Raw genomic sequence first — 57,289 nt, forward strand, 5'->3', positions numbered from 1 at the left:
CTTTTATTTTGCCAAACACACGATAAGGATAGATTTAAAGCTTCTATTGAAAGACATCAACTCACAGAGTTTAAGATACTTGAGACACAAGAGGGGGAAAATGGGGTAGTATCCGTCAAAGTTCAGTACAAAATTCAGGGAGCCAAAGGTGTGGAAATACCAAATGAATTAACCTTATCCCTAGAAAAAAAAGGTGATAAATGGGGAATTATTTTTAGTAATGATAGTTCTTCTGACAACCAAATAACGATTAAATGAGTTTGAAATTCCCTTAAGAGCTGAAAGATCTTTTACATCCTTAACCAAGCGGACTACCTCAGTGTTGTCCGCTTGGTTTTTACTTGTTCCGTTTTTTGGCAGTTGGAAAATTCCCGTTTCAGCATGCAGAACGCTTGGCGATTTACAAACCAGGATCCTCCCAGCAGCATCGCTTCAAACCACATAGCATGTTCATGCACAATGGATGGGCCCTCCGCGTATACCTAGTAGGCAACGGGAAAGAGGTGACCATATATGAGCGGATGGCTATCACTCCTGCTCGTTTCCCTGGCCATCAGCATGGACAGTGTCAGTGTTGGCTTGACGTATGGGCTGCGAAAGATGAAAATGCCATTTCTGTCTCTGATCGTGGTGTCTGGATGTTCGTTTGCTGTGGTGTACGGTGTCATGATGGTAGGCTCCTCGCTTACCTACTGGTTAACTCCCGAGGTCGGTCAGCGGGTGGGGGCTGCTGTCCTGATCGCGATGGGCTTGTTTACGTTTTGGCGGCTTGTCTCATCACCTCCACAAGCTGAATCAAGTCAGGAGGAGCTTCCCCCTCCTGTCGATGCTGCTGGACAGAGAGAGCCAGAGCCAGAACGTACGGTGTTGTCGCAGTTTCGCATGTTTGGATTGATGATTCAGATTCTGCGTGATCCGTCCCAAGCGGATGCGGACCGCTCGGGGCATATCATGGGCTGGGAAGCTGTCATACTGGGGCTTGCCCTGTCTTTGGATGCCTTTGGAGCGGGAATCAGCTTGACGTTTCTGGGCTACTCGCCCCTGCTAGTCTCCCTTTGCATCGCGGCGATGAGCGCCTTGCTGCTGTGGACAGGGTTGGCGTTGGGACGCGGGATTGGGCAGCATAAATGGCTGTCTGGACTCACCTGGCTTCCGCCTATCTTATTGATCTGCATTGGCGTGGCGAAAATCTTCTGATCATATGCTTCCTGCCAGACCCGTCCTTTCAAGAGGACGGGTTGTTTTATTTTCCAGCTCGTCTGCATACACATGAGAAAGAGTGAGAAGTGGATGGAGGAGATGAAGGTGGAATCACAGCAACCCATTCGAAAATGGTACACGTTGGCAGCAACCGAAGTGATCGAAGCCCTTCAGAGCAATTCGTCGCAGGGACTGGCTCAACAGGAGGCAGAGCGGAGGCTGGCAAAACAAGGCGCCAACAAGTTGGCTGAGAGCAAGAAAAAGCCTCTCTATACGGTCTTTCTCGATCAGTTCAAGGATTTTATGGTGGTCATTCTGTTCATTGCCACGTTGATCTCGTACTTTCTCGGAGAGTATCTGGATGCGATCACCATTATCGCCATCATCCTGATCAATGGCGTACTGGGCTTCATCCAGGAAGCGCGGGCGGAGCGATCCTTGCAAGCGTTGAAGGATCTTGCCTCCCCGATGGCGAGGGTGATGCGGGATGGGCACCTCTCGATGATCCCCGCCTCCCAACTCGTGCCGGGAGATCTGGTCTTGCTGGAGGCAGGAGATCGCGTGCCAGCGGATCTGCGTCTCGTCTCGGCCAATCGCCTGGAGATTGAGGAATCGGCATTGACGGGAGAATCCTTGCCTGTCAGCAAGACGGCCCGCAAGCTGGAACATACGAACGGAGCACAGGTTCCGCTCGGGGACCAGAAAAACCTCGGCTTCATGGGAACGATGGTCACCGGAGGGACTGGTAGCGGCATTGTCGTCGAGACAGGAATGAACACCGAGATCGGGAAAATCGCGCATCTGATGAACACAGCGGAGGAAGCCGAGACGCCGTTGCAGGTCAGACTGGAGCAAATGGGCAAGCTGCTGGTCGTCGTCGCCGTCTTGCTGACCATTGTGGTGATCGTGGCGGGGATCTGGCATGGCCATGAGCTGTTTACCATGTTCCTGGCAGGTGTGAGCTTGGCAGTCGCAGCCATACCGGAAGGCCTTCCTGCTATCGTGACGGTCGCGCTTGCCTTGGGCGTGCAGCGCATGATTCGGCGCAACGCGATCGTTCGCAAGCTGCCGTCGGTGGAGACGTTGGGATGCGCCTCTGTCATTTGCTCAGACAAGACCGGAACGTTGACGCAAAACAAGATGACCGTCACCCATGTGTGGCACAGCGACACCATGTACGAGGTGAGCGGCAGAGGATATGAGCCGCAGGGAGCTTTTCACCTCTATGGAAAAACGGTGTCGCCAGCCAGAGATGGTGCCTTGAACCAGATTCTGCGCATTGCGGACCGCTGCAACAATGCCACGTTGACCAGCGAGGAGCAGAGCGCTCGCAAGCTGCTGGGCATGGGCAAGACGACTCGCACCTGGCACGTCATGGGAGATCCGACAGAGGGAGCCTTGAAAGTCTTGGCGGCAAAAGGACAAGGCACAGGCTCTGATCGCAGCAAAAACGGGCAGTCCGTTCGGGTGGAGGAGTACCCCTTTGACTCAGAGCGTAAAATGATGTCTGTCGTGGAAAAAGGAACAGACGGGACCTATACCTTGTTGACAAAAGGGGCGGCTGAGGCCGTACTGGCGCGCTCTACGCATATTCTCTGGAAGGGTGAGCTGCAGCCGCTTTCCGCCACTCTGCGCCATCAAGTCCTGGATCAGACCGAAAAGATGGCGGCGCGCGCCCTTCGCGTACTCGCCTTTGGTTATCGTCAACTGCAGGGGTATCGTTCCGGACAGCCCCACACATCGATGGAAAACCACCTCGTGTTTGTCGGACTCGTCGGGATGATCGATCCGCCGCGAGAAGAGGTACGCCCCGCCATCGCCCTGTGTCATCAGGCAGGAATCAAGACGGTTATGATTACCGGGGATCACAAGGTGACGGCAGAAGCCATCGCCCGCCAGATCGGGATGACGCGCGGATACGGGGAAGTGTTGGAGGGCCGGGAGCTTGACAATATGTCGGACGACCAACTGGCGGAGTACGCCGAGCGCGTCTCCGTCTACGCTCGGGTCTCGCCAGAGCATAAGCTGCGGATTGTGCGCGCCCTGCAGAGCAGAGGGCATGTCGTGGCGATGACGGGTGACGGGGTCAACGATGCGCCGGCGATCAAATCCTCCGATATTGGCATTGCGATGGGCATCACCGGGACGGATGTGACCAAGGAAGCCGCCGATCTCGTATTGCGTGACGACAACTTCGCCACCATCGTCGCCGCGGTGGAGGAAGGACGCAACATCTACGACAATATTCGCAAGTTCATCCGTTATCTGTTGGCCTCCAACGTCGGAGAAATCCTCGTCATGTTTTTCGCCATGCTGCTGGGCTTGCCGCTGCCGCTGGTGCCGATCCAGATTTTATGGGTGAATCTGGTGACCGATGGCCTGCCGGCGATGGCGCTGGGGGTCGATCCGGCGGAGCGGGATACGATGTATCAAAAGCCGCGCAGCAAAAATGAAAACATCTTCAGCCGCGGTCTCGGCTGGAAAATCATCAGCCGCGGATTTTTGATTGGAGCGATGACCTTGATGGCATTCTGGCTCACGCTCCACGAAAACCCGGACGATCTGGTTCATGCTCAGACCGTTGCCTTCGTTACCCTGGTAATGGCGCAGTTGATCCACGTCTTTGACTGCCGCAGCCAGTACAGCGTCTTTCACCGCAATATTTTTGAAAACAAATACCTGGTCTGGGCGGTCGTCTCTTCTCTGGTGCTGGTATTGGGTGTGGTGTACATCGATGCCTTGCAGCCGATCTTCAAAACTACTGACCTGAACTTCCGGGATTGGGCCTTGATCCTTGTCACCTCGGGGATTCCAACCTTTGTAGCGGGGATTGGGGGCGTATTGTATGGCGGACGTTCTAAAGAAAAGAAAGCAGCACCCAAAAAGAAAAGCTCGTCCATGCGTACGGTTCGTCCATAGATAAACCAGGCCGATCGGCATCGTCAGGCAGGGAAGGGGATCGCAAGTGCGCTTTCAGAGAAGACGGCGGGGCAGGCGAGGAAAACGAATCATAGCCGGTACCCTGATTACCATAGCCATTCTGATCTTGTTGTTCGTGATCGCGGAGCGCAGGCTGCAGCCCACGCTGATGCTGATCGCGCAAGCCAAGGCAGAGCAGATTGCCAAGCTTGCCATCATGGATGCAGTCACCAAGCGGATCAGCCAGCAAGGAGTGGACTTCAATCAGATCGTATTGATGGAAAAGGACCAGGACGGCGTGATTCGAGCCGTAAATTTCAACTTCAAAGAGTATTCCCGGATCGTGGGGGAGACGACTTCCCGCATTCAAAATCGCCTCCAGGAGTTCGAGCGGGAGGATGTGCAAACATCGATCCCGCTTGGGGTGGCGACCAAAAACGTCTTCCTCGAACACATCGGGCCGGATGTTCCCATTTCGTTTGCCCCCATCGGCGCAGTCAAGACGCGTCTGGAAACAGACATGAAACAAGCGGGGATCAACATGGTGCTGGTGACGGTCTATATCCACGTTGATGTAACGTTGCGGATCATCATCCCGTTCGCGACCGATGAGCAATTGGTCACGACCAAAATCCCCATTACGGAAGCCTTGATCGTCGGCAAGGTTCCGCAGTATCTCTACAACAATCCGACAGGAAAGCCGGACGTGCCGATGCCGCGAAATGCCTATTCGCCAGACAATCCGGAACAACCATGAAACGTTTCATGAATGGCTTCGTCTCATTTGATGACAGACTAAGTACATGAACAGATGATAATGGAGGCGAAGCAACATGAAAAAAATCCGTACTGGTATGATGACATTGGCGGCAATGGCCGTTTTGGGAACCAATATGGCAACGGCAGCACCCTTGCAGGGCAAAGAGCTTTCCGTTCTGGTAAATGGAAATAAAATAGAGCAAATGGCGATTCAGAACCAGCAAACGGTACTGGTGCCCCTGCGGACTGTAGCGGAATCGCTCGGATTCCAGGTAGCCTGGAATCCGCAAACAAAAGCGGCAGAAGTGAAGAAAGGCGAGATCTCGGGGCAGGTTGCACTGGATCAGGATCAGAACACCCTTTACAACGGCACTACATATGTGCCTGTAGCCTTTGTCGAGAACGTTTTGCAGGCAGAAGTAAACGTAACAGAGGACACGGTCAAAGTGGAAGAAGAAAAAGAGGCGGCTCCTCCTGTCACCGGGAACGTCACCAAAGTAATGAAAAATGAAAAAGGCAATTACTCGATCCTGCTGAATGGATACGAGACCGGGATCATCTTGCATCTCAACGAAGACACCAAAATCACGTCCGCAGATGGCAAGGAATTAAAGCCGGAAGATTTGAAAATGGGTATGGAAGTAGAAGCGACGCATGCTAAATTCATGGCAATGAGCATGCCGCCGCAGACCGGTGTCTTTACCATCGTGGTGAAAAGCAGTCTGGAGTCCTCGGACGTGCTGGGTACAGGAGGCCGTCTGGTCAGCGTGGAGAAGGGGCAGGATGGCTCGTATCGAGTGAATGTAGAAGGCGAGGCCCTGTCTGAAGGATCCCAAGAGCATGTAGTCTTGACGATTACGGAAGAAACCGTGATCGTCAATGCCCGCGACCAAAAGGCAATGAAGCCGGAAGATCTGAAACCGGAAATGAGAGTATATGCCTTCTATGGTCCAAAACTGACCCGCAGCCTGCCGCCGCAAGGAGTAGCGGAAAAGCTTGTAGTCGAAATTCCGGCAGAAAATTAATTACAAACGAAAGTGGTCCGGTTCAGGCCGGGCCGCTTCTTTTTTTACGGGCGTTCCGCGCACACTGGAGAAACCGGCAAGCAAGGCAATCACGGCACTTAAAGAGACGATGCTGACAAAACCGCCAACCTCATAGAGCATGCCGCCCAGATAGGAGCCTATCGTCATGCCCACATACATGCCGGTGATGTTCCAGGCCATGATCAATCCCAGATGAGAGGGATATTCTGAGGCGAGTCTCGATTGATAGGCAGGCACAAAAGCATAGCCGACGATCGACCAGGAAAAAAGCACAAGGTACAGCCAGGGCATCTCCCGGTAAAAGAGTCCAACGGCAACCAGCATGACAAAAAGACCAAACAAGCTGGTCGAAGAGATAGCTTTTGCTCCCCATCGATCAGCCAGCTTTCCGCCAGAAAGACTGCCAAGCATGGCGCCAAGCCCATAGGCAATCAGCGTGGAAGCAAGCTGGGAGGAGGACAATCCCGTCTCCTGGATAAAGGTTGTCCCGAGGTAGGTGTACACCGCATAGATCGCAATAGCCCAATAGACGGTGACGAGGACGGATCGCAGCATGGAAACGACGGGAGCTGGCCCTGCCGTTTTGGCAGGAGGGTGGCTTCTTTTGGTTTTGGGCCAGATGGCGAGGTTCATCCAGGCAAGGGCAAAGCTGATAGCGGCGATGAGCCAAAAAGGGGAGCGCCAGCCGCCATGGTCGGCAAGTAAAGTGCCAAGCGGAGTACCGACCCACAAACCTGTCAGATTGCCCGATACAATGAAAGATAGCCAGGCGGCGCGTTTACCGGGAGGAGCGAGGTCGCTGACATAAGCGTATACACAAGGAGCGATGGCAGCGAGCGAAAGACCCGCTACTGCACGACTGCAAAGCAGCATCAGAAAGGAGGAGGACAATCCCGTCCAGATATTTGCCAGGCAAAATCCAATCAATCCTCCCCATAAAATGAAACTGCGCTTGGCGTGTAGTTGATCAAACAGGGACCCCATAAAGGGGGAGCCGCAGGCGTACATGATCGACATGATCGTAACGAGCCATCCTGCCTGGGCAGGAGTTAAAACAAATTCATCGGCAATGGAGGGCAGAAGCGGAGACATGATAAAGACATCAGTCCCAACGACAAACAAAGTGGTTGCCCCGGTCAACAACCAGGCCCGTTCACTTTTCATCAAGATCCATCACTCCATCTTTTCCAGATCATGGCTCAATATAGGTATATGTAGTCTGCAGGAACCAGGCAACAAACCGGCAATGGAACATTGTTAAGGGAATTCCCTGATACACTTTCGCGCTTGTTCCCACTACAATAGCGTTAAGAATACAGGTGATCGAAGGAGGAGCGCATGGATACGTTGCCTACCGAGCAAGTGCAGTCAGGGGAAGATGTCTTTCTGTTGGAATCCATCTTTGCCAACGTAAGTGATGCGATCCTGGTTGTAGACGATGCAGGGTGGATCATAACGGTAAACACAGCCCTGGAACAGATGACGGGCTGGACCAAGGAAGAACTGATCGGGAAGAAGCATATCTGTGAACTGTGCCTGGGCATGGCGACATGCATGGAGGACTCCACTTGTGCGGACTGCTTTTTCAAGCAAGTCCAGATGCCTTCCTTTGAAATGCGATTGCGATCCAAGGACGGACGTGAACACCCGGTAGCCGCCAGTTCCGCACAGCTTCCGGCAGAATCAAAAGGCAAGCTGGTCATGATCATCCGCGACATGTCTGTCCAGCAAAAGACGGAGAAGGAGCGGCACCAGTACAAGCTGACCCAGTTTGCCATCCAGGCGCAGGAGGAAGAGCGCAAGCGGATCGCCCGCGAACTGCATGATGGCGTCGGTCAGGCGCTCTACAGCATTCTGGTCGGGCTCAATGTCATCGGGCAGGACAATCTGACCGATCCGATCAAACAGCACGTCCATGAACTGTTGCAAATGACAGCCAAAGCGATGGAGGAGGTAAAGCGCATGGCCCTGGAGCTTCGCCCCTCTGCGCTGGATGATTTGGGGCTGCTCCCTGCATTGCGGTCGCTGATGAAGCGGGTAGAGAAAAGCTTCCATATCCAGGTGGAGCTGCATGTGCAAGGGGAGCGGCGTCGTTATTCGGCGGCGGTCGAGACGGCGCTGTACCGGATCGTACAGGAAGCGATGACCAACACAGCGAAGTATGCGCAGGCAACCAAGCTGGGGATTGTATTTGAAGATCGGGAAAAAGAAATCGTGTTGACCATTGTGGACGACGGAATCGGCTTCTACGTCGGGCAAGCCATGAAAGAAGGGAAAGGTTTGGGATTGTTCGGCATGAAGGAACGGGCCCAGCTTTTGGGAGGTACGGTCGATATTCGCTCTGCACCTGAAGACGGCACCACGCTGATCGTCAGGATTCCACTGCCAAAGGAGGGGACAGAAGATGGCTATTCGCGTGCTGATCGCTGACGACCATGCGATTGTCAGGTCGGGCCTGGGGATGCTGCTTGAAGCCCATGGGGATATGCAGGTAGTCGGCTACGCCGCTGACGGGAAGGAAGCTTGTGAAAAGGCGCTGGAGCTGAACCCCGATGTCGTGCTGATGGATTTGAGCATGCCGCCAGGAGAGAACGGGCTGACCGCTACTGCCAGGCTGAAGGAAACAGCCCCGCAGATTCAGGTGCTGGTGCTCACGATGCACGACGACGAGGAGTATTTGTTCCGGGTGCTCCAGGCGGGAGCAGCGGGATACATTTTAAAAAGCGCCCCGGATCTGGATTTGATTCACGCGATTCGTACAGTGAATCAGGGATTGGCGTATCTCTATCCCTCGGCCACCAAATCGCTCATCGAAGAGTTTTTGCACATGGTAAAAAATGGGGAAGAGCAAGCGAAGTATGAGATTCTGACGGACCGTGAAAAAGAAGTGCTGGTTCTGATCGCCAAAGGCTTCAGCAATAAGGAAATCGCAGAGCAATTGGTGGTTTCGGTCAAAACGGTGGAGTCGCACAAAGCGCATATCATGGAGAAGCTGCATCTTCGCACGCGCCCTGATCTGGTTCGCTATGCGATCAAAAAAGGGTGGCTTGATTTCGAATAAAAGGCAGTATATGCCATCGTATTTATGACGACCTGATCAGGGTCGTTTTTTCATTTTGACCAGATTGTGACAAAAAACAGGGAATATCAGGAGGATTCTGTCTCATAATAGGGGATTTCCCTGAAATACTTCTGGCTCGCACCAAAGGTAGAATGAAGGCGTAACAGGAACGATCGCTTAGTCAGGAAAGGAGAGTAAGAGCGATGGAGACACAAAGAAACACCCAGACCGAGACGAAAAAGTCCCCGCAGACACAGCCGCACCAGGAAAATCTCAAAGGGACGTTTGCTGCCGTCATCATAGTTGGACTCATTATTCTTTTAAGCTGGTTCGGCATCTTCGGACTTTTCCTGGAACGGGCGTAAGAGAGGATGTAAGGGAGGTTATGGATCATGCATTTACACCGTTATGAAAAAATTTGGCTGATTTTGGGTGCTGGCGGACTAGCGCTGTTCATCCTCTTGTTGTGCATCAATGCCTTCGCGATGGGGATGGCACCGCCCAGCAATATGACGATGATCGATCCGACCAAGGTGACGGAAACGCCGCCGTTTGACAACCCTGGTCTGACTAAAGTGGGCGATCAGGAGTATGACGCCTATATGACAGCTTTTGCTTTCGGGTTTGCTCCCAACAAGATGGAGGTGCCGCTTGGGGCCAAGGTTAATTTTCATGTGACCAGCCCGGACGTCATCCACGGCTTCCAGATTCCCGGGACCAACGTCAACTTCATGGTTTTGCCAGGACATATCAGTTCCGCGACCTACACATTTGACGAACCCGGCGAATATTTGATTCTTTGCAATGAATACTGCGGGGCCGGCCATCAGGTGATGGCGACTACGATTATTGTGAAATAAAGGCAGGTGACGAAGATGAATATCTTGCAAAAGGATCAAACCAAGGCGGCAGCCGTTGACAGATCCGCTGCCCGGCTCAGCCTGGCGTACGTCTGGGTGGCGTACATCGCATTCGGTGTCGCAGCTATCGCGGGTATGCTGCAGGGCATGGTGCGCGGAGGAATCATCGAGCTGCCGAGCTGGATGAACTACTACCAGATTTTGACCGCGCATGGCGTATTGATGGCCTTGATTTTTACCACGTTCTTCATCATCGGGTTCCTCTACTCGGGGGTAGCCAAGACGACAGGCGGAACTTTGCACGGCTCCGCGCTGGGCTGGGGATGGTCTGGGTGGATTCTGATGGTCGTCGGTACCGCGATGGCGGGAACCATGATTATCCTCAATGAAGCCTCCGTCCTGTATACGTTTTATGCGCCGCTCAAGGCTTCGCCGATCTTTTATATCGGAACGGCGCTGGTTGTCGTCGGCAGTTGGCTGGCAGGTTTCGGGATTTTCTCGCGCTATCGCAAATGGAGACGCTTGAACAAAGGGCAAAACTCTCCGCTGTTCCTGTACATGTCTGTGACCACCTATATCCTGTGGATGGTGGCTACGATTCCCGTGGCGGTCGAAGTAGTATTCCAGCTGATTCCCTGGTCGCTCGGCTGGACGCCCACGATCAATATCATGCTCAGCCGCACCTTGTTCTGGTTTTTCGGGCACCCATTGGTCTACTTCTGGCTGCTGCCGGCCTACATTGCCTGGTATGTCTGCGTGCCGCGCGTAATTGGCGGCCATATATTCAGTGACTCGCTGAGCCGATTGGCTTTCATCTGTCTCTTGCTTTTCTCGATTCCGGTCGGTTTTCACCACCAGCTAATGGAGCCAGGTATTTCCGAAGGTTGGAAAATGATTCACGTCATCCTGACGCTGATAGTCGTCATTCCTTCCTTGATGACCGCATTCTCCATGTTTGCGATCTTTGAGACAACGGGACGCAAAAAAGGTGGAGTTGGTCTCTTCGGATGGTTCAAAAAACTGCCTTGGACTGATGTGCGCTTCTTCGCACCATTTATGGGGATGCTGTTCTTTATCCCTGGCGGTGCAGGGGGGATCATCAATGCAAGTAATCAGTTAAACGCCGTGGTCCATAATACGATCTGGGTAACGGGTCACTTTCATATTACGATTGGAGGGGCTGTCGCCCTTACGTTCTTCGGAGTCAGCTTTTGGCTCGTACCCGCTTTGACTGGCCGCAAATTGACACCGACTGCCAACCGGATGGGGATGGTGCAAACCGTTTTCTGGTCGGTAGGGATGTTCCTCATGTCGGCAGCGATGCACGCGATGGGGCTGCAAGGCGCTCCTCGCCGTACGGATTACACGACCTACATGGATCACCCGTTGGCGCTCAGCTGGATGGATTACCAACGCGTGATGGCGTTTGGCGGCGGTCTGCTTTTCGTAGCGGCTGTGCTGTTGATCCTGATTCTGTTTTATCTCACCTTTATGGCGCCAAAAGGCCATGAGGAATATCCGATTGCCGAGACGGAGGAAGCTCAGCCTGTACCGCGCATTTTGGAGCGTTGGACCGTCTGGGTGGGCGTTCTCGCAGTGCTGATCGTGCTGGCATACGGATATCCAATCATGGAGCAAATCCAGCATCAGGCGCCTGGGTCGCCGCCGTTCCGCACTTGGTAATAAACAAGAGGCTGTCCTCATGGGCAGCCTCTTCGTATGGATACAGATAAGTTTTCTTTAAATGTGCGTGGTATCCAGAATCATCACCACGAACACGATCATCAGGTAGTTGATCGAGATGATAAAGTTGACCTTTGCCCATCTGTCATCATCCTTTGTGCGGAAGCCCAGCAGCGTGTGGACAAGCCAGATCAGCGCCAAAGCGAGGGAGAGGATGAGAAAATAAATGCCGACATAACCGTAGGTATACATCAGGACAGATGCAGGCAAAAGCAGCAAGATATAAGGAAGCATCTGTTTTTTGGTACGGAGAATCCCTTTTACGACAGGCAGAAGCGGAAAGCCTGCTGCCCGGTATTCTTCTACACGGCGTATAGCCAGGGACCAGAAGTGAGCGGGTTGCCAAAGGAACAGCAGGGCAAACAATATCCATGCTCCTGCATCGATTTCGCCCGTCACTGCACAATAGCCGATAACCGGCGGCATCGCGCCGGAGATGCCGCCGACAGAGGTGCTCCAGGTCGAATTTCGCTTCAACCACATGGTGTAGATGACAACGTAGACAAATATTCCCAACAGACCGAGCCATCCGGTCAAAGCATTGACCAGCCCGAACAACACGGCCAAACCGGCGATGCCGAGGATAATCGCGTAGATAAGCACGCTTTGCGGCTGCATCCTTCCTTGGGGCAAGGCGCGGTCGCGGGTACGCGCCATTTTTTTGTCAAAATCACGATCCAGGAAGTTGTTGAACACACAGGCGGATGCCATCGTCAACGCGGAGCCGAGGAGCATCCACAAAAAGGTCCAACCATCGATATTCCATTTGGAAGCGACCCAATAACCGCCAAATGCCGCAATCGCATTCAAGCGAATGATGCGCGGCTTTGTCAGGGCCACAAGATCTTTTAGCACAGTGCACCTCCTAAGGTTTGTCTGAAGTTTGTTTGCGGGCGCTCTCTGGAACAATATGTAGCTTGAGGGGGACAGCTTCTGCCGTGCTTCGCGCTGCTGTTCCGTGCAAAAAAACCGAGACCGCCATGCGATGTAGCTCAGCCGAGGCTGCCAGGGGTTCATGGCGAGCAGTGTTCAAGCCCGCAAAGACGGCATACAGAATCTGAGCGAGCTGGTCCGGGTCATGTCGGCGGTCGATCACGCCTTCGTCAATGGCCTCCTGCAGAACAGAGTGAAAAATCTTGCGTTGCCGCTGTACAGCCAGCAAGATTTGCTCGCTGACGGCGGGCGCAGCAGCCTCGCTCGCACGGAATTCATCGGCTGCACGGATGAGCGGATTCTGAAAATCCTCGGCCACGTGATCTGCAAGTCCATATAGTTTTTCTGCAGCAGTGCCGAACTGCTTCTCTTTGGCAGACCACTGCTCGATCCACTCATCTACCTGTTCCTCCAGCAAAAAAAGAAACAATTCTTCCTTGCTTTTAAAGTGGTAGTAGAGATTGCCTTTGCTGCTTCCAGAGGCAGCGATGATATCCTCAATCGAAGTTCCGAGATAGCCCTTTAGCGAAAACAGGTCTTTGGATACGAGTGCTATTCGTTGCTTTGTTTCTGTATTGCCACGCGAACGCGAACCTTTTGTACGAATAGACCATCATTTCCTTCCATTTCATTTAAACAGAACGTTCGGTCTAGAATACGATACCATAACTTCCTAGTGGGGACAAGCATAGAAGGCGTGACGAAAAAGGGGAATCTAATGCCGATGAAAAGAAGAAGGGCGCCCCGCACCTGCTATGGTATTCGGGACTCCCTTGGATGGCTATCGGTTCAATACAAAAGCTCTTGCCATGCGAGAATAGCCAGGATCAAAAACCCGATCGCAAGCAGCCATAAAGCGATCACCTTCAGGTCTTCCTCTTCAAATGGCATAGGACTCCTCCTTTATTCTGTATTACCCATAGGGTATTCATGGAGGAGGGGAATGGTTTGGCTGATTACGGAACGTAGATCATCTTGCGTGTCATCCCGCCGTCGATGATGAGCTCTGCGCCGGTGATGAAGTCATTTTCCTTTTGTGTCAGGAACAGGCAGGCGCGGGCAATGTCATCTGGACGACCGACGCGGCCAGCGGGATGCTGGGCATGATCCTCATCTCGCAGTTCGGCGTAATCACCTGTTTCAATCCAGCCGGGAGAGATCGCGTTCACCGTGATGCGGTCAGGGGAAAGGGAAACCGCGAGCGCATGGGTCAAAGCAAGGATGCCGCCCTTGGATGCGGCGTAAGCCTCTGTGTTGGGTTCGGATTGATGGGCGCGGGTGGAAGAGAGGTTGATGATCGCTCCGCCGTCGTTTCGCCGCATAATTCGTGCCGCTTCCCTCGAGGCGAGGAATACGCTGCGCAGATTGGTGTTGAGGATCCGATCCCAAGCCTCTACAGACAGGTCGTAGGGAGATTCCCAGGCGCTGATTCCAGCATTGTTTACCAATACATCCAGACGACCCCAGCGTTCATCTGCCATGCTCATCAGGTCTTCGATCTGCTTTGGCTGGCTGACATCGACGGGGTAAAAAGAGGCACTGCCCCCTGTACCGGCATGCGCTTTCTGGATAGCATTGGCGGCCGCTTCTCCTGTCTGCGGGTCCCGCTCGGCAATCACGACATGGGCTCCGTGGGCAGCATACATCGCTGCGACAGCACGGCCAATCCCTTGACCGCCGCCTGTGACGATAACAACATGATCGAGTAGTTGCATATGTTTTCCTCCAGTGCTGCTATAAATATACAATAAATAGTTGCAAACAAAAAGTAAGTACATTACAATTAGGAACTAATCAGAAACAAAACAAATTAGGAGGCTGAATGTTATGTTGCAGACCGAATTGCTGACATTGGAGCAAGTGATCGAAGCTCGTCATAGTGTGCGTAAATACGATCCTCAAGCCGTCATACCCAAGGAAGATTTGCAGGAGATCCTGCGCTTGGCAGCCCAGGCACCGTCTTCCTGGAACCTGCAGCACTGGCGTTTTCTCGTGGTGACGGATCAGGCTGTCAAAGAAAAACTGCTGCCGATTGCCAATGGACAGCAACAGGTGGTAGACGCTTATGCCACCATTATCATACTGGGAGATTTGGAGGCAGACAAGTCCGCTCGTCCTGTCTATGAAGGGGCTGTCGCCAAAGGTGCGATGAGCCAGCAGGTAGCAGATACCCTGATCGGGCAGATTGAGGGGGCCTATGCATCGAATCCCGCCCTGGCCCGTGATGAAGCGATCCGCAATGCGTCTTTTGCGGCGATGCAGCTCATGCTCGCGGCGAAAGCCAAAGGGTACGATACCTGCCCGATGGGGGGCTTTAACCGCGACGCTTTGATTGAAGCGCTGAATATCCCGGCTCGCTATTTGCCGACGTTGATGATTACGTTGGGCAAGGCCAGCGCGGCCGCTCATCCAAGCGATCGCTTCGATCTGACTCAATTGGTGATTGAAAACCAGTTTACATCCTAATGACAAAAAGGGCAGGGGACCTATGGGTTTCCTACCCTTTTTTCGTGGACGGGGCCAACGGAAGTTCGACCGTAATCGTCGTACCCTTGCCCAGTATGCTGGAGACAGCAAAACGTCCCGTATGCAACTGTACAATCTCCTTGCAAATCGCGAGTCCCAGACCGCTGCCGGAGAGCTTGGAACGGCCTTTGTAGAACTTCCCTGTGACATATGCAAGGTCCTCTGGGGCGATTCCCTCCCCCGTGTCAGAGACAAGGATGGTCAGACGTCCGTTTTGATCGGATGCAGACACAGAGATTTTCCCGCTTGGCGGCGTGAATTTCAGAGCATTGTCCAGCAGGTTGACGAATACCTGCTTGAGACGATTGGGATCGCCCATCACGGTCAAGGGATTATCCGGCAGCTCCAATCGCAGAGCGATCTGTTTTTCCTGGGCGGGAATCGTAAATTGCACGTACAAATCCTCCAGCAATTCGCGCATGTCCATTCGTTCTTGACACAGCTTTATCTCCGCAGACTGAAACTTGGAAAAGTCCAGCAAATCCTCCACGAGGCCGATCAGCCGATCGGTCTCTTTGGAGATGACCTCCAGACCGAGCATGGTTTCTTCCTGGTCTTTCAGCCCGCCTGAGATCAGAGTTTCCCCCCATCCCTTGATAGACGTCAAGGGAGTGCGCAGCTCATGGGAAACGGAGGAGATAAAGTCGTTTTTCAGTTTCTCGTTTTTTCCGATTTCTGCGGCCATGTAATTGAAGGTGTCTGCCAGCGTCCCGACCTCGTCGTCAAAGCGCTTGGCCGCCCGTACCGAGTAGTTCCCTTTTGCCATCTGGATCGCGGCTTTGGTCAGATCCTCGATCGGGTCTACGATGCGCTTGGCAATGATCAAGCTAAGCATCATCGCCAGCAGAATGACGACGATGCCTACTCCCGCGCCGTAGAGGGCAATCCGATTGACCGCGTGATAAAGCGGCTCAGCCGAGATGGAGTAGCGCAGCACGCCTACGTAGTCGCCTGCATGGGTGAGTGTATCGGATACGGCGATCACGCGCTCCCGGGATTGCGGAGTTTTCCCGATGTACAGGCCGGTTTTCCCCAGCAAAGCTTCCTCTACGTCAGGGGTCCTGATGATCTCGCCGGTCTGGAAGCCATACGAGTTGAGAATCAGCTTCCCGTTTACGTCCAGGACCTCGATCTTGGCGTATTCATCCGGTTGGATGCTCTCCAGGATGTAGCGGGTCTTTCGCTTGAGATTGTAATCTGCCGTGTACTTGTTGATAAAGGTGGTAAAGGTCTCCGTTCGGGTCACCAGAGCTTCCGTCGCTGTCCCGAAATAGTAGGTGTGAACCGCCCAGTAAAACAAGCCCTCGAGAAGCAGGACGATCAAGAGGAGGATCAGTCCGAAATGGATGATCATGCGGCTTCTAATTCCTCGCATCGGTGTGATCCTTTCGCCAAAGATAGCCATAGCCCCATACAGTTTCCAGGTAGACGGGGTGAGCAGGATCAAGCTCGATTTTTTGTCGGATGCGGCGGATATTGACATCGACTACCTTCAAGTCTCCGACGAAAAATTGCCCCCATACATTCGACAGAATTTCATCGCGGCTGATCGCTTTATTGGCGTTTTCACCGAGCAGCTTGATAATGGCAAATTCCTTGGGTGTCAGTATGAATTCTTGATCCTTTTTGATCAGCCGGCGTTCGTCCAGCAGCAGGGTAAAGGGAGAGAGGTCAATGATATTTTTCTCTTCCGGTACTGGTGCGGCTGCGGGGGAGAGCCGGCGATGCAAAGCCTTGACGCGGGCGATCAGCTCAGCCGGGCTGAACGGTTTGCTCATATAGTCGTCCGCACCGTATCCCAGCCCCATGACCTTGTCGGCTTCCTGGCTCTTGGCAGTCAGCATGATAATGCCCAGCCGCGGGTATTTTTCGCGCAATCGCCCGCATACCTCGAAGCCGTCGATGCCGGGCAGCATGACATCGAGGATCGCGATCTCGACGTCGGGTTGGCTGTCGGCCAGCTCAAGCGCCTCCTCACCGGTCGCGGCTTCTATGACATCGTAGTTTTCGCGACGCAGATTGATCCTGACGAAATCGCGAATCGATTTTTCATCTTCCAGCAGTAAGACTTTCATCCGGTCATTCTCCTTGTCTATTGAATCTGTACTCGGCCTGACCGCTATAGAGGCATCTGCAATGGGCGGTAGAACTGGCGAATCTCTTCCGTTGACAGCAGCATGGAGGAATAGGCCTCCCGGGTGGAAGCACTCATCTTGGAAGGCATTTCTGGTTGAATTGCCACATGTACCGTTTTTCCGCCCTCTTTTAATATGACGTAGGAACGCTGCTGTTGTTCCCATTTCTCAGCTGCTTTACTCCATTCCTGCTGCGGTACAGCCTGCAAAGTAAGGAGAGGCAGCTTTTCGCCTGTCGCTTCCAGGTAATAGTAAAAAGTCGTCATCTGCGGTTCGTTTTGCGGCTCTGTCGCTACTGTGAATTTGCCTGCCCATTTGTCGGGAATGCGAAAATCCAGTCCGTAATCGTAATTCTGGTAGTGGTCTTCTACGTGTGCCAATCCGTCTTTTCCATCCCACTGAAAATAGGAGGCGATCCAGGGGATGGCGTACATCGGCAAGTCTTCGGTTCCAGGAGGCTGGGTATGAATGCCGATCTCAATCAGACCGTCCTGGTTGATATCTTCACTAAACAAGGGGTATGGCTTAAATGTCAATTCCATCTCGTTATTGATCTTGGCGAGTGGATTGCGAAGCTTGCCGTCCTCCCAGATCCACAGGTCAGTCGATGCTGAGTGGGCACCAAGCCCTGCTTCAATAAAAAGTCCGTTCTTATCAGGGGACGCCTTGCCGATCACGGCCTGATCGTAGCCATTTACATGTCCGTCCAATGTCTGTTCGGCCAGCTTGGCTATTTTTTGATCGACTGCCCCGTACAAATGCAGGGTGGAGACAAGCTTGTCGTGATCATGTACGATGACAGCCAATTCAGCTTTCCCATCCTGATCCAAATCACCGACTGCCAGGACTGAATAGGGCAGTTTCATCTGCTCTTGAAGACGTCCTTGTACCAGCGAGTAGATGGAAAGCTCCTTGTTGAGATCGTCGCCACCCCCCAATCCGATCAGGATCTCCAGCTGGCTGTCGCCGGTAAGGTCGACGAATTGGACAAAATCCAGCCTGTTCCCGATGTTGCTGAAGGAGGTCAGCTTTTCCCAGTGCCCTTTGTTCTGGGTCAGGATCAAGACACCGATCTCGTAATCATTCTTTTCCGTTTTATAAAAGGCGACGGCCTCCGGGATGCCATCTGCGTCCAGATCCCTCAGTGAGACGGCGCTTGATTCGTCAGGGTTCAGGGGAACGGTCAGCTGCGAGCCCGCCGGCAAATACTGCATGATCGCCTGATTGATGCTCTTCTGGTCGCTATCGGAGGAAGGAGCCCGCATCAATTCGTTGGGGGTCTCGACCAGTCCGCACCCGCTGGTCAAGAGAGCAAAAAGAATGGCCGATCTGAGCCAGGATTTGTTCATGTGTAAGGTTCCTTTCTGTGGCTGAATCCATTTGATTCTATTGTAGCTTGTCCTGATTCAAAAGTTGTTGCAAATCGGTAAAAATGAGATAAAACGTAATTATTACGATTTGTATTGACGCGATTGGGAGTGATCGGGTAGGATGTTGTTAAATCGTATTCACTACGATTTATAAGAACATTATCGGGAGGGGCGTGCTTGCCATGCACGATACACGAATACCTGTCACCGTATTGAGCGGTTATCTGGGAGCGGGGAAAACCACTTTGCTCAATCATGTGCTGAACAATCGGGAAGGCCTGCGCGTCGCAGTCATCGTCAACGATTTGAGCGAGCTTAATATTGATGCAGACTTGATTGCACAAGGCGGCGGGCTGTCCCGCGTCGAGGAAAAAGTCGTCGAGCTTTCCAATGGCTGCATCTGCTGCACGTTGCGGGAGGATTTGCTGACAGAAGTGGAGCGCCTGGCGATGGAAGGCTGCTATGACTACATATTGATCGAATCGACCGGCATCGGAGAGCCTGTTCCGGTCGCCCAGACCTTTACGTACGTCGATGAAGCGAACGGGATCAACCTCTCAAATACATGTCGTTTGGATACGATGGTCACGGTCGTGGATGCCTATCGCTTCTGGCATGACTTCTCCTCCGGGGAAAGTCTGTTGGAACGCAATCAGGCAGTAGGGGAAGACGATACCCGTGAGGTCGTCGATCTGCTGATCAGTCAGATCGAGTTCTGTGACGTGCTGATTCTCAACAAATGCGATCAGGTGGCCCCGGATGAACTGGCACAGCTGGAGAGCGTGCTACGCAAGCTGCAGCCGCAGGCGCGTCTGATCCGTGCGAGCAGAGGACAGGTGGAGCCGCATGAAATCTTGAACACAGGCCTGTTCGACTTCGAGCGGGCCAGTCAATCTGCGGGCTGGATATGGGAATTGGAAAAGGAAGAGCATGTCCCCGAGACGGATGAGTACGGCATATCTTCCTTTGTCTACAGAGCCAGGAGGCCGTTCCATCCGGAAAGGCTGCAGCAATGGCTGATCGGGTGGCCGGAGGAGGTCGTGCGGGCCAAAGGCTTTTTCTGGCTGGCGACACGCAATGATTGGGCGATGACCTTGAGTCAGGCGGGTCCTTCCATCGAGATCGGGACGGCGGGACATTGGACGGCCGCTTTGCCCCCGGAAGAGCAACAGGTTCTGCGGGCAGAAGATCCGGAGTGGGCGGCTTCCTGGGATCCCGAGCATGGGGACCGCGTGACGGAGCTAGTTTTCATCGGAATCGGGCTGGACCAGGAAGCGATTGTGAAGCAGCTAGACGCCTGCCTGTTGACGGATGAGGAGTACGCCGCAGATTGGAGCCGTCTGCCAGATCCGCTGCCGACGTCTCATGTCGTGGTAGAGACAGTAGTGGAAGTATAAGAAAGGAGGCCTCTAAATGAGAGTAATCGTAACTCTGCAATGTACGGAATCGGGTGACCGCAACTATATTACGTCCAAGAACAAACGGAATCATCCCGAACGCCTGGAGCTGAAAAAATATTCGCCGCGTCTCAAACGCTATACCTTGCATCGGGAAACCAAATAACAGCGCAAAAAACAGGCTCTCCCTTCGCAGCTGGAAAGGAGAGCTTGTTTTTTGTTTATGTTTATAGTCAATTACGCATTCTTTTTCAAAGCAACGGCATCTCCATCGTCTTTGAGACGGGAGAAGAAGAACTTCATCAATGGCGGAGTTACGATGGTGGTAACGAGTACCACTACGATCAGTACCGCGAACAAGTCGGCGGAGAGCAGCTTGTTCTCCAGTCCGATAGCAGCGATGATCAGGGCCACCTCGCCGCGAGAAATCATCGCTGCTCCGACAGCCATCGAGTTCTTCCATTTGAATCCGGAGATTCTTGCACCGATTGCACCGCCGACCAGCTTGGTCACGATGGCGATGAGGCTCAAGACTACAATCAGTCCCAGATTTTGCACAATGCCCGAGAACTCAGCGCTCACCCCGATCGAGGTGAAGAAGACAGGGACGAACAGGGAGTAGCTGATGGTTTCCGCTTTGTGTGAAACCTCGTCTCTGAACTTCGTCATGCTGATGGCAATACCCGCGATATACGCGCCGATGATGGCGGCTACACCCGTGTATTCAGCGAAGTACGCAAAGGAAAAGCAAATGATCAAACCGGCTGCAAAGACTGTCTCGGTGACTTGCAGCGGAGCAAATCGTTTCAGGAACCAAGGAACGACCTTCCAGGAAATCAAAATGATCGCACCGAAGAAGATCACTTTTTTCAGGACAACCATCCCGAGATTGACGTCTCCGCCCGCAAAGCTCATCAGGAATGCCAGGCCGAGAATGACCAGCACGTCATCGATGACAGCGGCTCCCATGATGGCAGAGCCTTCCTTGGACTTCAACTGATCCAACTCTTTTAGGGTTTGTACGGAAATACTTACGCTTGTGGCAGACAGCAAGAGCCCCAGGAAGATGGATTCAAAAGCGTGCATGCCCATGAACATTCCTGCTACATAGCCGAGACCAAGAGGTGCGAGAATTCCGGCTACCCCTACGTTGGTAGCGGCCTTTGCCGAGCGTTTGAATTCGTTTACATCTGTTTCCAAGCCAGCGACAAACATGAGCAGGATAACCCCGATGTTGCTGATCTCTTTCAGGATATCCGAGTTCGTTACAACCCCTAGAACAGTCGGACCTAAGATGATCCCAACAAGTAGTTTGCCCAATACGGACGGTTGCCCAAGCCTGACACTGAGGTCACCGGCAATCTTGGAAGCAAACAAGATGATTGCCAACTGCAAAATAAGAAGCATATGGATCCCCCTTCACGAAAATGGATAAGAAAAAAGGAACCTGTCTGTAAGGTTCCTTGTATCCGCGAAAAAAGACAAAAAGAACCCTATGGTGACAGGCTCCTCCAGTAGTGAAAACAATATTCATTTCCTGCTACTTTTTTAATACTAACATGCCTATAACAGAATGTAAATAAAAAGTCGAAAAACAGCGAATCATTATTCTTTTAGACCCGCAACGAGTGGGTCATGAAACCAGGTCTGTGTTATTATGGGAGAAAAACATGGGGGACCATGGGATAGGAGGAGAGGCAGATGTACGAATTTGGTTATCCCGGGGGCTTCGGCTTTTCACTCTTTGGTTTGATGTCCACCGTCATTCCATTGGTTGTAATAGGGGGAATTCTGTTTATTGTCATCCGAGGCTTGAGCACCTGGATGAGCAATAACGCTGCTGAGCTGCGTCAGGATGAAGTGACGGTCATCAGCAAGCGCATGAAGGTGTGGGGCGGCTCCAATAATTCGAGTGCTCACACTTCGTATTACATCACATTCGAACTGTCGTCAGGGGAACGGGTGGAGTTTGGTGTAAGCGGAACTCAATACGGGTCGTGCAGAGAAGGAGAGACGGGACTGCTGGCTTACCAGGGCAGCCGCTTTAAAGGCTTCCAGCCGCGGGCGACGGCAGCTGCAGCCCCGTCAGTCGCCGAGCGACCGCAGGAGCGGCCAGTCCAGCCAGTCCAATCGATGCCGCGCCAGGAGCCGTTTCGCCCGCAAAAGATCAGCAAAAAAAGCGCGGAGCATTACAATTGGGGCGCATCATGCGACGGCTGGCATTTGGTCCAGAGCGGCGATTTGAGCGTCATCCATGAGCGGATGCCAGGCAAAACGGAGGAAGTGCGCCATTACCATACGAGAGCCCGGCAATTCTTTTTCGTATTATCTGGCGAGGCAAGTCTGGAGGTTGACGGGGTTCGTCTTGTCCTTCGCGAGCAGGAAGGCGCGGAGGTGCCTCCAGGAGTCTGGCATCAGATGAAGAATGAACGTTTTGACGATGTGGAATTTCTCGTTATTTCGACTCCGCCTACGCGAGGGGACCGGATCGAGACCGAATAACAGACTGATAGTGGACACAGAAAAAGCCTGACCCCATGAGGTCAGGCTTTTGTAGTAGGCTGAAAATTTTATTTCCAGTTGATAAACTCGGACATTTGAACAAAAGCGTCAGCCAATGCGTGCAGTCCCTCTACTGTCTGATAAGCAAAAATGGGGAGCCCGACAAGATAAAGCAACGCTTCTCCGATATATGTGGCGATCATACAATCAACCTCCTTTTGGTTTTCCGTTCAGAGAATCAAGCCAAAAGGATCGCGTATGTATCAGAATCGCCGTCAAAACGCTGCGTGCGCCGGAACATTCGGAAGTGCAGCGCCTGCCTTGCCTCCATCGGATAGGCCTCCACCGTTTCGGGGTGGATGGATGGTTGATAATCAACTCTTGCGTTCGAGAAGCAGGCGGGATGTTTTCGCGGAGAGACATGTCGCTGCAAATAGAACGCAGATGCCAACCCTCCCACCAAAATGGCAAGCAAGGCGAAGAAATCGTCTACTGAAAACAAGAATAACAATTCTTCCATGACGATTGTCTCACCTCCTCGGTATCCTACATTGTACACCTGTTTTCCTCTGCGAGCAATTGAAAAAGTTTGGGCTCATCCATCATTTGACAAATGAAAACTCACGTAATAAACTGTTTTTACGTAAATGATTAATGTCATGAGGTGTTGATGTGGAGCAAGCTCAGCTGGAAACGTATGTAGTCGAGACGCCGGAGCAAGCGATGGCGCTGTTGAATCCGCTACGGGCGGAGATATTGAGCCGCCTCGCTGAACCAGCTTCTGCGTCAGAAGTGGCACGCAGCATCCAAGAGATCCCGCAGCGAATCAACTATCATCTGAAGGCCCTGGAAAAAGTGGGCTTGGTCCGCAGAGTCGGCAGCCGGCAGGTGCGCAATCTGGTCGAAGTGCTGTATATGGCGATTGCCCGGACGTACGTCTTGTCGGAAGGGCTGAATTGGGCAGGCAACACGGTACAGCAGATAAAGGATCAAGGCTCGCTGGCGCATCTGGTTCATACGGCTGAGCGGATCAAGCGGGATGCCCTCAAGCTGATGGAACGCTCGGATCAGGAAGAGGAGATACCGAGCGCTACCCTGGACGCGCAGATTCAGCTTGCCAGCGCCGAGGCGCGCAGCGCTTTTGTCGAAGAGTACATGCAATTGGTGAAGCAACTGGTAAGCAAATATCAGACAGCCGCAAAAGGACAGGAAACCTACCAGGTGATCCTGGCCGTGTACCCCAATGAAGGAGGCGAGGAAAAATGAAGGCAGAAGCACCAGCCCCAAGCAAGTCCCAACCCGTCATCGTCTGGGAGGGGAAAAACGAGCAAACAGGTCAAGTCATCCCTTTTCCCGCAGGCCGTGAAAGGCACGGGCAGGCTGCGCAGGAAGCGACCGTGAGCAGATGGGAAATCGGCCCTGCACAAAATCCTGTCATTGTGACGCAAGTGTCCTCAGGCTTCACCCGGGCGACGCGTTCCGCCGCATCGCCTCAGGCTCTGTTCATGCGGATGGCCGCTTAATCGGAGTGGCAATGAAAAGATCCCAAAGGAGGATTGGCCTGTGAACCTTATCCCCATGGTCGTAGAGCAAACCAGTTATGGCGAGCGTTCGTACGATATTTACTCACGATTGCTCAAAGACAGAATCATTTTTGTCGGCAGTGCCATTGATGATCAGGTAGCCAACGCGGTAGTGGCGCAGCTTCTCTTTTTGACAGCGGAGGACCCCAAGAAGGATATACACCTCTATATCAATTCTCCGGGAGGGTCCATCACAGCGGGAATGGCGGTTATCGACACGATGAATTTCATTGGGCCAGACGTATCCACGATTTGCACCGGTATGGCTGCTTCGATGGGAGCGATGCTGTTGCTGTCAGGTGCGCCTGGAAAACGTTTTGCTCTCCCAAATGCCGAGGTGATGCTGCATCAGCCTTCGGGAGGCAGCCAGGGGCAGGCGAGCGATATGAAGATCGCTGCGGAGCGAATCATCAAAACGAGACAAATGATCAATCGGATCATTGCCGAGCGTACAGGAAAAAGCATCGAGCAGATCGAGCGCGACTCGGATCGGGACTTCTTCCTCTCTGCCGAAGAAGCGCTTGCCTATGGCTTGATCGACAAAATTATCGAGAAGCGATAAGCAATCCGGCGCTCCTTGCCCGTTTTTGGGTGGGGGGCGTTTTTTTGTACCCCTGGCGGCAACATTCTATAGATGAAGGTTTAAGGAAGAAAAGAACCGGGTAAAAGGGGGAAATGAGCAATGTATCCATAACGGTAGAAGGTTCAGACATCATGTGAGGGGGCTTCTTTGTGAAACTAAGGACCAAATTTTTGTTGGCATTTGGCGTGCTTTTACTTGTGGTAATCAGTTCTTCCGTGTACATCTTCATCCAAAATGACAAAGTTGCCAAATCGTATCAGAAGATGGTAGAGGATACTCGAGCTTTGTCGGATTTGCGCGAGATTCAATTTGTCATGACGGGGAGAAACAATGATGAACGCGGCTACCTGCTTACTGGAGAATCTCAGTACGTGGAGAAAATGATAGCCAAAGCAGAACGCCTGGAGGCTCTGTTTCAAAAATTGAACGATTTGGAGAGCTTTAGCAACAATAAGAAAGAAGCCCTGCAAAACATCGAAACATTGTATCGCACGTATATGGACCAAAGCGCGTTAATGATAAAACACTGGGAGCGCGGTGAACAAAAAGAAGCCCAAATGCTTCATTTTGGAGATGAACGTCTGGCGAGACTGGAACTGGACGAGGGCGTTGCGGCTTTGATGGAGGAGGCCATGGCTGCTCTCGACGCCAGTGAGATCGAGCAAGCCAAGCAAGTGGAGATGGCAAACCAAGTCCAGCTCATCAGCGGTGTTGTCAGCATTCTGTTTTCAATCATGGTTGGCGTGTATTTGGTTCGCTCCATCGTCATCCCGCTGCATCGAGTCAATAAGCAAATGCGCGACATCGCCGAGGGCGAGGGGGATCTAACCCGTGAATTGAAGGTGTCTTCCAAGGATGAAATCGGCATGTTGGCGGCTTCGTTTAACCAGATGCTGCGCAATTTGCGCGAGTTGATCCTGCAGATCCGGGGAAATGCCCAGCAGGTCGCTGCAGCAGCGGAACAGCTCTCGGCCAGCTCCGAACAAACCAGCCGGGCGACCGAGCAAATCTCGACCACCATGCAAAGCCTAGCGGAAGGCACGGAAATTCAAACGCAAAATGTACAAACAAGCCACACCGAGGTTGACCAGATGACGGCGGGGATCAGCCAGATTGCGACGCGGGCGGAGCAAGTGACCAGTACGGCGGTCCAGACATCGGAGCTGGCAGCCGACGGGAATTTGACGATACAGCAAGCGGTTACTCAGATGAGCCATATCGGAGAGACGATGACACATCTGTCTAGGTTGGTGGGAAGATTGGGAGATCGTTCCCAGCAAATCGGTCAAATTGTCCATGTCATCACGGAAATTGCCGCCCAGACCAATCTTTTGGCGCTGAATGCAGCGATTGAAGCCGCGCGAGCTGGAGAGCATGGCAGAGGCTTTGCGGTTGTGGCGGATGAAGTCCGCAAGCTGGCGGAACAATCCTCCGATTCGGCACGGGAAATTACGCAGCTTGTTGAGATGATTCGAAATGAGACAGTAGAAGCAGTCACTACCATGAATTCCGGGCAAGAAGAGGTGACGACTGGGATTCAGGGTGTGACACGGGCAGGGAAAGTGTTCTCGAGCATTCGCGAGGCGGTCGATGGCGTCGCGTCACAAGTGCAGGATGTATCCGCGGCTTCCCGTTCCTTGACGGACAGTACGGACAAGGTATCACAAGCCATGTACACGATGGCAGAAGTGACCCAAAACGCTGTCTCCCGCACCCTCGATGTCTCGGCAGCGGCCCAGGAGCAGCTTGCTTCGATGGAGGAGATCTACACTTCTGCCGCTTCGCTGACCCGTCTGGCAGAAGAACTGGAAAAAGGAATTGGGCGTTTCAAGGTCTAATAGGGAGAGAGGCAATTACCATTTAGAGATGGGGGAGTCACGTATGAAACGATTCCGTTTTGACCAGCAGGCGGGACATGTGATCAACCAATATGATTCGATCAACGCTGCGATCTCCCGCATTGTGAGGACGCAGGGACCCGTGGCGATCGGATGCATCCGCCTCGGGCCGAAAGGCGTCCTGGGCTACCATCCGGCAGTCGTCAATCAGCTTTTCCTCGTCGTTGAGGGGGAGGGCTGGGTCAGGGGAAAAGACGATTCGGAGCCTGTCCCCATCAGAGCCGGTCAAGCTGCCTTTTGGGAAGCGGGCGAGGGGCACGAGTCCGGCAGTGAAGAAGGCATGGTTGCCATGGTGATCGAAGGAGAGGGACTGAACCCGGAATCCTATATGCCTCTGCTTGGCTGAGGTACACAAAAAGGACACGGGAACAAATCCCCGCGTCCTTTTTCCATGTAACATGCTTATGGCATCATAAATTCTTGTACCAGCTCAGCATTTTCCTGCATGAATTTTTGCAGGGAGACTTCTACTTCCTGCTGGATTTCCATCATCTGCATATCATTCATTTTTGCCAGGTTGACGCCGTTGCTCTCATTTACTTGAGGGATTTCCAGCGGCTTACCGTATTCTTCCGTCGCTTTCAGCTTCATGCTGATGCTGCGCGGCATATCCGGCTCGGTTTGGTCAAAGTTGATGGTGAAGTCAGCATTCGATTCGCGACCTGTATCTGTCTTGGTCATGCTGGAGGTGATTTTTCCAGACAGGGTGATGTTTTCCATGATTTCTTCATCCAAGACGGTAATGTTGAAATCATAGGTGCCGTCTTCTTTCTTATCTTGCTTTGTGGTCTCGAAAGTGGTTTTTAAATCCACGACAGGTGTGGCATCATCTTTGACAAAGAAGCTCACAGCACCGTTTGTTTTTCCTTTTTCTTCTTTTCCTTTGTAGGAGACAGTCAATTCGGTTTCATCCGGATTTTCCGGATTGATCAGGCTGTACAGATTGTAGGTATCTGCACCGTTCTGGTAAGAAATACTTTTCCAGAAGAGGCTTTCTTTTTGATCTTTCTCGTTGGCCACCAGGACCTTGCGAGAGATGATTTGATGGTCTGCGTCGATTTGGACGATCATTTTCAATGTTTCATCCGTTTGTTTGCCGTCTACTTTGACTTCTTCGATCATGTCTGTGAAGGTTTGGTCAAACGATTTCTTGAATTCTTCGCGAGACATCACGCCCTCCAATTGGTAGCCGGAGTCGTTCAGCAAGGTCGTCACGTTATTGTAACGGGAGTAGATCAGGTCGAACAGCTTTTCGTCCTTTTGCGCTTTTTCCGCAATTTGCGTCAGCAGGCTGGAAGCTTCCTCCGGTGTGAAGGTAACGGTCACTTCACTTACATTTGTCTGGAAGCCTTCCTCGTTGAAGGCCACATCTTTCTTCAGGCTGATTTGGCTATCTTTCAAGCTGTCGGCATACAGCAAGGCATAAGGAGTGAGAATGCTTTTTACCTCATCTTCCTTTACCTGTACGGCTTGGTACAGATCGCTATAGGTGAGGAAACGCTTCGGCAGCTCTTCGCCGAACTGCTGCTTGATCACATCGCGGTCCTTCAGATCCATATAGCCGTATTTGCTGTAAAACTCAGGCAATCGGAAGCCGAACAGCGTATCATTCAGGAAGTACTCAACAGTAGCCAGCTTTTTCGATTTCAGATGAAGCTCGACATTGCCGGACTGCTGCTTTTTCTGCTCGTCAACATTGCTGTTAATGACGAATTTGGCGCTTTTGATCAGGTCAAGAGCCTTGCCGGTTTCTAGGTCTGGAATGTCTGCATCGATGGTGATGTCGCTGACCTCGGTTGTCGTATGAACAGGTTGTTCCATATATGGCTTCATATAAGCTTCATACTCGGCATACTTCTGTGAAACCTCGCTGGAAAACTTGGCCATTGTTGTCGCCTCAGATTGCAAATAAATCGTCTTGGCGCTTTTGAAAAAATCGAATTTGGCGAAGGCTGTTCCTAATCCTCCGAGGACCACTACAACTGCCGCCCCCACGATCAGCATGGTTTTCTTAGAGCTTTTTCGCGGTGTTTGGACGTTTGGTGTCGTCTCCATCACTTTCTCCCCTTTTACTTTCTATCTGCTGTAGAATAAACGGTGCGCAGTCACCTCATGATTGACGCACTCAGTTTCGTATTGTAACACATGGAAATGCGAAGAAAATGATTTTCCAATCAATTCCTTACGAAAATAGGAAAAAAGTGCCTTTTTACCCGGTCATGGAGTCCTGCTTTTGCCGAAAAAACTCGAACAGTGTCAAGAAAGCATGGTTCTGCCGATATAGGAATGAGCCATTATTGATTGGAAAAAGCACCGCTTTGCATCTCATGGCAGGAGGAGGAGATAATATGGATTTCCGTGTGCTGCAGACATTTCTGGTAGCGGCAACGACTGAAAATTTCCATCAGGCCGCGGAGGCTCTTTTTATCGCCCAGCCGACCGTCAGTCAGCATATTCGGCAGCTGGAAAAAGAACTGGGCATATCGCTGTTTGAGCGGGTAGGCAAGCGCGTTCGATTGACAGCAGCAGGCAGGCGTTATTTGCCCCATGCCAAAGGATTGCTGGAGCAATGGCATCACAGCATGGAAGATTTGCAAGCTTGGAGACAGGGATACCGGGAAAAGCTGCAAATTGCCGTCTCGCCGATCATCGCCAGGGCGCGGTTGTCTCATCTGTTGCATCGGTTCACCAAGTTGTATCCGGATGTGGACTTGTCCATTCGGATTGCAGAATCGGTCGATATCGGTCCATTGGTGCAGAGCGGGCAGGCCGACCTGGGACTGAGCCGTATCGTGCCGGGGGAGTTTCATCTGACGACTTATCTGTTGTACGAGGACCCCATCGTGTTTGCGGTTCCTCATAATGGAGGAGATATGGAAGCGCCTCTTCCCGATTGGGAGCAAGAATTGCAAACCAAGCGGCTTCTTACCCACAATCATCCGGGGTACTGGGATGACCTGCTGCTGCTGTTGCGCCAGCGCGGATTTAGCCTGCGGACGATGACGGTATCGCAAGTCGACATTACCAAGCGATTTATTGAGGATGGATTGGGCGTATCGTTTTTGCCTCGTTCGGCAGTGAGCCGGGATCTGTTTGAAAATCGCTTTATTGAATTGCCAACGCCAGGTTTGGCATTACCCAACGTCGCTTCCTACCTGGTGGTGCCCAAGGGAGGCGGATCTGCCCCTGTACAGGATTTCAAGGAGATTTTGCAAGGACTGTATCCCCCTATGCCGCCAGTCGTTAACGGAGGAAGGAATTAAATATCGATTGTGAATGGTAATCAAAACTCTGTAATTATTTTATTTCATATCGTGAAACGTAATCGATATACTAAAGGAAAAGAGAAGATGCAGCGTAAAGGAGTGGCGATTCATGAGTAAACAATTCCAGTTGGCCATCGGGCTGGATGGCATCGCGGTGGCAGAATCAGACCTGAGTCTGGTAGACGGGTTGAACGGATTATTGGTTTATCGAGGGTATTGGGCACGCGATCTGGCGATTCATCATACCTTCGAGGAAGTTGCCCACTTGCTGTGGTACGGACATCTCCCCAATGAGCAGGAATTGTCTGCGCTCAAGAATCAGCTCAAACAGCATCGTGAACTGCCCGAGCACGTAAAAGGAATGCTTCGCTTGATCCCTGCAGATGTCGATATGATGAGTGTGCTGCGCACTGGGGTGTCGGCACTCGGAAATGCTTCTTACGGCTGGCCGCCGACATTGGAGCAGGTTATTTCGGTAACAGCCAAGATGCCGACCATCGTGGCCTTCCGCTACGCCTGTCTGCAGGGACGCGAACCGCTTGATCCACATCCGGAGCTGGATCACACCGCCAACTACCTGTACATGTTAAAAGGAACGGAACCGAGCCATGCGCATGTCCGCGCACTGGATGCCTACCTGATTCTGACACAGGAGCATGGGATGAATGCCTCTACTTTTGCTGGCCGCGTGGTCACCTCGACAGAATCGGACCTGATCTCGGCGATTGCCGGAGCGATCGGAACGTTGAAAGGGCCTTTGCATGGCGGCGCGCCATCCGAGGTGACGGAAATGATCGAAGCGATCGGCACCAAGGAAAACGCGGAACCATGGCTGCGCAACAAGCTGGAGAGCGGCGGGCGTCTGATGGGCTTTGGCCATCGCGTCTACAAAACCATTGATCCACGGGCGACCGCTTTGCGTGTAGTGGCGGAACAACTGTCGGGGGACGATCCCTGGTTTGATCTGGCGACGCATGTCGAGCAGGTGGGCTTAAGACTGCTGGCCGAGTACAAGCCTGGGCGCAAGCTGAATACCAATGTAGAATTTTTTGCCGCTGCTGTGATGCGCGCAGTGGGATTGGAAGATGATCTGTTCACACCTACCTTTGCAGTCAGCCGGGTCGTCGGCTGGAGCGCGCATATTTTGGAGCAGGCGAGCAGCAACCGGATTATTCGTCCGCAGTTGAACTATACAGGAACGATGCCGGAGTAAGGCGGAGATAGAAGACGGGAGCTATCCTATTGGGTAGCTCCCGTTTGTTGTATCAAGATAGGGTTGTTGAATATATGGGAATATTTGACAATCAATTGCCGTCTTTGGTATCCTTGATTTGTCCTTGATTACGGTGAGATGAGCGCAAATATGATGAAAAATTATAAACTGGGAGGCAACAAGCGATGAGTCTAATACTGGCTCATCGCTTGTTGCTGGTGTGCCCTTAATGGTTTATAGAGAAGATGAAAGGAAAGGATATAGGATGAGATCGATATTATACATGCTCGTTGTGGCTGTGCTTCTTGGGGGATGCAGTAATTCGGATTCGATGACAGAAGCGGCTCCTTCGGTTGCCAATCCAGGCGAACATTCAGGCTTAACAAAGGAAGAGCAACTTGCTGCGATAGCGGAAAGGTACAAATTGGATAGGCCGGAGGAAGACACGATAATGAATGACTTCCCATTTGCGGCATCAGAAGTTCGATTCGACGGCAAATCGATCGAAGACCAATTGGAGGCAGTGGTGAACGAACTCTTTGGAGAGCCTGCAGAAACGAAAAGTGGGGAATGGTTACAGCTGTCAGGAACCAAAACCCCCTATATCCACAATGTATACGTAACGGATATAGGGCAGATTGATGTCATGTTTATCGACGGGAAGGCAACCAGGATTGCTTTGAAACCCAAGGAAGAATAGTACCGTCGCTACGATCAAGGCGATGCGGGCTATTGTCTGCCCTTTGACAAGTGTCGGGCAAGTGCAGCTTGGGATTGCGCAACCACGAACGTTTTGGCATGATGAAGAAAAAAAGAAGGAGTGGGACAGATGGCGTTGTTAGCTTCTGCGTTTTCGTACAAAGGTCTTACGCTAAAAAATCGCGTGGTCATGCCGCCGATGTGCCAATACTCGGTGGATGCTCAGGATGGAACTCCAAATGACTGGCATTTTGTTCACTACGTCTCCCGGGCAGTAGGCGGGGCTGGTCTGATCATCATGGAAATGACCGATGTCGAGCCGGATGGCCGCATTTCCAACAGAGATTTGGGCTTATGGTCAGATGAACAGATCCCAGCATATGCCCGCATCGTGAACGAAGTACATAAGTACGGGGCAAAAATCGGTATTCAGATCGCACACGCAGGCCGCAAAGCCGAGGATGCGGAGGTTCCCGTATCTTCTTCGCCGATTCGTTTTCAAGGTGACGTGTACAAAACACCGCGCGCTTTGACGACGGAAGAGGTGCAGCAGATGGTCGTCAAGTTTGCCGAGTCTGCGCGGCGCGCGGTAGAAGCAGGGGTGGACACGATCGAGATTCATGGAGCCCACGGCTACCTGATCCACCAGTTCCAATCCCCATTGACCAACAAGCGCGACGATCAGTACGGACAAGACTTGGCATTGTTCGGTGTAGAGGTCGTTTCGGCGATCAAAAAGGTCATTCCAGCCGACATGCCGCTGATCATGCGGATCTCTGCAGTAGAGTACGTCGATGGAGGCTACGGTCTGGAGCATAGTATTGAGCTTTGCCGCCGTTATAAGGAAGCAGGGGTTGACATCTTCCACGTATCGAGCGGCGGAGAAGGACCGATCGGCTCTCGCGGTCGTCCGGGTATTCATCCAGGATACCAGGTGCCATTTGCTCGTGCGATCCGCCAAGCTCTCGAGGTTCCTGTCATAGCAGTGGGCAAACTGGACGATGCCCGCGTGGCGGAAGCGACACTGGGGAATGGCGATGCAGATCTGATCGCAGTGGGCCGCGGAATGCTGCACGATCCGTATTGGGCGATTCATGCCATCCGCGAGCTGTCGGGCGAGGTCGAGATTCCCAAGCAGTACGAACCCGGTTTTCCCAAACGATAAATCGAACATAGGGGCGATCCCGAAAGGTCATCCACATGACCAGGGGATCGGCCCCTTTTTTATAAACCCCGTCAGTCGGATGACGGGGCTTTTTTGATGAGGGTCGACGGAACAATAGAAATTTTTGAAGGATTCCATAAATGTCTTCTATTTTACGAAAGGAGTGCAATCAAGTAGGTTTAACATAACCCCAAGGCAAGACAAGTTGAAAACGTTTCCAAGAAAAGGAAGCGCGGTCGGAATCAGAAGACAGCGATGGAGGTATAACGTGAATCAAATGAAAGAAAACATCTACACGACAGTTGAACAAATCCGGGACATGATCATTGGAATCAATGATTTTATCCATGAAAATCCTGAACTTGGGCATCAGGAATTCAAAGCGGCAGAGCTGCTTACCCGTACATTGGCTGAGCACGGCTTTCAAGTGGAGAAGGGAGTCGCGGGGTTGCCCACCGCTTTCAAGGCGACCTATACGAGCAAGCCGGGCGGTCCTGTCATTGGCTTGTTATGTGAATACGATGCGTTGGAAGGACTGGGACATGGGTGTGGTCACAACCTGCAGGCTTCGTCCATCACCGGCGCGGCGATCGCGCTTCGCAACAATTTGGGTGATTTGCCAGCTACGATCATCGTGTTCGGGACTCCGGCAGAAGAGACGACCAGCGGCAAGGTGCCGATGGCAGAGGCTGGCCTATTCGACGGTCTGGATGCGGCCCTGATGATGCATGGCGGAGACCGAACCACTGTCGATGGCAAATCGCTCGCCATCAACTCCGTGGACTTTGTCTTCACAGGAAAGGCGGCCCATGCTGCCGTCTCGCCAGAGCAGGGAATTAGCGCCTTGGATGCGGTCCTTCTTACTTTTAATGGAATTGAATACTTGCGGGAGCACGTTCGATCCGATGTAAAAATCCATGGTACAATTACCGATGGAGGAACAGCACCCAATATCGTGCCGGAGCGGGCTGCGGCCAAATTTCTCATCAGAGCTGCTGATCGTGAATATCTGAACACGGTAGTGGAGCGTGTATTCAACGTAGCTCGCGGAGCTGCTCTGGCTACGGGAGCGAAATTGACCATCCACGAAGGAAAGGCGCTGGACAACAAGCTGAATGTACAGCGTTTGAATGATCTGCTGCTGGAAAATGCCCGTCAGGTTGGGGCCAGAGAAATTACACCCCCGCGCCAAAGCACCGGCTCAACGGATTTCAGCACCGTTACGCACCGCGTCCCAGGCGCATGCCTGAGGGTCTCGTTTGTTCCGTTCGGCGTCTCCAATCATACGAGAGAATGGGTGGAGGCTGGCAAAAGCGCAGATGGCCATGCGGCAGTCATTACGGCAGCAAAAGCCATTGCCGGGACAGTCTATGATCTGATTACCATGCCTGACGTACTGCAGGAGATCCAAGAGGAGTTCAAGGCGGCCAAAAGCAACAAGCTGCCATAGACAAATATAAACAGGGGGAGATTTGTTTGAAAAGACTGATTTCACTTACTATTGCTTCACTCATGCTGCTTCTCTCAGCTTGTGGAAACAACGCTTCCAGCGGAGAGCAGCCTGCTGCGGAAGGTCCCAAGGATCTGGTAGTCGCATTAGGCTCTGAACCGATCAGCCTGGATCCTCAAGACGCATCAGACGGAATTTCTCTGCATGCGACCGAACTGATCTACGACAAGCTCGTCACGTTTGACAAGGATATGAACATCATCCCGGAACTGGCCAAGGAATGGAGCATGTCGGAAGACGGAAAAAGCTGGACCTTCACTCTGCAGGAAGGAGCCAAGTTCCAAGACGGAGAGCCTGTAAACGCCGAAGCCGTCAAAGCGAGCTTCGATCGAATTCTGGATAAAAACAACAAACTGAAAAGACGATCTCTTTTTGCTGACTTTATCGAATCCGTATCCGTAGAGAGCGAATACAAAGTGACGTTCCAGTTGAAATTCCAGTACGCTCCGCTCTTGGCTACGCTGGCGCATCCGAACGGTGGAATCCACAGTCCGAAGAATACCGCAGAAAAAGGGAAGAGCGTAGGGAAGTCGCCAGTGGGTTCAGGGCCATATCAATTCAAGGAGTGGATTTCAGGCGAGAAGCTGGTTCTGGAAGCCAATCCGAACTACTGGGGCGAGAAGCCGAAAGTAAAATCGATCACGTTCAAGCCGGTAGTCGAGAATGCGGCGCGCAGCCTGATGCTGGAAACAGGCGAAGCTGATGTGATTCTTCCGATTCCCGCCACTGATATCGATCGTCTGAAAAACAACGACCAGGTAAAAGTCGAACTGTACCCGAGCAACCGCAATCTGTACATGGGGATGAACACGCAAAAAGCTCCATTCGACAATGTGAAGGTTCGCCAAGCACTGAACTATGCCGTAGACAAAGAAACCATCGTAAACAAGATCATGATGGGCAACGCCAAGCCGGCAGAAGCAGCGATTTCAGGGCTGACATGGGGCTATTCGCCAGTCGGAACGTATCCGTACGATCCGGAAAAGGCCAAGCAGCTGTTGGCGGAGGCAGGAGTCAAGCCAGGCACGACCATCAAGCTTTGGACGCCGGAAGGGCGCTATCTGATGGATCGCCAGCTGTCCGAGTTTGTACAGGCCAATTTGCAGGCTGTCGGCTTTAACGTAGAGTTCCGCAAATGGGAGTGGGGCGCTTATCAGGAAGCCATTGACGATCCGAATTCCGGCTACGATCTCTTCCTCCTGAGCTGGGCTGTGCCGACGAATGATGCCGACTGGGGATTGCGTCCGAACTTCTCCACGGAAGGAAGCAATAACCGCACGCTCTTTTCCAACGCAGAGCTGGATGCATTGATCGATCAAGGGATGAAGACAACGAATGAGGAGGAGCGCAAACAAATCTATGCTAAAGCGCTGCAAATCATCAAAGATGAAGCTCCTTGGATCTTCCTGGTTGAAATGAAACAACCGATCGGTGTCCGCAAAAATGTAGAGGGTGTGTACGGTTCCAATACAGAGCGGCTGATTCTGCGCGACGCCGATAAAAAATAACGAATGGATGAGGCGGGGGATGGATGACCATCCTCCTCCTCTTAAGTGAGGAGGCATCCAGTTGTTTGCATACATTGTGAAGCGACTGCTTCAAGTCATTCCGACCCTGATCGGGGTTTCCATCCTGACCTTTTTCTTGATCCATGCCGTACCCGGCGACCCTGCCCGCATGATTGCAGGGCCTGAAGCGTCTGCGGAGGAGGTAGCGGAAGTCCGGGAGCATCTGGGACTTGACCAACCCTTGTACGTGCAGTACGGAAAGTACGTCTCCAATCTGCTGAAGGGCGACCTCGGCGTGTCTTTGCGTTCAGAGCGGCCGGTCCTGGATGAGATCATGGGCCGCTTTCCCTCGACAATCACTCTGACCGTCATGGCAATTGCCGTTATGGTCGTGATTGGCCTTTTTGCCGGTATTTTTTCCGCGACGCGTCCCAACAGCCTGATCGACAATGTAACCATGATGGTGTCCTTGTTCGGAATCTCCTTGCCGGTTTTCTGGCTGGGCCTGATGCTCATTCTTCTCTTTTCCTATTACTTGAACCTGCTTCCGTCCGGTGGCAATGACGGTTTCAGCCACTTTATTCTGCCGGCTTTGGCATTGGGCTTGTCCTCTTCCGCCATCCTTGCGCGCTTGACGCGCTCCAGCATGCTGGAAGTGATCAACCAGGATTTTGTACGTACGGCGAGAGCCAAAGGAGTCAAAGAAAAGCTGGTCGTGTACAAGCACACCTTGAAAAATGCCCTGATTCCCATCGTTACGATCATCGGGCTGGAGTTCGGGACGCTCTTGGGTGGAGCGGTATTGACCGAGACGGTTTTTTCCATTAACGGGCTCGGCCGCTTTATCATCCAGTCCATTCAGTTCCGAGACTATCCTTCCATTCAAGGAAGCATATTGTTTGTCGCTGCCATCTTCGTGATCGTCAATCTGCTTGTGGACCTGTGCTACGGATTGGTTGATCCGCGAGTGAAATACGAGTAGAAAGGAGCACACCATGAGTCAGATAGATTTGGCACTTCAACAGGACGAGAGCACGTCGGAGCATGCCTATGCCAGTCGGTCGCAATGGAAGATGATGGTCAGCCGCTTCAAGAAAAACAAGCGGGCGATGGTCGGCTTCTGGATGGTGGTATTCTGTGTGACAGTCGCATTGTTGGCCCCATGGGTGGCCCCTTATGATCCGATCGAGCAAAACATGCAAATCATGCTGGAGGGACCGAGCCTGAGCCACCCCTTCGGTACAGATGAATTTGGTCGGGATATTCTGTCGCGCATTATCCACGGAACACAAATCTCCTTGATGACAGGAATTGTCGGGGTGCTGATCGCCGTCATTTTGGGTGTGGCATTGGGTACCATCTCCGGCTATTTCGGAGGGCTTGCCGATACACTGATCATGCGTATCATGGATATTTTTATGGCTTTTCCAAGCTTCTTGCTGGCGCTTGCCATAGTCAGTGTGCTGGGGCCGGGAATGATCAACGTCATGATCGCGATCGGGATTTTTTCCGTACCGACGTTTGCCCGGTTATCCCGCAGCTCTGTCATTTCCATCAAGGACAAAGAGTACATCGAAGCAGTTAAGGCGATGGGCGGAAGCAACTTGCACATCATCATCAAGCACGTGATTCCGAACAGCATCGCACCGATCATCGTCCTGTCTTCCATGCGGATCGCTACGGCGATCATTACAGCGGCAGGATTGAGCTTTCTCGGAATGGGAGCGCAGCCTCCTACGCCAGAATGGGGAGCTATGCTCAGTACAGGGAGAGAATACTTGAGGGTTGCCCCCCATGTCAGTACCATGCCAGGGTTGGCCATTATGTTTCTGGTTCTGGGCTTCAATATGCTTGGGGACGGATTACGTGATGCGCTCGACCCCAAAATGAAGCTGTAATATCGCAGGAGCATCTGTGTATCCGTCTAGGGGGGAGAGCGTTGAAACCAAAATTATTGGAAATCAAAGGGTTGAAGACTTATTTTCAAACAGAAGAAGGGGTTGTCCCGGCAGTAGACGGGGTAGACATCGTGGTATATGAGGGAGAGACGGTTGGCATCGTAGGGGAATCAGGCTGCGGAAAAAGCGTTACGTCCTTGACCACGATGCGGTTGACGCCGGGGAAGGTAGTGGCAGGCTCAATCTCGTTTCAGGAGCGTGATCTGCTTGCCTTGTCTGATGAAGAGATGAGGAAAGTGCGCGGAAACGAAATGGCGATGATTTTCCAGGAGCCAATGACTTCTCTCAATCCCGTTTTTACCATTGGGCAGCAGATCGGTGAAGCGATCGAGATTCACATGCAATACAGCAAACAACAAGCCAGAGCCAGGGCCATCGATATGCTGAAGCTGGTCGGCATTCCTCGGGCTGAACAGATTGTGGATGAATATCCCCACCAGTTGTCAGGCGGGATGCGGCAGCGGGTCATGATTGCGATGGCCATGTCATGCAATCCCAAGCTGCTGATCGCCGATGAGCCGACAACAGCCTTGGATGTGACTATTCAAGCGCAGATTCTGGACTTGATGCGGGAATTGAAGGAGAAGCACAATACGGCAATCATGATGATTACCCATGATCTGGGTGTCGTGGCGGAGATGTGCGACCGGGTTATCGTCATGTATGCTGGAAAAGTAGTCGAAGAGGCTGATGTCGTCACCTTGTTCACCAATCCCAAGCATCCGTATACACAGGGTTTGATGAAGTCAATTCCACGCTTGAACGGAACGGATGAGCGTCTGTATTCGATCAAAGGAAGCGTTCCGATACCGGGTACGCTGCGAAAAGGGTGTACGTTTGCTCCCCGCTGTGAATATGCGACGGACATCTGCAGGCAGGAGATTCCAGAACTGAATGAAATCGAAGACAATCACTCCTGCAGATGCTGGCTCTACGAGGCAAAGGGGGAACAGGCATGAGCATGAGACAAACGCCGTTGGTCGAAATCAGAAACTTGAAAAAGTACTATCCGATCACGAAAGGGCTGCTCAAGCGGACAGTCAACCATGTAAAGGCCGTAGACGGATTGGATTTTACCATTTATAAAGGGGAAACACTGGGGTTGGTAGGCGAGAGCGGCTGCGGCAAATCCACCACAGGGCGGACCATTCTGCAACTGCTGCAGCCAACCGAGGGAGAAGTCATCTATGAGGGAAAAAATCTGGTAGGGATGAAACCGAGAGAACTGCGCAAATTGCGCAAGAACATGCAAATGGTCTTTCAGGATCCGTACGCGTCGCTGGACCCTCGTTTGACAGTGGGCGAGATCATTGCCGAACCGATGGAGATTCATCGGCTATACGCCGGCAAGGAAAAAGACAAGCGTGTGGATGAGCTGCTGGAAGTCGTCGGATTGAGCAGCTACCATGCGAAGCGACATCCGCATGAATTCAGCGGCGGACAGCGACAGCGCATCGGGATTGCCCGGGCATTGGCTTTGGAGCCGCAATTGATTGTGGCGGATGAACCGGTCTCCGCACTCGACGTCTCGATCCAGTCGCAAGTGATCAATCTTTTGCAGGATTTGCAGGGGCAGTTTGGTTTGACCTACTTGTTTATCGCACATGACTTGAGCGTGGTGAAGCATATCAGTGACAGAATCGGTGTGATGTATCTGGGGAGAATGGTGGAGCTGGCGGACAAACATGATTTGTACGATACGCCTCTGCACCCCTACACGCAGGCACTCTTGTCTGCTGTTCCCGTTCCCGACCCGTTGGCCAAAAGAGAGCGTATTGTGCTGCAGGGAGATGTCCCTAGCCCGGCCAATCCGCCCCAGGGATGTACGTTTCACCCCCGCTGCCAGGCGTGCATGGAAATTTGCAAGACGCAAAGACCAAAGTGGACAGAAGTAGACGGGCGATATGTCGCCTGTCACCTCTATGAATAGCGAGTAGTCGGAGATAAGAAAAGATCGAGCAGGCCAAGAGAAGGGCTACTCGATCTTTTTTTCGTATTGGGTCTGCACGTAATGGACAAAACGATCTACAGCGGACAGTCCCAAAGAAGACTCCCGATACAGCATCCAGGTTCTACGCATGAGGGCTTCGCCGTTCGTATAGTGCAGGTCGATGGAATAAAACGCATCCCGGTCACGGTCAACCAATGCCCCGCGGGGGATGATCGAATAGCCCAAACCGTTGAAAACCATTTCTTTGCAGGTCTCTACCTTGTCCACGTTCATGATGATCAGAGGGGGACCGTCGAACCGTTCGAGCCACCAATTATCAATGATTTTGGAGATCAACGGATTCGTAGGATTAAATCGGCTCTTTGCGGGAACATAATTGATCCGCGGCAGCTTTGGCAGGTCGTCCAAATCGATGGGCTGTTTGGAAATGATACAGAGAGGCTCTTCCGTGATCACCGATTTTTTTTCGAGCCACTTGTAATCTCCCGTGACGATTCCGACATGAACATCCTCGTTCTGCAGCAATTTCATCACTTCGGAGCTCCAACCGGTATTCACATTCACTTCTACCTTTGGATACAAAACAAGAAACTGCTTGATCAAGGATGGCAGTTTATACAAGGCGAAGTTGCTTGAACAGCCGATCCGCAGCGAGCCTTGCACATGCTTGCTCATGCTGAGGACAGCATCCTTTGTTTTCCGGCGTTCCAGCAGCATCCTTTTGGCGTATTTGACGAGGTATTCTCCCTCGGGGGTAAAGCTGATCTTTTTATTGCTTCTATAAATGACCTTTACGCCAAATTCCTGCTCGATCTGCTGAATGCGATACGTCAGCGCAGGTTGGGAAATATACAGTTTTTCGGCTGCTCTGGTCAGATTCTTTTCGTCGTAGATCGCTTCTAGCAAGGACCAGTCCTGGTCATTCACAGCTTGTCCCCCCCTTACCCGTTAGGGCTATTCTACATGAGGGAGGCCAAGTTGAAAAGTTTACAGCCACCACTTTTCCTGCGGCAGCAAGACCACGCGCAGGGAGGTGCTCTGTTCAAACCAGCGCTTCATCTGCGTTTTCATCACCAGGTATTCCGATGCCGAATGAGAGACGCCGATCAAGGACATGGTCGTTTCCGCGACGTACTCCATCATCTGGGCGAAGCGTTGTTTTCCGTAGGGGTTGTCAATGTGGCAATGGATTTCTCCGGTGATGTACGCTTGCGCCCCCAGCGCCCGCCAGCATAAAGCCATTGAAGCGCTGCACGAAATCAGCTTCAAAAAAGTGAGCCCAATCGAAACGGAGCGGCTCATAAACCATGGGAATGAAGCGGCGAAATGCTGGGTCAGCTTCCCATTCGTCTAAGCAAAACAGTCGATCAAGCCTTGCTCCGATGGCACGGCGTGATTCCATGTCGGCATTCATCTCCTTGTTTATGCTTTATCGAAAAATGAGAGGAGGTACGAAATCACACCCGCAAAAAGAGGACCGATAATCAAGAAACCCAGGAAGATGGCGACCAGCTTCATCGGTGTGGACAGTCTCTTGGATTCCTGCAGCCGATCCAGTTTTTCATTCATCTTTCTCAGTTCTTCGAGAACTTGCCGATTGATGTCGTCTGACATTTTCTTTCCCCCATTAAAAGAAGATCGCCTTTTGTCTGAAAAATCCAAGTTGTTCCTCCATCCTATCACAAAAAACCACCCCATTACGAACGGGGTGGTGAGGTCTCCAAAAGCTTGCGCACTGCTTCCTGCATCGCCGCCAAATCCGGTTCAGACAAGGAGTGCTCCTGGTAGCGGTACTGCTCATAAAAGCGTGTAATGCTCTCCGCCAGCTCGATCTGAACGGGATCAGGCAGCTGAGTGCGCAGTCTCTGCAAGAATTCCTGCGTAGTCTCATAGCGATGGATCGGGATGCTTTGTGCCGCCATATGCTGCAAGAACTGGTAATAAGCGTAGCGAACGGGCTCTTCTGATGGACCTTTTCGGTTTTTGAAAAAGGTATTCAGATCGAGCAGTGGTTGCCCCGGCTCTGACTCCGATGGCTCCAGGTCGGAGATCGTCGTTTGCAAGACAGGCAAGGATGGTGCTTCCTCGCCAGCCTTCGGTGCATGTCGGCGCTTCCAGATAAAGCGCGCCAGCAGGACGGCCGCCAGCAAGACTAGCCCTGCGATCAGGTAAGGCTCCAATGCCGTAAAGAGCGGTTCTCCGGCACCTTCCAGTTCTTCGTACGGCTGATCCTTGCCCATCTCTTGATTATTTTTGATTTCCTCCATCTGCCTGTTGGCGAATAGCCCAGCCGTCCAACTCGACAACATCTGAAGGAGCGGGTCGAACAAATTGTACAACAGTTCCCAGAATGGCTCTTTCAGCCAGGCCCAAAGAACGTGGAGGAGCCAAAGCAGGGAATAGCCGCCCAAGAGATACCCGCTCAGGAGCATAATTCGCGTCAACAGCCATTGGGCCGATAGGGTCAGCCGGATGCGGACAGGCGGACGACCATGCGGGATTTGCACATGTGACATGTACAGGCAGGCATTCAGCACCAGATAACTGGCGAGGATCACCGCGAGCATCCCGTAAAAGGCGTGCGGATCAAAAGGAGCCCTCGCATTAGCGGGAAGAAACAGGGCAGCCAAAGTCAGATGCGTCAGACAGATGGCATTGGCGAATATAAAACGTCTTAGCAAATTGTCAACGTGGAAGATGTCCTGAGACAGTTCATGGATGCGCCAATAAAGCCCGCCTGCCAGCAGCAACGCGATCAGCCAGGAATCAAACCAGTAGAAGCCAAGTAAGGCTGCACCCGCAAGCAACGGATAGAGCAAGAGATGCAGGAGGGTGTTTTGTCCGCCTGCCCGGTAGAGCCAGCCCCCGATGAGGAAGGGGAAGGATACTGCAATCGCGAAGACCAGCATTTCGGTCTCTCCTGCCGCGAGATAGCCGAAGAGCATCAAAGCGCTTGCTGCCAGCAATGCCTCCAGCCAAAAGCTTACTCCCAGTCGGCCCAAAAACGAGAAGCTCATCGTGCCACCACCTTTCTCCGGCGATCGGCTGCTGCCTCATACCGACGGAGGACAGGCTCTTCCTCCGAGACATCCAGTACGGCAACCTTGTGGCCACGCCGCTGCAGCCGTTCGATGGAAGCGGCGGTCTGTTCGTCCAGACGCGGCGTGATGAGCAGAATGGCTTCCTTCGAGGAGCTTTCCTCCAAGCGGCGCAGCAGAGAGGCCAATGGCGTCGTGAAAAAGTGGTGGAGCTGGGCGAGGTGGGTCATGATCTGGAGATGATGGGTTTTACCGCTCCCCGCAGGCACATGGTACATCTCCCGACCGCGCTGCTTGACAGTGAGAAACAGCTCGTAGCCGAGCGAGCGCTTGCGACAGTAGATGGATAGCGCCGCCAAAAAAGAGATGGTGCGCTCGTTTTCGGCATCATTATGCTTTTGCAGCTTCGGTTCGTACGATGGCAGAATATGACCTACGAGACGCCAGTTGGAACGGGCGGTATGCTCGAACAAGCGCGTTTGCAGCGCGTTCGTCTTGGCTGTGGCCTTCCAGTGGATCTGTTTCATCCGGTCGCCTGGGGAATAGGGTCTGACCCCGCGCAAAAATGTCGGATCTTCCTGCCGTCTTTGCCGGGAAAGGCTATTGCCGTCTGGCTCTGTCTCCTCAAAAGCGATGGGGGGCAGCGGCAATGGCGACGGGTAGACCAGCAGGGAAAAAGAGAGCGGCAACAGCACCGGAGTTGCTTCTCCGGCAAACAATGGCATCGTCTGCGTCTGCACATCTGTCAGCCAAATGGTGCCGCGCTTGTGAGGAGTCAGTACGAGCGCGCGTGCCGCACTTCTTCGGGCAGGCACATCCAGGCGCAGATGGACGATCATCCGTTGGTTGTGAACACTGCTCTCATCCGCCCCGTCTACGGTGACGTGATCGGGCAAGGTGATCCGCAGCCAGGTAGCAGGGAGCGGAAGCCACGAACGATTATGAAGCTTGATCGTGACATGTACCGGTGTTCCCGGCATGACCCGGCTTTGGTCAGCGGACCACTCCACTCGCAGCCAGCGTCCAAGCCGTGCTTGCCACCAATCCTGTGCAGCCGGGAGGAAAAAGAACAGCCCGCCGAAAAGCCATAGGAACCAGCTTCCGGAGAAAAGCGCGCCGAACAGCAAGAGAAAGCCGATTAATTGAAAGGGCTGTTTCGCATTCATCGCCTACACACTTTCTTCGACCGGGGTCGGGACTGTTTTCAGAATTTCCGCGATGACTTCCTCCTCCGTGACATGAAGCTCTGCCTCCATCGAGAGACGGATGCGGTGCGTAGCCAGGCTCGGGAAGACGTGCTTCACATCATCGGGCAAAACAAAGCTGCGTCCATCCAGGAAAGCAGACGCCTGCGCGCAACGGACCAGCGCGAGCATGGCGCGGGGGCTGATGCCTACCTCGATCGAGCGATTGTCGCGCGTCGCTTCGGTCAGGTCGATCACATACTCTTCCACCGTAGAGCTGACGTGCACCTTGGTTACTTCCTGCTGCAAGGCGACGATCTCGTCGACCGAGATGACAGGCTGTATCGCCTCGAGCGGGGATTGACTGCGGAAGCGGCGCAAGATCTCGCGGGAATCCTCGCGATTGCCGTATCCCAGGGAGATTTTGAATAAAAACCGGTCCAGTTGCGCTTCAGGCAATGGGTAGGTGCCTTCTGATTCGATCGGGTTTTGTGTCGCGATGACCAGCATGGCAGGAGAGAGCGGCAGCGTCACGCCTTCGATGGACACCTGGCGTTCCTCCATGCATTCCAACAGGCCGGATTGTGTGCGCGGGGTCGCGCGGTTGATCTCGTCGGCCAGCAGAATGTCAGCGAACACGGGTCCTTTGCGCAATTCAAAGTCGTTGCTGCGCTGGTTGAACACATGCAGACCGACAATATCGGATGGCAGCAGGTCGGCAGTGAATTGTACGCGGTTGTACGTACCGCCGATGGACTGAGCCAATGTTTTCGCAAGCACCGTTTTCCCCATGCCGGGAAGATCCTCCAGCAAGACATGGCCGCGGGCGAGAAGGGCAGTAACCAGCAGTCGAATCTGTTTGTCTTTTCCGACAATGACGCGGTTAACGGTATCCAGCAGAGTGTGTAAAGAAGACTGGGGCATAAAAACGCTCCTTTTATTTTCAGAATCTAGGGGATCACCCGACCTTCATTATACAGTACGAGGGAATTCCTTTTGCCAAATTTTAGAATTTTTTATCAATGTGATAAGACTGTTGCATAGCGCGAAAATAAGGCAGGAACAAGCCGAGCAAGGCGATGGCGACAATCAATAGGCCCATGCCGATATACAGTGAGCGAATCCCGAGGGACTCTCCTAACTGACCGCCCAGCCAGACCCCTAGCGGCATGGTCAGGCGCATGATCAAAAGCCTGACGGATAAGACGCGCCCCATCAGATCAGGCGGGACTGAGCGCTGATACAGACTGGTGCTGTGTACGTGGAAAAAGGGGGCGGCAATCCCGGCGATAACCTCGATTGCGATGGCGACCCAGACGTGCTGGACGAGGCCAAGTGCGACAAAGGTTGCGCCTCCGATGGCGATAGAGCCCAGCATAAGGACATGCTTTTGCGCGTATCGGGCAGAGAATGGCGGTACGAGCAGAGCTCCGAGCAAATACCCAAGCGGAAAACCGGCCTGGAACAACCCTACATGCAGCGAAGTGCCGGACAGCTCGTCGACCACGTAGGGGATGGTCAAGACCAGAGTGATCCCCACAGCAAATTGGACGACAGCCAGAAAAACACCCAGCCACAGCAATAGCGGCTGTTCCCGAAACACGTGCAGGCCGGCGAGAAACATCGTGACCCACGGCTGCTTCTCCACCTTTTTCTCCCCTGCTTGGATGGGGCTGTACAGCAAAAGAAGTCCGCTGATCCAAAAGCTCATTGCGACCATTGCCAATACCCAGGTGCCCTCCAAAGCGACGACAATCGCGCCCCCCAATACGGGTCCGCCGATCATCGCCATGCGCAGCACACCGTCCAGGGTGGCATTGGCGCTGACCAGCTCCTCTTTCTTCACGATGGAAGGCAGCAGGGACTGACTGGCCGGTACATAGAGTGGCTGGATCAGTCCATTGACCAGAGAAGTGAGATAAAACGGCCATTGTACCTCAGGCCACAGAAACAGAACGGCGAAGGAGAGGCAAAAGGCCCCGCCGCGCATCCACTGGCAAAATACGAGGACGCGTTTTTTCTCCCAGCGGTCCAGGTAAGGACCTGCAACCAACTGCAGCGCCAGAGAAGGCAAAAAGTAGAGCAGCCACAGTCCGCCGACTGCCGTATAGGAGCCAGTCGCTTGAAAGATCAGCCAGCTTGTAGCCAAAGTCCCCAGCGTGGCCCCCAGCTCGGAGACGAGTTGTCCCAGCAGGATCGATAGAAAAGGGCGTTGGCGCAGAAGAGGCGGAGTCGTCAAGTGTGTTCTTCCCCCGATCCGGCGCTATCTATGAAATGTTCCAACTGTAGAGGTAGCCTGTCCAGAGCGGGTTTTCGCAATCTGTATTTTGTGCCGGCCGTTTCTACGAGATGTGCGGAGCGCAGCATGGACAGATGATGGTGTACCGTTGATTTGCCGAGCTGTAGCTGCTCCGTCAATTCCTGCAGGCTCTTTTCCTGCCCGGCAAGGATTTTGACCAGACGAAGCCGATGCTCGTCACCCAGCGCCTTCATCATTTGTACGAGCGATTGCGGTGGACGATAGGGATCAGCCTGCTCGAACAGATGCTGCTCGGCTACCGGGTAATAGAAGATCTTTGTAGTTTCCTTGTCGGCTTGCACGGTCCAGGGGCGGTAGATGGCTTGAGGGATGAGCAATACGCGAGTCACGGCAGGCTCCGGAGGATAATCGCCGTCTGTAGCATAAGCGACAAGCTCTTCTGCCGACCATTTTCCCAACAAGGACTCTTTTTGTGCCCGGTCGCGCTCGAGCATGCGCGTAATCTCCGCCTCGCACGGTTTTACATGAGTCAGATACCAGCCATTCATCAGCACGCTCAAATGCTTGCGCAGTTCTTCCGGATCTGCCGCGGTTACGTGCGAGATGTAGGCAGGGAAAAAGAGATGCCCCTGACAAGCCTGGATCAAGGCGAAGATATCCTCTTCGCTGCCTGCCGCTGCTCTGCGTCGAGCAGACTGAAGCTCGTCCCCGAGAAAAGGCAAGGCCAGATAGCGCAACTCCTCTGCGCTTAGCTGTTGGAGAAAATCCAGAAACGCTTCCAGATCGGCAAAATGTTGCGCGTGCAGCAGTTGCAGCAGGGTTTTCCAAGTGTTGTACTCTTTTGCATAGGAAGCTTCCGACCTGACATCAGGGGGGAGATCGGCCAACATCTGCTGCCAGTAGGCAGGCGGCTGATTCAAAGTGGAATGGATGTCGTCATAGGTTGCGGCTGCGATTCCCAGCGCTGCTTCAAAAAGTGGAGAATGATGCAGCTCTACTTGATACGTCGTACGGCTTCTGCCCATGTTCAAGCGTTTCATCGAATCACTCTTTTCGTAAGGATAGATCTGATTGTTCTAAAATAATCGAATAAAATATTCTGTGTTTATCGAACAAAATCCTCTTTTAGATCCACGCCTATTTCCTGTCCACACAAATACAAGTTGAAACATTTGAAACGGGGCATCGTATGAACAGATACAAAGTGCGGGAAATCCAGGGAGGGAGCTGCAACGGATGGAATCGAGAGAGACGTTGCTACAGGCATTGAAGGAAGTGGAGGCTTGGGAGCGCGATCAGAACGATTTGTGGTTCTGGGAGAAGCTCGGGAGGCTTCCATTTGTCCTTTTGGATCGCATCACGCCCGCCTTCGTGAGAGAAAAGCTAGGGACAGCAGTGGATGAGATGACCGCTTTTCTGGAGACGGGCGGAACCTACCTGGTACAGGCGGAGCCTATCTATCAAAGGTTTCGCCAGCGGCTGCATCCTAAGAAGCCCGCTGACATCGGGGGAGAGGAGATTGCGGCAGCACCGCTTGCGATGATGAACGAGGTGGCGATGGAGCTGCGAGAGTCGAGAGCAACCTTCGCAGCCGTGCAAGGAGCGACGACTGGGATTGGCGGTATTTTTACGCTGGCTCTGGACATCCCTTTGCTGCTCGGGACCTCGCTCAAAATCCTGCAAGAGATTGCGCTTTGCTACGGGTATCGTCCGCACGAGAAGAAGGAGCGGCTGTTTGTGGTGAAATGCCTGCAGTTTGCCTCGTCTGATATCGTAGGGAAGAAAGCCATTTTAGCGGAGCTGTCCCGCTTTGACGAGCCCAACGCGCAAAAAGACGTGATCGCGCAGTTGCAGGGCTGGCGGGAGGTAGTCGTGACGTACACGGAAAACTTCGGTTGGAAAAAATTGTTCCAGATGGTGCCGATAGCCGGAATCCTGTTCGGGGCCTATCTGAATCGTTCTACTGTGCAGGATGTGGCAGAGGCGGGGATGATGCTGTACCGCAAGCGGCGCATTCTGGAGCGGTTGAGGGAACAGAATCATTTCGCAGGGCAATAAAAAGGGGCTTTTCCGCAAGTGTTTTGCTTGCAGAAAAGCCCTTTTCTTTGTCAATTGTATATGATTACACAGCGCGGATCGCGACAGCTTTTTGCAGCGCTTGCTCCAAATCGCCGATGATGTCCTCGATCGCTTCGGTTCCGACAGACAAGCGAACCATTCCCGGGGAGACGCCGGCTGCGATTTGCTCGGCTTCATTCAATTGCTGGTGCGTCGTGCTGGCAGGGTGAATGATCAGCGACTTGGAATCGCCCACGTTGGCGAGGTGGGAGAAGAGCTTCACGGATTCAATCAGCTTCTGCCCTTCCTTCACGCCGCCGCGAATGCCGAAGGTGAGGATGGCGCCAGCGCCTTTTGGCAGGTATTTCTTGGCCAGCTCGTACTCGGAGTTGGTTTCCAGCCCCGGGTAGTTGACCCACTCCACTTCTGGATGGTTTTCCAGGAAGCGGGCGACAGCCAACGCGTTTTGGCTGTGGCGCTCCATGCGCAGATGCAGCGTCTCCAGTCCCTGCAGGAACAAAAAGGAGTTGAATGGCGCGACTGCCGCTCCGATATCGCGCTGCAGCTGCACGCGTGCTTTGAGGATGTAAGCCAATGGACCGAGTGCTTCGGTGTACACTACGCCGTGATAGCTCGGATCCGGCGTCGTCAGTCCCGGGAATTTGCCGTTGTCCCAGTTGAATTTGCCGGAATCGACGATGATGCCGCCAATTGCAGTCCCGTGTCCGCCGATGAATTTGGTCGTGGAGTGGACGACGATATCGGCACCGTGGTCGAAAGGACGGCAGAGGATCGGCGAGGCGAACGTGTTGTCTACGATCAGCGGAATGCCGTTTTCATGAGCTACTGCGGAGATCGCTTCGAGATCTGCCACGTTGATGCGCGGATTGCCGATCGTCTCGACGAAGACGGCTTTGGTCTTTTCATTGATAGCAGCGCGGAAGTTCTCCGGATTGGATTGATCCACGAAGTGCACCTTGATCCCCAGACGCGGCAAGGTATGGGCGAACAGATTGTACGTCCCGCCGTAAAGGCTGCTGGAGGCGACGATTTCATCCCCGGCCTGGGCGATATTGAGAATAGAGAAGGTGATCGCTGCCTGACCGGATGAGGTAGCCAGTGCCCCTACGCCGCCTTCCAACAGGGCGACGCGCTTCTCGAAAGCATCTTGCGTCGGGTTCATGATCCGGGTGTAGATGTTCCCCAGCTCCTTGAGCGCGAACAGGTTTGCGGCATGCTCCGTATCGCGGAATACGTACGAGCTGGTCTGGTAGATCGGGACGGCTCGGGAGCCTGTCGCGGGGTCTACCTCCTGTCCCCCGTGAATCGCGAGGGTTTCTGGTTTCCACTGTTGTTGATCGGACATGATTATCTCTCCTTTTTTCTGTGAGTAGATGAAATAAAAACGGAGCCTTCTCCTGGGAAGAAGAAGGCTCCGGACATGCCGTATGCGTACATTCATCTCCCAGAATCAACAGATTGGATTCTGCAGGAATTGGCACCTCGCATCTGACATGCAGGTTGCCGGGTTTCATCGGGCCTGTCCCTCCACCACTCTTGATGAAAACATCTTTTTCTGATTGTTATCACAATTGTATGGAATTGCTATTCTTCTGTCAATGGCGGAAATGTAAGTTATCAGAGTGGCTTTTGGGGATTTTTGCGAAAGTGATTGCCCGACAGGCATGAAAAAAGAGGAGAGCAGTTGATCTGCAATCCTCTTTTTGTTTTTTCGCTTAGTCCTTTTTGATGGTCGCGTGTGTTCCGTCGCAATTTCCTTCTGCGTTTTTGGTTTGACCGCATCTACAAGTACCCATTTTCGTCCCTCCTATCCCCATTTCTAACTTGATTATAAATAACTTACTTTTAAAAAACAAGTTAATTACTAATCGTAATTCAGGATTTACATAGCACTCATGTCGAGAGAGCTTTGCCTTCAATTTGTAACCCTTTAGCCTCCCCGCGTTCACAAACACTTTGCTGACATGAAGGGTTTTCCATCTTGCTTGTGATACGCTTCACATAAGTAGTGATTACAAGCAAGGAGCCTGAGGGAGGAGAGCGCAATGGAACTGGATAACACGATGTTGGCCCGTCTTTTAACCTCGCTGACACTCGGCTTTCATATTATCTTTGCAGCAATGGGGGTAGGGATTCCCGTCATCATTTCTGTTGCAGAATGGCTGGGCATCCGCAAAAAAGACCCGATGTACACCCTGATGGCGAAGCGGTGGGTGAAGGGCTTTACCGTGACGGTCGCTGTCGGTGTCGTGACCGGTACTTGTATTGGTTTGCAACTTAGTTTGCTCTGGCCCAGCTTTATGAAAGTGGCAGGAGAAGCGATTGCACTGCCGCTCTTTCTGGAGACGTTTGCCTTCTTCTTCGAGGCGATCTTTCTGGGGATTTATCTATATACTTGGGATCGTTTCAAAAATCCGTATATTCACTGGTTGTTTTCGCTTCCCGTGATTCTAGGGTCAACAGCTTCCGCTTTTTTCATCATGACGGTTAATGCTTTCATGAACACCCCGCAAGGCTTCACGCTGGAGAATGGATCGATCGTCGATATTCAACCTCTGGCGGCCATGTTTAACCCGGCTACGCCATCCAAAGCAGGGCATATGATCCTGTCGGCCTATACGGTCTCTGCGTTTATCCTGGCGGCGATTGCGGCGTGGAAAATTCTCAAGGGCAACAAGCATGTCTATTATAAAAAAGCATTGAACTTCACCATGGTTCTCAGTCTGATCTTTGCGATCGGAACAGCAGTGTGGGGAGATATTGCGGGGAAATTCCTCGCGCAGTACCAACCAGCCAAGCTCGCCGCAGCGGAATGGCATTTTGAGACGAAGACGGAGGCAGAGCTGATTCTTGGAGGCGTGTTGGACCCGGTTACGAATGAGGTAAAATACGGCCTGAAAATCCCGTATGCGCTGAGCATCCTGGCTACCAATTCACCGATCGGGGAAGTGATCGGGCTGGATCAGATCCCAAGAGAGCTGTGGCCGCCGCTCTTTATTCACTACCTGTTCGATGGCATGGTCGTCATCGGGATGTATTTACTGGTCGTCCCGCTTGTCTACTTTGCATGCAAGCGATGGAAAAAAGGCGAGCTGCCGCGCTACCTGATGCACCTGATCATCTGGGGAGCGCCGCTGTCCATGCTGGCGATTGAGCTGGGCTGGATTTTCTCCGAAGTGGGAAGGCAACCCTGGATTCTGGTCGGCTACATGAAGACGTCCAATGCCGCGACGACAGCAGACAACGTCGGGGAAATGCTGATCTTGTTCTCCTTGCTGTACACATTCCTGGCGGTCGTCTGCACTCTCGTCCTGAAGCGGATGTTCAAGAACAAACCAGCAGAGGCAGAGCTGTAAAAGCGATCAAAGGAGGGAGCTTTGCATGCCACTGGAAACGCTGGCCATCACCGTGTTGTGGATCTTTTTGTACGGGTATTTGATCGTCGCGTCGATTGATTTTGGCGCAGGATTTTTTGCCTACTACTGCAACCTGACGGGACGCGACCATATCGTCAATGGAATCATTTCGCGCTATTTGTCCCCCGTGTGGGAAGTGACCAACGTCTTTCTGATCTTCTTTATGATCGGATTGATCGGATTTTTCCCCGACACGGCCTATTACTATGGCACAGCTCTCTTGGTGCCTGGTAGCATTTTTCTGGTGCTTCAATCGCTGCGCGGCTCCTTTTATGCCTTCGCGCATTACGGAGCCCGCAACAGTAAGGCGTATCAGTTCGTGTACGGAGTCACTGGCCTTTTTATTCCCGCCTCATTGGCGACGGTCTTGACGATTTCCGAAGGAGGCTTTCTCGAAAAAACGGGGGATGAGATTGTACTGCTGACGGGGAAGCTCTTCACCAGCCCTTACTCCTGGGCGGTCGTTTTTCTTGCGATTGTCAGTGTGCTGTTTATCAGCGCGAGCTTTCTGACGTACTATGCAGATCGCGCCAAAGATACGGCAGCTATCAAATTGCTGCGCTCGTACGCGGTGGCATGGAGCCTGCCGACGATCTTTGCCAGTTTTCTAGTCTTTCTTTCCATCCATCAGCACAATCCGGAGCATTTTGCCAACATGATGGATGTGAGCTGGATGTTCCTGCTCTCCTTCGCGTGCTTTTGCGGAGCGCTAGCTCTCCTGTTAAAGAAGCGCAACTACGGCTGGGCTTTTATCCTAGTGATGCTGCAATTCGCCTTTGCGTTCTTCGGATACGGGCAGTCTCACTTGCCTTATCTGCTGTATCCCTATATCACCATCGCGGACAGCATCGCTAGTCCGGCCATGAGCCAGGCGCTGGTGATCGGCTTGATCGCAGGTCTGTTCCTGTTGATCCCTTCCCTGATTTTGCTGATGCGCTTATTCTTGTTTGACGCACGTTATGTAGAGGGCCGTCCCGTTAGAAAATGAAGGGAGCATATGATATGATGATGGGGAAAAAAGACCTTGAATCAATCATATATAGGAGGGTCCACATGAGCGACCAAGTAAAAGAGATTACACCTGAGGAATTGGAGAAAAAACTGGAGGCAGGTGAACCGGTGCAAGTGATTGACGTGCGCGAAGTGGATGAGTGGAACGCTGGTCATATCAAACAGGCCAAGCTGATCCCGCTCGGCTTTTTGCCGCACCGCGTCGATGAGCTGGACAAGAGCACACCAGTCGTGATGGTATGCCGCAGCGGTGCCCGCAGCCATCGTGCGACGGAGTACCTGCAGGAGATGGGGTTTGATGTAGCCAACATGGTCGGCGGAATGCTCGCTTGGCCAGGAGAAAAAGAGGAATCCTAGATCGGGCATCCCGAAGGTTTGGGAACGGGAGAAGAGAAGCCCGGGGAATAGTATGGGGAGGAAGTTCGTGTGAGTGAAGGAAAGCAACAGGAAGCATCGGTGAAAAAGCACTGGTTTCCCGTATTGGCAGGCATTTTGGTTCTGGCGATCATCGTTGTGATCGGGTATCCGTACATGCAAAAATCCCAGATCCCGGTCATCAAGGCTTTGAATGATTTTACGCTGGACAATATTGACGGCACGAAATATACCTTCTCGGAAAGTACGGGAAAAGTGCGTCTGGTCGAGTTCATCTTTACCAATTGCCCGGATATTTGTCCGGCCACGACCTACAATATGTCCCAACTGCAAGAGCAGCTCAAGGAAAAGAATCTGTTCGGCGACAAGGTAGAGTTCGTCACCATCACGTTCGATCCGGAGTTCGATACTGCGGAAGTGCTGCAGGCGTACGCCGAGAAATTCCATGCAGACCAGAGCGGCTGGAAGTTCCTGCGCGGCGACGACAAGGCGATCGAGGCGGTCACCAAAGATTTCGGCATGGGTGTCATGAAGCTCCCGGACGAGAATTCACCGACTGGCTATTCGATTACCCATACAGCCCGCATGTTCCTCGTCGATGCAGACGGCAACATGCGCCAGGCATACGGCATGGCAGCGGATATGGATATGGATTTGATGATGAAAGAGATGGCCATCTTGGCAAAATAACAAAGCGCCCACTTGCGATTGCTTGGTGAAGCGAGAGCATGAGGGCGTTTTTTTAATCATTTTAAAGGTAAGGTTGGGGAGACGTGGAGCTGGCTGAGGAAAAAGAAGAAAAAAGCGCAAGGCTTTTGGGATCTTGACTCAGCCGGAACGGAAAAGGCGGAACACGCTTTTAGCGGACAACCTTGAAACCGCTTCTTCGAATCGGCTGCTTTTGGCCGCGGTTCCGCCTTTGGAGTGGGAGGCGGCCAGGAATGACCCCCAGCAAAGATCCCAACCGGCCTGGAGTGTTTTCTTCTTTTTCCTCCTCTCCACCACAGTTCGATCAACAACCACACAAAAAAAGCCCAAACCAAAGGTAGGGAATCGCCAACGATTGGCAAAGCTAGATGAAACGAATGACGTCCGTTGTGATACAATAGAAATGGCATGCTTGGTTCGGGTTCCCAAAATCATGCACGATGATGCTAGGAGGAAAGAGTTTGAGTGACGTTAAGATTTTTGCGATGGGCGGACTCGGCGAGATCGGAAAAAACATGTATTGCGTCGAGTACGAGGATGAAATCATCATCATTGACTGTGGAGTAAAATTTCCGGAGAACGAGATGTTCGGGATCGATCTGGTCATTCCCGACGTCTCCTATCTGGTTTCCAATCAGCATAAAATCAAAGCCTTGCTGCTGACGCATGGACATGAGGATCACATTGGGGCGATTCCTTATGTCATGAAGCAAATCAAGGTGCCGATCTACGGCGGTCGTCTTACCCTGGGCTTGGTCAAGGCGAAGCTGGAAGAGCACCGCATGCAAAACGACGTGACGCTGATTCCGATTTCGGAAGACACCGAGATTCCTTTTGGTAAACTGAAGGCGTCTTTCTTCCGCACCAATCACAGCATCCCGGATTCGTTCGGTATTGTCTTGCATACGCCGGAGGGCATGGTCATCCATACGGGAGACTTCAAGTTCGACATGACGCCTGTCGGACATACGACCGAGTACGGCAAAATTGCCCGCATCGGTGCAAGCGGGGACGTATTGGCGCTGCTTTCGGATAGTACCAACAGCGAGCGTCCTGGTTTTACCGCATCTGAACGCACCGTAGGCGAAGGCATCCTGGAAGTCGTGCAAAAAGCGCGTGGACGAATCATTTTGGCTACCTTTGCTTCCAACGTACATCGTCTGCAACAGGTCGTCGATGCTGCGCAGGAATGCAATCGCAAGGTAGCGGTAATCGGCCGCAGCATGGAAAAGGTTTTTTTGATTGGACAAGAGCTGGGCTATATCCAGATGCCGGAGGGCATGCTGATCGATATCAAGCATATCGACAATTACGCCGACAATCAGGTTTTGATCATTTGCACCGGCAGTCAGGGAGAGCCGATGGCAGCTCTGACGCGGATCGCTTCGGGCTCGCACCGGACGGTCTCCATCTATCCAGAGGATACAGTGATCATCTCCGCGTCCCCGATTCCGGGGAATACGGTCAATGTGAGCCGGACGATTGACAAGCTGTACCGTGCAGGAGCCAATGTCATCTTGAGCCATGTCTTTGACATTCACGCATCGGGCCATGGCAGCAGCGAAGAGCTGAAGCTGATGCTCAACTTCATCCGTCCGCGTTACTTTATCCCGATCCACGGGGAGTACCGCATGCTCAAGACCCACTCCAAGCTGGCACAGCAGGTGGGCATCGACGAGAGCAATATTTTCATCATGGACAATGGAGATGTGCTGAACTGCAGCCGGGAGAAGGCGTGGCTCAGCAAGGTGTCGGCTGGCATCGTTCTGATTGACGGTAGCGGCATTGGGGATGTCGGGAATATCGTTCTTCGCGACCGCAAGCATTTGGCAGAGGATGGCCTGATGGTGGTCGTCGTCAGCCTCGACATGAAGAACTTCAAGATCCTGACTGGTCCCGATATCGTCAGCCGCGGCTTCGTCTACGTGCGCGGCTCCGAATCGCTGATCCAGGAAGCGACGGCCTTGGTTCGCCAACGCTTGCAGGAAGCATTGGAGAAGAAGATCAAGGAATGGTCCGAGCTGAAGTCGCAGATCAACGAAGTGATCAAGCCGTTCATCTATGAAAAAACGGGCCGCAACCCGATGATTCTTACCATTTTGATGGAAGTGTAGCGCAACACACTTCCTCATTCTCCAATGGGAATGAAGGGGTTATAATAGGAATAACGGAAATGAGAATAAAGGAGAGACTGCCCGATGATGTCTTATGAAGCATACATGAGCCAAGTAATCCAGCCGATGCGTGATGAACTGACTCACAACGGTTTTCAAGAGCTTCGCACAGCAGAAGAAGTAGAACAAACCTTGCCAAACCAAAAAGGTCTGACCCTGGTCGTCGTGAACTCCGTCTGTGGCTGTGCCGCAGGTCTGGCTCGACCAGCCGTGGTTCATTCGCTGAACCACCCGAAAAAACCAGTTCACCTCTATACCGTTTTTGCCGGACAAGACAAGGAAGCGACAGCGAAGGCCCGCGAGTATTTTGAAGGCTATGCACCGTCTTCCCCATCCTTTGCTATCATGAAAGACGGCAAAATCATGACGATGATCGAACGCCATCAGATCGAAAACAACGATCTGCAATCGATCGCCAATTTGCTGACCAGCGCGTACGACAAGTACAGCGAATAAGATCAGGGAAATAAGAAAGGCGCTCTTCCTAGGAAGGGCGCCTTTTTGTATGGAAAAAGCCGTTATGGCAGCGAGATTGAGAACAATTTCTTTGCCAGCTCCGAGAAGCTTTCACTCTCGACGTCTTCTTTTGTCATGCTTCCATTTTCCCATCGTGTAAACGAATGGTTGGTCAAGGTGAGGCTGCCTGTCTCTGTCAATTTGGTGATGAGCGGCGTTTTGTTAAAGGGAGATTCAGGATGCTCGGCAATGATCTTCTGAATCAGATTGCAGGCAGACAAATCGGGCAGCTCGATCCGGGAATCAAATGCGTAGCCGATTCTCCAATCCGCATCCTTGTGCTTCAGCTTCAGCTCAAGTACATGGTCGCCGTGCGCGCTCTTTTCTTTTCTGACCCGGAATTCTCCATTGAAGGAGCTGATTGTTTCACCGGTTAAAGGGACAGGCTTTAATGGCAGATTTCCTCCGAAGCCTGTATCGAGCAAATAGGTGCTGCCCGCATGACGCAGCAGGATGGCGACATGGGTTCTTCCCAGCCTTTGATATTCCTGTGTTTCATTCTGGTACACAACTCCGTTTGTCAGCGCAACATCAAGCCCGTTTTCCTTTAGGAACAGATACAGCAGCGGGTTTAACTCATAGCACAGCCCGCCTTGGTTTTGCTGCAGGATCTTGGCGATGAGTCGGTCTTCGGAGATGCCAGCACCGTTTTGTTGGATGACGCTCAGGTTTTCAAAAGGGATGGTCACTGCTGTTCGTTCCAGGACTTCATCCAAATTCTCAAAGGTGACAGGGCTGTTTTC

The 57,289-nt window shown here is 52.6% G+C and carries 56 protein-coding genes, 3 pseudogenes and 1 riboswitch (1 of these 60 cut by a window edge); of the genes and pseudogenes, 37 read left to right on the forward strand and 22 right to left on the reverse strand.

Features of this window, described 5'->3' with window-relative positions; genetic code table 11:
* The 5 genes from EDM58_RS25630 to EDM58_RS04970 all read left to right on the forward strand — a co-directional run.
* The coding region (locus tag EDM58_RS25630) for a hypothetical protein (protein ID WP_183187426.1) at positions 1-258 on the forward strand (258 nt) is incomplete at its 5' end.
* A 255-nt stretch (positions 259-513) separates the two neighbouring features.
* Complete coding sequence (gene ytaF / locus EDM58_RS04955) at positions 514-1,197, forward strand: sporulation membrane protein YtaF (RefSeq protein WP_122912376.1); 684 nt, start codon at positions 514-516, stop codon at positions 1,195-1,197.
* Between the two features lie 102 nt (positions 1,198-1,299).
* Positions 1,300-4,119, forward strand: coding sequence for a calcium-translocating P-type ATPase, SERCA-type (locus tag EDM58_RS04960; RefSeq protein WP_246000549.1), 2,820 nt, complete (start codon positions 1,300-1,302; stop codon positions 4,117-4,119).
* A 46-nt stretch (positions 4,120-4,165) separates the two neighbouring features.
* Positions 4,166-4,876, forward strand: coding sequence for a sporulation protein YunB (yunB, locus tag EDM58_RS04965; RefSeq protein WP_122912378.1), 711 nt, complete (start codon positions 4,166-4,168; stop codon positions 4,874-4,876).
* 76 nt (positions 4,877-4,952) lie between these two features.
* Positions 4,953-5,903 (forward strand): copper amine oxidase N-terminal domain-containing protein, encoded by a 951-nt coding sequence (locus tag EDM58_RS04970; RefSeq protein ID WP_122912379.1) that lies wholly within the window; start codon positions 4,953-4,955, stop codon positions 5,901-5,903.
* Here EDM58_RS04970 and EDM58_RS04975 read toward each other — a convergent pair whose 3' ends face one another.
* Positions 5,904-7,088 (reverse strand): MFS transporter, encoded by a 1,185-nt coding sequence (locus tag EDM58_RS04975; RefSeq protein ID WP_122912380.1) that lies wholly within the window; start codon positions 7,086-7,088, stop codon positions 5,904-5,906.
* Between the two features lie 174 nt (positions 7,089-7,262).
* Here EDM58_RS04975 and EDM58_RS04980 point away from each other — a divergent pair, with 174 nt between their 5' ends.
* The 5 genes from EDM58_RS04980 (at position 7,263) to EDM58_RS05000 (ending at position 11,528) form a co-directional block, all read left to right on the forward strand.
* Positions 7,263-8,354, forward strand: coding sequence for a PAS domain-containing sensor histidine kinase (locus EDM58_RS04980; protein ID WP_122912381.1), 1,092 nt, complete (start codon positions 7,263-7,265; stop codon positions 8,352-8,354).
* Positions 8,329-8,985: a response regulator gene (locus EDM58_RS04985; RefSeq protein WP_122912382.1), complete on the forward strand. Its 657-nt coding sequence runs from the start codon at positions 8,329-8,331 to the stop codon at positions 8,983-8,985. Before EDM58_RS04980 ends, EDM58_RS04985 begins: the two co-directional genes overlap by 26 nt.
* A 203-nt stretch (positions 8,986-9,188) precedes the next feature.
* Positions 9,189-9,350 (forward strand): cytochrome c oxidase subunit 2A, encoded by a 162-nt coding sequence (locus tag EDM58_RS04990; protein WP_122912383.1) that lies wholly within the window; start codon positions 9,189-9,191, stop codon positions 9,348-9,350.
* Positions 9,351-9,377: 27 nt separating this feature from the next.
* Positions 9,378-9,845, forward strand: a complete 468-nt coding sequence (locus tag EDM58_RS04995) for a cytochrome c oxidase subunit II (RefSeq protein ID WP_122912384.1) — start codon at positions 9,378-9,380, stop codon at positions 9,843-9,845.
* Positions 9,846-9,860: 15 nt separating this feature from the next.
* Positions 9,861-11,528, forward strand: a complete 1,668-nt coding sequence (locus tag EDM58_RS05000; protein ID WP_122912385.1) for a b(o/a)3-type cytochrome-c oxidase subunit 1 — start codon at positions 9,861-9,863, stop codon at positions 11,526-11,528.
* 57 nt (positions 11,529-11,585) lie between these two features.
* On the opposite strand, the gene cyoE is transcribed toward EDM58_RS05000, so the two are convergent.
* The 4 genes and pseudogenes from cyoE to EDM58_RS05015 all read right to left on the reverse strand — a co-directional run bounded on the left by cyoE (position 11,586) and on the right by EDM58_RS05015 (position 14,236).
* Positions 11,586-12,443 (reverse strand): heme o synthase, encoded by an 858-nt coding sequence (gene cyoE, locus EDM58_RS05005; RefSeq protein WP_183187429.1) that lies wholly within the window; start codon positions 12,441-12,443, stop codon positions 11,586-11,588.
* 10 nt (positions 12,444-12,453) lie between these two features.
* Positions 12,454-12,951 carry a TetR family transcriptional regulator C-terminal domain-containing protein gene (locus tag EDM58_RS05010; RefSeq protein ID WP_246000544.1) on the reverse strand — a complete coding sequence of 166 codons (498 nt, stop codon included), beginning with the start codon at positions 12,949-12,951 and terminating at the stop codon, positions 12,454-12,456.
* Positions 12,952-12,954: 3 nt separating this feature from the next.
* Positions 12,955-13,128, reverse strand: a pseudogene (locus EDM58_RS26450) (TetR/AcrR family transcriptional regulator); the annotation flags it as partial.
* A gap of 349 nt (positions 13,129-13,477) precedes the next feature.
* On the reverse strand, positions 13,478-14,236 hold the full coding sequence (locus EDM58_RS05015; protein WP_122912388.1) for an SDR family NAD(P)-dependent oxidoreductase: 759 nt from the start codon (positions 14,234-14,236) through the stop codon (positions 13,478-13,480).
* Positions 14,237-14,351: 115 nt separating this feature from the next.
* Between EDM58_RS05015 and EDM58_RS05020 the strand changes: the two genes are divergently transcribed.
* Positions 14,352-14,987: a nitroreductase family protein gene (locus EDM58_RS05020; RefSeq protein WP_122912464.1), complete on the forward strand. Its 636-nt coding sequence runs from the start codon at positions 14,352-14,354 to the stop codon at positions 14,985-14,987.
* A gap of 31 nt (positions 14,988-15,018) precedes the next feature.
* On the opposite strand, the gene EDM58_RS05025 is transcribed toward EDM58_RS05020, so the two are convergent.
* From EDM58_RS05025 to EDM58_RS05035, 3 genes are read right to left on the reverse strand one after another with little or no spacing between them, the layout of a single operon-like run.
* Positions 15,019-16,422 carry a sensor histidine kinase gene (locus tag EDM58_RS05025; RefSeq protein WP_023556757.1) on the reverse strand — a complete coding sequence of 468 codons (1,404 nt, stop codon included), beginning with the start codon at positions 16,420-16,422 and terminating at the stop codon, positions 15,019-15,021.
* A complete protein-coding gene (locus tag EDM58_RS05030) occupies positions 16,409-17,122 on the reverse strand; it encodes a response regulator transcription factor (protein WP_122912389.1) in 714 nt (237 codons plus the stop codon). Before EDM58_RS05030 ends, EDM58_RS05025 begins: the two co-directional genes overlap by 14 nt.
* A gap of 44 nt (positions 17,123-17,166) precedes the next feature.
* Positions 17,167-18,531 (reverse strand): VCBS repeat-containing protein, encoded by a 1,365-nt coding sequence (locus EDM58_RS05035; RefSeq protein WP_122912390.1) that lies wholly within the window; start codon positions 18,529-18,531, stop codon positions 17,167-17,169.
* Between the two features lie 203 nt (positions 18,532-18,734).
* Between EDM58_RS05035 and EDM58_RS05040 the strand changes: the two genes are divergently transcribed.
* Both EDM58_RS05040 and rpmG read left to right on the forward strand, forming a co-directional pair.
* Positions 18,735-19,949, forward strand: coding sequence for a GTP-binding protein (locus tag EDM58_RS05040; protein ID WP_122912391.1), 1,215 nt, complete (start codon positions 18,735-18,737; stop codon positions 19,947-19,949).
* A 16-nt stretch (positions 19,950-19,965) separates the two neighbouring features.
* The gene (rpmG, locus tag EDM58_RS05045; protein WP_122912392.1) at positions 19,966-20,115 is read left to right on the forward strand and encodes a 50S ribosomal protein L33; all 150 of its coding nucleotides are present in this window, start codon (positions 19,966-19,968) and stop codon (positions 20,113-20,115) included.
* A gap of 71 nt (positions 20,116-20,186) precedes the next feature.
* Here the strand turns inward: rpmG and EDM58_RS05050 are convergent, their stop codons facing one another.
* Positions 20,187-21,356 (reverse strand): cation:proton antiporter, encoded by a 1,170-nt coding sequence (locus EDM58_RS05050; RefSeq protein WP_122912393.1) that lies wholly within the window; start codon positions 21,354-21,356, stop codon positions 20,187-20,189.
* A gap of 345 nt (positions 21,357-21,701) precedes the next feature.
* Between EDM58_RS05050 and EDM58_RS25635 the strand changes: the two are divergent.
* Positions 21,702-21,995, forward strand: a pseudogene (locus EDM58_RS25635) (DUF2500 domain-containing protein); the annotation flags it as partial.
* A gap of 87 nt (positions 21,996-22,082) precedes the next feature.
* The gene (locus EDM58_RS25640; RefSeq protein ID WP_183187427.1) at positions 22,083-22,451 is read left to right on the forward strand and encodes a cupin domain-containing protein; all 369 of its coding nucleotides are present in this window, start codon (positions 22,083-22,085) and stop codon (positions 22,449-22,451) included.
* A gap of 68 nt (positions 22,452-22,519) precedes the next feature.
* On the opposite strand, the gene EDM58_RS26370 is transcribed toward EDM58_RS25640, so the two are convergent.
* Positions 22,520-22,654 (reverse strand): hypothetical protein, encoded by a 135-nt coding sequence (locus EDM58_RS26370; protein ID WP_023556750.1) that lies wholly within the window; start codon positions 22,652-22,654, stop codon positions 22,520-22,522.
* A 35-nt stretch (positions 22,655-22,689) separates the two neighbouring features.
* Positions 22,690-22,971: a hypothetical protein gene (locus EDM58_RS05060; RefSeq protein WP_023556749.1), complete on the reverse strand. Its 282-nt coding sequence runs from the start codon at positions 22,969-22,971 to the stop codon at positions 22,690-22,692.
* Positions 22,972-23,123: 152 nt separating this feature from the next.
* Between EDM58_RS05060 and EDM58_RS05065 the strand changes: the two genes are divergently transcribed.
* The 5 genes from EDM58_RS05065 to EDM58_RS05085 all read left to right on the forward strand — a co-directional run bounded on the left by EDM58_RS05065 (position 23,124) and on the right by EDM58_RS05085 (position 26,861).
* On the forward strand, positions 23,124-23,717 hold the full coding sequence (locus tag EDM58_RS05065) for an ArsR/SmtB family transcription factor (protein ID WP_023556748.1): 594 nt from the start codon (positions 23,124-23,126) through the stop codon (positions 23,715-23,717).
* Positions 23,714-23,974 (forward strand): hypothetical protein, encoded by a 261-nt coding sequence (locus EDM58_RS05070; RefSeq protein WP_023556747.1) that lies wholly within the window; start codon positions 23,714-23,716, stop codon positions 23,972-23,974. Before EDM58_RS05065 ends, EDM58_RS05070 begins: the two co-directional genes overlap by 4 nt.
* A gap of 40 nt (positions 23,975-24,014) precedes the next feature.
* Positions 24,015-24,596 carry an ATP-dependent Clp endopeptidase proteolytic subunit ClpP gene (clpP, locus tag EDM58_RS05075; RefSeq protein WP_023556746.1) on the forward strand — a complete coding sequence of 194 codons (582 nt, stop codon included), beginning with the start codon at positions 24,015-24,017 and terminating at the stop codon, positions 24,594-24,596.
* 170 nt (positions 24,597-24,766) lie between these two features.
* The gene (locus EDM58_RS05080) at positions 24,767-26,455 is read left to right on the forward strand and encodes a methyl-accepting chemotaxis protein (RefSeq protein ID WP_122912394.1); all 1,689 of its coding nucleotides are present in this window, start codon (positions 24,767-24,769) and stop codon (positions 26,453-26,455) included.
* Positions 26,456-26,498: 43 nt separating this feature from the next.
* Positions 26,499-26,861, forward strand: a complete 363-nt coding sequence (locus tag EDM58_RS05085) for a cupin domain-containing protein (protein ID WP_122912395.1) — start codon at positions 26,499-26,501, stop codon at positions 26,859-26,861.
* A 56-nt stretch (positions 26,862-26,917) separates the two neighbouring features.
* Here the strand turns inward: EDM58_RS05085 and EDM58_RS05090 are convergent, their stop codons facing one another.
* Positions 26,918-28,570: a DUF6583 family protein gene (locus EDM58_RS05090; protein ID WP_122912396.1), complete on the reverse strand. Its 1,653-nt coding sequence runs from the start codon at positions 28,568-28,570 to the stop codon at positions 26,918-26,920.
* A 293-nt stretch (positions 28,571-28,863) separates the two neighbouring features.
* On the opposite strand from EDM58_RS05090, the gene EDM58_RS05095 reads away from it, so the two are divergent.
* From EDM58_RS05095 to EDM58_RS05140, 10 genes are all read left to right on the forward strand, one after another.
* A complete protein-coding gene (locus EDM58_RS05095; protein ID WP_122912397.1) occupies positions 28,864-29,778 on the forward strand; it encodes a LysR family transcriptional regulator in 915 nt (304 codons plus the stop codon).
* 112 nt (positions 29,779-29,890) lie between these two features.
* Positions 29,891-30,994, forward strand: coding sequence for a citrate synthase/methylcitrate synthase (locus EDM58_RS05100; protein ID WP_122912398.1), 1,104 nt, complete (start codon positions 29,891-29,893; stop codon positions 30,992-30,994).
* A 229-nt stretch (positions 30,995-31,223) separates the two neighbouring features.
* Positions 31,224-31,694 carry a hypothetical protein gene (locus EDM58_RS05105; RefSeq protein WP_148039304.1) on the forward strand — a complete coding sequence of 157 codons (471 nt, stop codon included), beginning with the start codon at positions 31,224-31,226 and terminating at the stop codon, positions 31,692-31,694.
* Between the two features lie 129 nt (positions 31,695-31,823).
* A complete protein-coding gene (locus EDM58_RS05110) occupies positions 31,824-32,858 on the forward strand; it encodes an NADH:flavin oxidoreductase/NADH oxidase (RefSeq protein WP_122912400.1) in 1,035 nt (344 codons plus the stop codon).
* A 277-nt stretch (positions 32,859-33,135) separates the two neighbouring features.
* Entirely contained in the window at positions 33,136-34,308 is a 1,173-nt protein-coding gene (locus EDM58_RS05115) for a M20 family metallopeptidase (RefSeq protein WP_122912466.1), read from the forward strand.
* Positions 34,309-34,334: 26 nt separating this feature from the next.
* A complete protein-coding gene (locus tag EDM58_RS05120; RefSeq protein WP_122912401.1) occupies positions 34,335-35,876 on the forward strand; it encodes a glutathione ABC transporter substrate-binding protein in 1,542 nt (513 codons plus the stop codon).
* Between the two features lie 61 nt (positions 35,877-35,937).
* Positions 35,938-36,858 carry a nickel ABC transporter permease gene (gene nikB, locus EDM58_RS05125; protein ID WP_023556736.1) on the forward strand — a complete coding sequence of 307 codons (921 nt, stop codon included), beginning with the start codon at positions 35,938-35,940 and terminating at the stop codon, positions 36,856-36,858.
* A gap of 22 nt (positions 36,859-36,880) precedes the next feature.
* Positions 36,881-37,774, forward strand: a complete 894-nt coding sequence (gene nikC, locus EDM58_RS05130; RefSeq protein ID WP_183187428.1) for a nickel transporter permease — start codon at positions 36,881-36,883, stop codon at positions 37,772-37,774.
* A gap of 41 nt (positions 37,775-37,815) precedes the next feature.
* Complete coding sequence (locus EDM58_RS05135) at positions 37,816-38,793, forward strand: ABC transporter ATP-binding protein (RefSeq protein ID WP_023556734.1); 978 nt, start codon at positions 37,816-37,818, stop codon at positions 38,791-38,793.
* Positions 38,794-38,795: 2 nt separating this feature from the next.
* Entirely contained in the window at positions 38,796-39,764 is a 969-nt protein-coding gene (locus EDM58_RS05140) for an ABC transporter ATP-binding protein (RefSeq protein ID WP_122912467.1), read from the forward strand.
* A 45-nt stretch (positions 39,765-39,809) separates the two neighbouring features.
* Here the strand turns inward: EDM58_RS05140 and EDM58_RS05145 are convergent, their stop codons facing one another.
* The 8 genes and pseudogenes from EDM58_RS05145 to EDM58_RS05180 all read right to left on the reverse strand — a co-directional run bounded on the left by EDM58_RS05145 (position 39,810) and on the right by EDM58_RS05180 (position 47,307).
* On the reverse strand, positions 39,810-40,712 hold the full coding sequence (locus EDM58_RS05145; RefSeq protein WP_122912403.1) for a LysR family transcriptional regulator: 903 nt from the start codon (positions 40,710-40,712) through the stop codon (positions 39,810-39,812).
* Between the two features lie 60 nt (positions 40,713-40,772).
* Positions 40,773-41,003, reverse strand: a pseudogene (locus EDM58_RS26145) (Nif3-like dinuclear metal center hexameric protein); the annotation flags it as partial.
* Between the two features lie 204 nt (positions 41,004-41,207).
* Entirely contained in the window at positions 41,208-41,399 is a 192-nt protein-coding gene (locus EDM58_RS05155; protein WP_122912404.1) for a hypothetical protein, read from the reverse strand.
* Between the two features lie 83 nt (positions 41,400-41,482).
* Positions 41,483-42,802, reverse strand: coding sequence for a DUF4129 domain-containing protein (locus tag EDM58_RS05160; RefSeq protein WP_122912405.1), 1,320 nt, complete (start codon positions 42,800-42,802; stop codon positions 41,483-41,485).
* Entirely contained in the window at positions 42,799-43,989 is a 1,191-nt protein-coding gene (locus EDM58_RS05165; RefSeq protein WP_122912406.1) for a DUF58 domain-containing protein, read from the reverse strand. The genes EDM58_RS05160 and EDM58_RS05165 overlap by 4 nt, the downstream gene beginning before the upstream one ends.
* A 3-nt stretch (positions 43,990-43,992) precedes the next feature.
* Positions 43,993-44,931 (reverse strand): AAA family ATPase, encoded by a 939-nt coding sequence (locus tag EDM58_RS05170; protein WP_023556727.1) that lies wholly within the window; start codon positions 44,929-44,931, stop codon positions 43,993-43,995.
* Positions 44,932-45,013: 82 nt separating this feature from the next.
* Positions 45,014-46,246 (reverse strand): MFS transporter, encoded by a 1,233-nt coding sequence (locus EDM58_RS05175; RefSeq protein ID WP_122912407.1) that lies wholly within the window; start codon positions 46,244-46,246, stop codon positions 45,014-45,016.
* Positions 46,243-47,307, reverse strand: coding sequence for an ArsR/SmtB family transcription factor (locus tag EDM58_RS05180; RefSeq protein ID WP_122912408.1), 1,065 nt, complete (start codon positions 47,305-47,307; stop codon positions 46,243-46,245). The genes EDM58_RS05175 and EDM58_RS05180 overlap by 4 nt, the downstream gene beginning before the upstream one ends.
* Before the next feature lie 196 nt (positions 47,308-47,503).
* Between EDM58_RS05180 and EDM58_RS05185 the strand changes: the two genes are divergently transcribed.
* Positions 47,504-48,325, forward strand: a complete 822-nt coding sequence (locus EDM58_RS05185) for an EcsC family protein (RefSeq protein ID WP_122912409.1) — start codon at positions 47,504-47,506, stop codon at positions 48,323-48,325.
* 64 nt (positions 48,326-48,389) lie between these two features.
* Here the strand turns inward: EDM58_RS05185 and EDM58_RS05190 are convergent, their stop codons facing one another.
* Positions 48,390-49,691 carry a homocysteine synthase gene (locus EDM58_RS05190; protein ID WP_122912410.1) on the reverse strand — a complete coding sequence of 434 codons (1,302 nt, stop codon included), beginning with the start codon at positions 49,689-49,691 and terminating at the stop codon, positions 48,390-48,392.
* An 89-nt stretch (positions 49,692-49,780) separates the two neighbouring features.
* A riboswitch (SAM riboswitch) is annotated at positions 49,781-49,892 on the reverse strand.
* A gap of 499 nt (positions 49,893-50,391) precedes the next feature.
* On the opposite strand from EDM58_RS05190, the gene EDM58_RS05195 reads away from it, so the two are divergent.
* From EDM58_RS05195 to EDM58_RS05220, 6 genes are all read left to right on the forward strand, one after another.
* Complete coding sequence (locus tag EDM58_RS05195; RefSeq protein WP_122912411.1) at positions 50,392-51,702, forward strand: cytochrome ubiquinol oxidase subunit I; 1,311 nt, start codon at positions 50,392-50,394, stop codon at positions 51,700-51,702.
* Positions 51,703-51,727: 25 nt separating this feature from the next.
* Positions 51,728-52,750: a cytochrome d ubiquinol oxidase subunit II gene (locus EDM58_RS05200; RefSeq protein ID WP_122912412.1), complete on the forward strand. Its 1,023-nt coding sequence runs from the start codon at positions 51,728-51,730 to the stop codon at positions 52,748-52,750.
* A gap of 65 nt (positions 52,751-52,815) precedes the next feature.
* Entirely contained in the window at positions 52,816-53,130 is a 315-nt protein-coding gene (locus EDM58_RS05205; RefSeq protein WP_122912413.1) for a rhodanese-like domain-containing protein, read from the forward strand.
* A 69-nt stretch (positions 53,131-53,199) separates the two neighbouring features.
* Positions 53,200-53,838, forward strand: a complete 639-nt coding sequence (locus tag EDM58_RS05210) for an SCO family protein (RefSeq protein ID WP_122912414.1) — start codon at positions 53,200-53,202, stop codon at positions 53,836-53,838.
* A gap of 461 nt (positions 53,839-54,299) precedes the next feature.
* Entirely contained in the window at positions 54,300-55,970 is a 1,671-nt protein-coding gene (gene rnjA, locus EDM58_RS05215; RefSeq protein WP_122912468.1) for a ribonuclease J1, read from the forward strand.
* An 84-nt stretch (positions 55,971-56,054) separates the two neighbouring features.
* Entirely contained in the window at positions 56,055-56,486 is a 432-nt protein-coding gene (locus EDM58_RS05220; protein WP_122912415.1) for a BrxA/BrxB family bacilliredoxin, read from the forward strand.
* A 62-nt stretch (positions 56,487-56,548) separates the two neighbouring features.
* Here EDM58_RS05220 and EDM58_RS05225 read toward each other — a convergent pair whose 3' ends face one another.
* Positions 56,549-57,289: the 3' portion of an arylamine N-acetyltransferase family protein gene (locus EDM58_RS05225; protein WP_122912416.1), read on the reverse strand. Its footprint extends 45 nt past the window's final position; the window shows 741 of its 786 coding nt (coding positions 46-786); its start codon lies off the right edge, out of view — the gene reads right to left on this strand; its stop codon occupies positions 56,549-56,551.

Origin of the sequence: Brevibacillus panacihumi, from assembly GCF_003710985.1 — a bacterium.
GTDB lineage: Bacteria > Bacillota > Bacilli > Brevibacillales > Brevibacillaceae > Brevibacillus > Brevibacillus panacihumi.

What these genes read in the sequence shown, in the direction of transcription:
- ytaF (WP_122912376.1), top strand. Translation starts at nt 514, where the DNA reads ATGAGCGGATGGCTATCACTCCTGCTCGTTTCCCTGGCCATCAGCATG.
- EDM58_RS04960 (WP_246000549.1), top strand. Translation starts at nt 1,300, where the DNA reads ATGAAGGTGGAATCACAGCAACCCATTCGAAAATGGTACACGTTGGCA.
- EDM58_RS04970 (WP_122912379.1), top strand. Translation starts at nt 4,953, where the DNA reads ATGAAAAAAATCCGTACTGGTATGATGACATTGGCGGCAATGGCCGTT.
- EDM58_RS04975 (WP_122912380.1), bottom strand. Translation starts at nt 7,088, where the DNA reads ATGAAAAGTGAACGGGCCTGGTTGTTGACCGGGGCAACCACTTTGTTT.
- EDM58_RS04980 (WP_122912381.1), top strand. Translation starts at nt 7,263, where the DNA reads ATGGATACGTTGCCTACCGAGCAAGTGCAGTCAGGGGAAGATGTCTTT.
- EDM58_RS04985 (WP_122912382.1), top strand. Translation starts at nt 8,329, where the DNA reads ATGGCTATTCGCGTGCTGATCGCTGACGACCATGCGATTGTCAGGTCG.
- EDM58_RS04990 (WP_122912383.1), top strand. Translation starts at nt 9,189, where the DNA reads ATGGAGACACAAAGAAACACCCAGACCGAGACGAAAAAGTCCCCGCAG.
- EDM58_RS04995 (WP_122912384.1), top strand. Translation starts at nt 9,378, where the DNA reads ATGCATTTACACCGTTATGAAAAAATTTGGCTGATTTTGGGTGCTGGC.
- EDM58_RS05000 (WP_122912385.1), top strand. Translation starts at nt 9,861, where the DNA reads ATGAATATCTTGCAAAAGGATCAAACCAAGGCGGCAGCCGTTGACAGA.
- EDM58_RS05015 (WP_122912388.1), bottom strand. Translation starts at nt 14,236, where the DNA reads ATGCAACTACTCGATCATGTTGTTATCGTCACAGGCGGCGGTCAAGGG.
- EDM58_RS05025 (WP_023556757.1), bottom strand. Translation starts at nt 16,422, where the DNA reads ATGCGAGGAATTAGAAGCCGCATGATCATCCATTTCGGACTGATCCTC.
- EDM58_RS05030 (WP_122912389.1), bottom strand. Translation starts at nt 17,122, where the DNA reads ATGAAAGTCTTACTGCTGGAAGATGAAAAATCGATTCGCGATTTCGTC.
- EDM58_RS05035 (WP_122912390.1), bottom strand. Translation starts at nt 18,531, where the DNA reads ATGAACAAATCCTGGCTCAGATCGGCCATTCTTTTTGCTCTCTTGACC.
- EDM58_RS05040 (WP_122912391.1), top strand. Translation starts at nt 18,735, where the DNA reads ATGCACGATACACGAATACCTGTCACCGTATTGAGCGGTTATCTGGGA.
- rpmG (WP_122912392.1), top strand. Translation starts at nt 19,966, where the DNA reads ATGAGAGTAATCGTAACTCTGCAATGTACGGAATCGGGTGACCGCAAC.
- EDM58_RS05050 (WP_122912393.1), bottom strand. Translation starts at nt 21,356, where the DNA reads ATGCTTCTTATTTTGCAGTTGGCAATCATCTTGTTTGCTTCCAAGATT.
- EDM58_RS25640 (WP_183187427.1), top strand. Translation starts at nt 22,083, where the DNA reads ATGCCGCGCCAGGAGCCGTTTCGCCCGCAAAAGATCAGCAAAAAAAGC.
- EDM58_RS26370 (WP_023556750.1), bottom strand. Translation starts at nt 22,654, where the DNA reads ATGATCGCCACATATATCGGAGAAGCGTTGCTTTATCTTGTCGGGCTC.
- EDM58_RS05060 (WP_023556749.1), bottom strand. Translation starts at nt 22,971, where the DNA reads ATGGAAGAATTGTTATTCTTGTTTTCAGTAGACGATTTCTTCGCCTTG.
- EDM58_RS05070 (WP_023556747.1), top strand. Translation starts at nt 23,714, where the DNA reads ATGAAGGCAGAAGCACCAGCCCCAAGCAAGTCCCAACCCGTCATCGTC.
- EDM58_RS05085 (WP_122912395.1), top strand. Translation starts at nt 26,499, where the DNA reads ATGAAACGATTCCGTTTTGACCAGCAGGCGGGACATGTGATCAACCAA.
- EDM58_RS05090 (WP_122912396.1), bottom strand. Translation starts at nt 28,570, where the DNA reads ATGGAGACGACACCAAACGTCCAAACACCGCGAAAAAGCTCTAAGAAA.
- EDM58_RS05095 (WP_122912397.1), top strand. Translation starts at nt 28,864, where the DNA reads ATGGATTTCCGTGTGCTGCAGACATTTCTGGTAGCGGCAACGACTGAA.
- EDM58_RS05100 (WP_122912398.1), top strand. Translation starts at nt 29,891, where the DNA reads ATGAGTAAACAATTCCAGTTGGCCATCGGGCTGGATGGCATCGCGGTG.
- EDM58_RS05105 (WP_148039304.1), top strand. Translation starts at nt 31,224, where the DNA reads ATGGTTTATAGAGAAGATGAAAGGAAAGGATATAGGATGAGATCGATA.
- EDM58_RS05110 (WP_122912400.1), top strand. Translation starts at nt 31,824, where the DNA reads ATGGCGTTGTTAGCTTCTGCGTTTTCGTACAAAGGTCTTACGCTAAAA.
- EDM58_RS05115 (WP_122912466.1), top strand. Translation starts at nt 33,136, where the DNA reads ATGAAAGAAAACATCTACACGACAGTTGAACAAATCCGGGACATGATC.
- EDM58_RS05140 (WP_122912467.1), top strand. Translation starts at nt 38,796, where the DNA reads ATGAGACAAACGCCGTTGGTCGAAATCAGAAACTTGAAAAAGTACTAT.
- EDM58_RS05155 (WP_122912404.1), bottom strand. Translation starts at nt 41,399, where the DNA reads ATGTCAGACGACATCAATCGGCAAGTTCTCGAAGAACTGAGAAAGATG.
- EDM58_RS05160 (WP_122912405.1), bottom strand. Translation starts at nt 42,802, where the DNA reads ATGAGCTTCTCGTTTTTGGGCCGACTGGGAGTAAGCTTTTGGCTGGAG.
- EDM58_RS05165 (WP_122912406.1), bottom strand. Translation starts at nt 43,989, where the DNA reads ATGAATGCGAAACAGCCCTTTCAATTAATCGGCTTTCTCTTGCTGTTC.
- EDM58_RS05170 (WP_023556727.1), bottom strand. Translation starts at nt 44,931, where the DNA reads ATGCCCCAGTCTTCTTTACACACTCTGCTGGATACCGTTAACCGCGTC.
- EDM58_RS05180 (WP_122912408.1), bottom strand. Translation starts at nt 47,307, where the DNA reads ATGAAACGCTTGAACATGGGCAGAAGCCGTACGACGTATCAAGTAGAG.
- EDM58_RS05185 (WP_122912409.1), top strand. Translation starts at nt 47,504, where the DNA reads ATGGAATCGAGAGAGACGTTGCTACAGGCATTGAAGGAAGTGGAGGCT.
- EDM58_RS05190 (WP_122912410.1), bottom strand. Translation starts at nt 49,691, where the DNA reads ATGTCCGATCAACAACAGTGGAAACCAGAAACCCTCGCGATTCACGGG.
- EDM58_RS05195 (WP_122912411.1), top strand. Translation starts at nt 50,392, where the DNA reads ATGGAACTGGATAACACGATGTTGGCCCGTCTTTTAACCTCGCTGACA.
- EDM58_RS05200 (WP_122912412.1), top strand. Translation starts at nt 51,728, where the DNA reads ATGCCACTGGAAACGCTGGCCATCACCGTGTTGTGGATCTTTTTGTAC.
- EDM58_RS05205 (WP_122912413.1), top strand. Translation starts at nt 52,816, where the DNA reads ATGAGCGACCAAGTAAAAGAGATTACACCTGAGGAATTGGAGAAAAAA.
- rnjA (WP_122912468.1), top strand. Translation starts at nt 54,300, where the DNA reads ATGCTAGGAGGAAAGAGTTTGAGTGACGTTAAGATTTTTGCGATGGGC.
- EDM58_RS05220 (WP_122912415.1), top strand. Translation starts at nt 56,055, where the DNA reads ATGATGTCTTATGAAGCATACATGAGCCAAGTAATCCAGCCGATGCGT.